Annotated in this window: 50 protein-coding genes and 1 tRNA gene (1 of these 51 running past the window's edge); 26 read left to right on the top strand and 25 right to left on the bottom strand. The window is 69.8% G+C overall.

The features are described from left to right. From ACFPMG_RS16850 to ACFPMG_RS16830, 5 genes are all read right to left on the bottom strand, one after another. Positions 1-744, bottom strand: partial view of a 4Fe4S-binding leucine-rich repeat protein gene (locus tag ACFPMG_RS16850; protein ID WP_376996303.1) — the 5' portion only. The gene continues 30 nt to the left of window position 1, outside the view; 744 of the gene's 774 nt are visible here — the first part of the coding sequence; the start codon lies at positions 742-744; the stop codon falls past the left edge of the window. Further along, on the bottom strand, positions 741-1274 hold the full coding sequence (locus ACFPMG_RS16845; RefSeq protein ID WP_376996302.1) for a hypothetical protein: 534 nt from the start codon (positions 1272-1274) through the stop codon (positions 741-743). Before ACFPMG_RS16845 ends, ACFPMG_RS16850 begins: the two co-directional genes overlap by 4 nt. A 44-nt stretch (positions 1275-1318) precedes the next feature. After that, positions 1319-1510, bottom strand: a complete 192-nt coding sequence (locus ACFPMG_RS16840) for a 4Fe-4S binding protein (protein WP_114860844.1) — start codon at positions 1508-1510, stop codon at positions 1319-1321. 79 nt (positions 1511-1589) lie between these two features. Next, positions 1590-3146 carry a nitrogenase cofactor biosynthesis protein NifB gene (nifB, locus tag ACFPMG_RS16835; protein ID WP_376996301.1) on the bottom strand — a complete coding sequence of 519 codons (1557 nt, stop codon included), beginning with the start codon at positions 3144-3146 and terminating at the stop codon, positions 1590-1592. A 379-nt stretch (positions 3147-3525) separates the two neighbouring features. Continuing rightward, positions 3526-4416 (bottom strand): adenylate/guanylate cyclase domain-containing protein, encoded by an 891-nt coding sequence (locus tag ACFPMG_RS16830; RefSeq protein WP_376996300.1) that lies wholly within the window; start codon positions 4414-4416, stop codon positions 3526-3528. Between the two features lie 264 nt (positions 4417-4680). On the opposite strand from ACFPMG_RS16830, the gene ACFPMG_RS16825 reads away from it, so the two are divergent. Continuing rightward, positions 4681-5730, top strand: a complete 1050-nt coding sequence (locus ACFPMG_RS16825; protein ID WP_376996299.1) for a hypothetical protein — start codon at positions 4681-4683, stop codon at positions 5728-5730. A gap of 53 nt (positions 5731-5783) precedes the next feature. Here the strand turns inward: ACFPMG_RS16825 and nifA are convergent, their stop codons facing one another. Continuing rightward, positions 5784-7664, bottom strand: coding sequence for a nif-specific transcriptional activator NifA (gene nifA / locus ACFPMG_RS16820; RefSeq protein WP_376996298.1), 1881 nt, complete (start codon positions 7662-7664; stop codon positions 5784-5786). A gap of 367 nt (positions 7665-8031) precedes the next feature. On the opposite strand from nifA, the gene ACFPMG_RS16815 reads away from it, so the two are divergent. Genes ACFPMG_RS16815 through ACFPMG_RS16805 form a run of 3 tightly spaced genes read left to right on the top strand, consistent with a single transcriptional unit; the run spans position 8032 to position 10564 of the window. After that, entirely contained in the window at positions 8032-8682 is a 651-nt protein-coding gene (locus ACFPMG_RS16815) for a TetR/AcrR family transcriptional regulator (RefSeq protein WP_376996297.1), read from the top strand. Further along, entirely contained in the window at positions 8679-9626 is a 948-nt protein-coding gene (locus tag ACFPMG_RS16810) for an HlyD family secretion protein (RefSeq protein WP_376996296.1), read from the top strand. The genes ACFPMG_RS16815 and ACFPMG_RS16810 overlap by 4 nt, the downstream gene beginning before the upstream one ends. Beyond that, entirely contained in the window at positions 9623-10564 is a 942-nt protein-coding gene (locus ACFPMG_RS16805; RefSeq protein WP_376996295.1) for an ABC transporter ATP-binding protein, read from the top strand. Before ACFPMG_RS16810 ends, ACFPMG_RS16805 begins: the two co-directional genes overlap by 4 nt. Before the next feature lie 71 nt (positions 10565-10635). Here ACFPMG_RS16805 and ACFPMG_RS16800 read toward each other — a convergent pair whose 3' ends face one another. Continuing rightward, on the bottom strand, positions 10636-11004 hold the full coding sequence (locus ACFPMG_RS16800) for a hypothetical protein (RefSeq protein ID WP_376996294.1): 369 nt from the start codon (positions 11002-11004) through the stop codon (positions 10636-10638). A gap of 142 nt (positions 11005-11146) precedes the next feature. On the opposite strand from ACFPMG_RS16800, the gene ACFPMG_RS16795 reads away from it, so the two are divergent. The 8 genes from ACFPMG_RS16795 to pcsA all read left to right on the top strand — a co-directional run bounded on the left by ACFPMG_RS16795 (position 11147) and on the right by pcsA (position 20024). Next, positions 11147-12280 carry an ABC transporter permease gene (locus ACFPMG_RS16795; protein ID WP_376996293.1) on the top strand — a complete coding sequence of 378 codons (1134 nt, stop codon included), beginning with the start codon at positions 11147-11149 and terminating at the stop codon, positions 12278-12280. A gap of 138 nt (positions 12281-12418) precedes the next feature. After that, entirely contained in the window at positions 12419-13363 is a 945-nt protein-coding gene (gene mepA, locus ACFPMG_RS16790; RefSeq protein WP_376996428.1) for a penicillin-insensitive murein endopeptidase, read from the top strand. A gap of 103 nt (positions 13364-13466) precedes the next feature. Beyond that, complete coding sequence (locus ACFPMG_RS16785) at positions 13467-14432, top strand: SAM-dependent methyltransferase (RefSeq protein WP_376996292.1); 966 nt, start codon at positions 13467-13469, stop codon at positions 14430-14432. A 120-nt stretch (positions 14433-14552) separates the two neighbouring features. Continuing rightward, positions 14553-14678: a type B 50S ribosomal protein L36 gene (ykgO, locus tag ACFPMG_RS16780; protein WP_012973122.1), complete on the top strand. Its 126-nt coding sequence runs from the start codon at positions 14553-14555 to the stop codon at positions 14676-14678. 206 nt (positions 14679-14884) lie between these two features. Further along, positions 14885-16372 carry an FAD-linked oxidase C-terminal domain-containing protein gene (locus ACFPMG_RS16775; protein ID WP_376996291.1) on the top strand — a complete coding sequence of 496 codons (1488 nt, stop codon included), beginning with the start codon at positions 14885-14887 and terminating at the stop codon, positions 16370-16372. Positions 16373-16382: 10 nt separating this feature from the next. Next, positions 16383-17687: an FAD-binding protein gene (locus ACFPMG_RS16770; RefSeq protein ID WP_376996290.1), complete on the top strand. Its 1305-nt coding sequence runs from the start codon at positions 16383-16385 to the stop codon at positions 17685-17687. Between the two features lie 7 nt (positions 17688-17694). Continuing rightward, positions 17695-19041: a glycolate oxidase subunit GlcF gene (gene glcF / locus ACFPMG_RS16765; protein ID WP_376996289.1), complete on the top strand. Its 1347-nt coding sequence runs from the start codon at positions 17695-17697 to the stop codon at positions 19039-19041. Between the two features lie 245 nt (positions 19042-19286). Beyond that, positions 19287-20024, top strand: a complete 738-nt coding sequence (pcsA, locus tag ACFPMG_RS16760) for a phosphatidylcholine synthase (RefSeq protein ID WP_376996288.1) — start codon at positions 19287-19289, stop codon at positions 20022-20024. An 18-nt stretch (positions 20025-20042) separates the two neighbouring features. On the opposite strand, the gene ACFPMG_RS16755 is transcribed toward pcsA, so the two are convergent. The 3 genes from ACFPMG_RS16755 to ACFPMG_RS16745 all read right to left on the bottom strand — a co-directional run bounded on the left by ACFPMG_RS16755 (position 20043) and on the right by ACFPMG_RS16745 (position 22999). Further along, a complete protein-coding gene (locus tag ACFPMG_RS16755) occupies positions 20043-20318 on the bottom strand; it encodes a hypothetical protein (RefSeq protein WP_376996287.1) in 276 nt (91 codons plus the stop codon). Between the two features lie 68 nt (positions 20319-20386). Then, positions 20387-21064, bottom strand: coding sequence for a hypothetical protein (locus tag ACFPMG_RS16750; RefSeq protein WP_376996286.1), 678 nt, complete (start codon positions 21062-21064; stop codon positions 20387-20389). A gap of 135 nt (positions 21065-21199) precedes the next feature. Beyond that, on the bottom strand, positions 21200-22999 hold the full coding sequence (locus ACFPMG_RS16745) for an acyl-CoA dehydrogenase (protein ID WP_376996285.1): 1800 nt from the start codon (positions 22997-22999) through the stop codon (positions 21200-21202). A 254-nt stretch (positions 23000-23253) separates the two neighbouring features. On the opposite strand from ACFPMG_RS16745, the gene ACFPMG_RS16740 reads away from it, so the two are divergent. Beyond that, entirely contained in the window at positions 23254-24288 is a 1035-nt protein-coding gene (locus tag ACFPMG_RS16740; protein ID WP_376996284.1) for a hypothetical protein, read from the top strand. 16 nt (positions 24289-24304) lie between these two features. On the opposite strand, the gene ACFPMG_RS16735 is transcribed toward ACFPMG_RS16740, so the two are convergent. The 3 genes from ACFPMG_RS16735 to ACFPMG_RS16725 all read right to left on the bottom strand — a co-directional run bounded on the left by ACFPMG_RS16735 (position 24305) and on the right by ACFPMG_RS16725 (position 27684). Next, positions 24305-24970: a hypothetical protein gene (locus ACFPMG_RS16735; protein ID WP_376996283.1), complete on the bottom strand. Its 666-nt coding sequence runs from the start codon at positions 24968-24970 to the stop codon at positions 24305-24307. 100 nt (positions 24971-25070) lie between these two features. Beyond that, positions 25071-26522 (bottom strand): FAD-binding oxidoreductase, encoded by a 1452-nt coding sequence (locus ACFPMG_RS16730; RefSeq protein WP_376996282.1) that lies wholly within the window; start codon positions 26520-26522, stop codon positions 25071-25073. A gap of 190 nt (positions 26523-26712) precedes the next feature. Continuing rightward, positions 26713-27684, bottom strand: a complete 972-nt coding sequence (locus ACFPMG_RS16725) for an L-threonylcarbamoyladenylate synthase (RefSeq protein WP_376996281.1) — start codon at positions 27682-27684, stop codon at positions 26713-26715. A gap of 111 nt (positions 27685-27795) precedes the next feature. On the opposite strand from ACFPMG_RS16725, the gene parA reads away from it, so the two are divergent. Together parA and ACFPMG_RS16715 are read left to right on the top strand one after the other, a co-directional pair. Beyond that, positions 27796-28443, top strand: coding sequence for a ParA family partition ATPase (parA, locus tag ACFPMG_RS16720; RefSeq protein WP_376996427.1), 648 nt, complete (start codon positions 27796-27798; stop codon positions 28441-28443). 56 nt (positions 28444-28499) lie between these two features. After that, entirely contained in the window at positions 28500-29492 is a 993-nt protein-coding gene (locus tag ACFPMG_RS16715; protein ID WP_376996280.1) for a glycosyltransferase family 61 protein, read from the top strand. A 39-nt stretch (positions 29493-29531) separates the two neighbouring features. Here the strand turns inward: ACFPMG_RS16715 and bcp are convergent, their stop codons facing one another. Both bcp and ACFPMG_RS16705 read right to left on the bottom strand, forming a co-directional pair. Further along, the gene (gene bcp, locus ACFPMG_RS16710; RefSeq protein WP_376996279.1) at positions 29532-30017 is read right to left on the bottom strand and encodes a thioredoxin-dependent thiol peroxidase; all 486 of its coding nucleotides are present in this window, start codon (positions 30015-30017) and stop codon (positions 29532-29534) included. After that, positions 30014-33025, bottom strand: coding sequence for a bifunctional [glutamine synthetase] adenylyltransferase/[glutamine synthetase]-adenylyl-L-tyrosine phosphorylase (locus ACFPMG_RS16705; protein WP_376996278.1), 3012 nt, complete (start codon positions 33023-33025; stop codon positions 30014-30016). The genes bcp and ACFPMG_RS16705 overlap by 4 nt, the downstream gene beginning before the upstream one ends. 102 nt (positions 33026-33127) lie before the next feature. Between ACFPMG_RS16705 and ACFPMG_RS16700 the strand changes: the two genes are divergently transcribed. Beyond that, complete coding sequence (locus tag ACFPMG_RS16700; protein WP_376996277.1) at positions 33128-36760, top strand: YhdP family protein; 3633 nt, start codon at positions 33128-33130, stop codon at positions 36758-36760. Positions 36761-36921: 161 nt separating this feature from the next. Here ACFPMG_RS16700 and tyrS read toward each other — a convergent pair whose 3' ends face one another. Beyond that, positions 36922-38175, bottom strand: coding sequence for a tyrosine--tRNA ligase (gene tyrS / locus ACFPMG_RS16695; RefSeq protein WP_376996276.1), 1254 nt, complete (start codon positions 38173-38175; stop codon positions 36922-36924). Positions 38176-38281: 106 nt separating this feature from the next. Here tyrS and ACFPMG_RS16690 point away from each other — a divergent pair, with 106 nt between their 5' ends. Further along, positions 38282-39346, top strand: a complete 1065-nt coding sequence (locus tag ACFPMG_RS16690; protein ID WP_376996275.1) for an anhydro-N-acetylmuramic acid kinase — start codon at positions 38282-38284, stop codon at positions 39344-39346. A gap of 4 nt (positions 39347-39350) precedes the next feature. Here ACFPMG_RS16690 and ACFPMG_RS16685 read toward each other — a convergent pair whose 3' ends face one another. From ACFPMG_RS16685 to ACFPMG_RS16675, 3 genes are read right to left on the bottom strand one after another with little or no spacing between them, the layout of a single operon-like run. After that, positions 39351-40694, bottom strand: coding sequence for a glycoside hydrolase family 3 N-terminal domain-containing protein (locus ACFPMG_RS16685; RefSeq protein ID WP_376996274.1), 1344 nt, complete (start codon positions 40692-40694; stop codon positions 39351-39353). A gap of 9 nt (positions 40695-40703) precedes the next feature. Further along, a complete protein-coding gene (locus tag ACFPMG_RS16680; RefSeq protein WP_186466172.1) occupies positions 40704-40847 on the bottom strand; it encodes a hypothetical protein in 144 nt (47 codons plus the stop codon). 29 nt (positions 40848-40876) lie between these two features. Next, entirely contained in the window at positions 40877-41539 is a 663-nt protein-coding gene (locus tag ACFPMG_RS16675; RefSeq protein ID WP_014239834.1) for an alpha/beta hydrolase, read from the bottom strand. Positions 41540-41804: 265 nt separating this feature from the next. Between ACFPMG_RS16675 and epsC the strand changes: the two genes are divergently transcribed. The 8 genes from epsC to ACFPMG_RS16635 all read left to right on the top strand — a co-directional run bounded on the left by epsC (position 41805) and on the right by ACFPMG_RS16635 (position 48867). Then, positions 41805-42578, top strand: a complete 774-nt coding sequence (gene epsC, locus ACFPMG_RS16670) for a serine O-acetyltransferase EpsC (RefSeq protein ID WP_376996273.1) — start codon at positions 41805-41807, stop codon at positions 42576-42578. Between the two features lie 77 nt (positions 42579-42655). Further along, on the top strand, positions 42656-43138 hold the full coding sequence (locus ACFPMG_RS16665) for an Rrf2 family transcriptional regulator (protein WP_014239836.1): 483 nt from the start codon (positions 42656-42658) through the stop codon (positions 43136-43138). A gap of 27 nt (positions 43139-43165) precedes the next feature. Beyond that, complete coding sequence (locus tag ACFPMG_RS16660; protein WP_376996272.1) at positions 43166-44278, top strand: cysteine desulfurase family protein; 1113 nt, start codon at positions 43166-43168, stop codon at positions 44276-44278. A 144-nt stretch (positions 44279-44422) separates the two neighbouring features. Then, the gene (hscB, locus tag ACFPMG_RS16655) at positions 44423-45088 is read left to right on the top strand and encodes a Fe-S protein assembly co-chaperone HscB (protein WP_376996271.1); all 666 of its coding nucleotides are present in this window, start codon (positions 44423-44425) and stop codon (positions 45086-45088) included. A gap of 46 nt (positions 45089-45134) precedes the next feature. Then, positions 45135-45464 carry a ferredoxin family 2Fe-2S iron-sulfur cluster binding protein gene (locus ACFPMG_RS16650; protein WP_035672428.1) on the top strand — a complete coding sequence of 110 codons (330 nt, stop codon included), beginning with the start codon at positions 45135-45137 and terminating at the stop codon, positions 45462-45464. A 139-nt stretch (positions 45465-45603) separates the two neighbouring features. Further along, the gene (gene mnmA / locus ACFPMG_RS16645) at positions 45604-46737 is read left to right on the top strand and encodes a tRNA 2-thiouridine(34) synthase MnmA (RefSeq protein WP_376996270.1); all 1134 of its coding nucleotides are present in this window, start codon (positions 45604-45606) and stop codon (positions 46735-46737) included. A gap of 132 nt (positions 46738-46869) precedes the next feature. Further along, positions 46870-46944: transfer RNA gene (locus ACFPMG_RS16640), tRNA-Met, on the top strand. A 267-nt stretch (positions 46945-47211) separates the two neighbouring features. After that, positions 47212-48867 carry a tetratricopeptide repeat protein gene (locus ACFPMG_RS16635; RefSeq protein WP_376996269.1) on the top strand — a complete coding sequence of 552 codons (1656 nt, stop codon included), beginning with the start codon at positions 47212-47214 and terminating at the stop codon, positions 48865-48867. On the opposite strand, the gene ACFPMG_RS16630 is transcribed toward ACFPMG_RS16635, so the two are convergent. The 6 genes from ACFPMG_RS16630 to ACFPMG_RS16605 form a co-directional block, all read right to left on the bottom strand. Beyond that, positions 48813-50150: an HlyD family type I secretion periplasmic adaptor subunit gene (locus ACFPMG_RS16630; RefSeq protein WP_376996268.1), complete on the bottom strand. Its 1338-nt coding sequence runs from the start codon at positions 50148-50150 to the stop codon at positions 48813-48815. The genes ACFPMG_RS16635 and ACFPMG_RS16630 overlap by 55 nt on opposite strands. A 14-nt stretch (positions 50151-50164) precedes the next feature. After that, positions 50165-51910 (bottom strand): type I secretion system permease/ATPase, encoded by a 1746-nt coding sequence (locus ACFPMG_RS16625; RefSeq protein WP_376996267.1) that lies wholly within the window; start codon positions 51908-51910, stop codon positions 50165-50167. Positions 51911-51992: 82 nt separating this feature from the next. Further along, complete coding sequence (locus ACFPMG_RS16620; protein WP_376996266.1) at positions 51993-52622, bottom strand: calcium-binding protein; 630 nt, start codon at positions 52620-52622, stop codon at positions 51993-51995. Positions 52623-52799: 177 nt separating this feature from the next. Continuing rightward, positions 52800-53171: an Atu4866 domain-containing protein gene (locus ACFPMG_RS16615; RefSeq protein ID WP_376996265.1), complete on the bottom strand. Its 372-nt coding sequence runs from the start codon at positions 53169-53171 to the stop codon at positions 52800-52802. Further along, on the bottom strand, positions 53168-53680 hold the full coding sequence (locus ACFPMG_RS16610; protein WP_376996264.1) for a carboxymuconolactone decarboxylase family protein: 513 nt from the start codon (positions 53678-53680) through the stop codon (positions 53168-53170). Before ACFPMG_RS16610 ends, ACFPMG_RS16615 begins: the two co-directional genes overlap by 4 nt. 26 nt (positions 53681-53706) lie before the next feature. Beyond that, positions 53707-54438, bottom strand: a complete 732-nt coding sequence (locus tag ACFPMG_RS16605) for an SDR family oxidoreductase (RefSeq protein WP_376996263.1) — start codon at positions 54436-54438, stop codon at positions 53707-53709. 107 nt (positions 54439-54545) lie between these two features. On the opposite strand from ACFPMG_RS16605, the gene ACFPMG_RS16600 reads away from it, so the two are divergent. After that, positions 54546-55454, top strand: coding sequence for a LysR family transcriptional regulator (locus tag ACFPMG_RS16600; RefSeq protein WP_376996262.1), 909 nt, complete (start codon positions 54546-54548; stop codon positions 55452-55454). Positions 55455-55835: the final 381 nt, after the last annotated feature.

The raw sequence follows: 55835 nt of genomic DNA, 5'->3' as shown, positions 1-55835 counted from the left end.
CAGTCCGGCGCGGCGCTTCTGCGCCACGGTGCGGACGTCGTCCACCGGGTCCTCGGTCAGCGGGGCGAGGTCTTCGGGCGGCAGGCGGCTGGCGACGACGAAGCGCACGCACCAGTCGGTGTCGTGGATCAGCGCGGCCAGCTTTTCCGGCGGCAGGCGCCGGGCGACGACCATGCGCACGCGGGCGCTGTCGTCCCAGGCCATGCTCATCAGCCATTCCAGCCCGATGCGGTTGGCGACCTCCAGCCGGATTTCCGGATCCTCGTCGTGCATCATCGCCGGCAGCATGCCCTCGGGCACGCGGCGGGCGACGCGCAGGCGGACGGAATAGTCGGGGTCGCGCATCAGCGGCGAGAGGTCGGCGTCCTCCAGCCGGGAGGCGACGGCGATGCGCACTTCGCGGTCGGGGTCGCCGCGCATCTTCAGCAGCAGGCGGCGCGGCAGGCGGCGGGCGACGGCGGCGCGCACCGTCTCGTCGGGGTCGTCCATCAGCCGCGGCACGATGAAGATCGGCGCGAAGCGGGCGGCGTTGGCGCGGACCTCGAAATAGGGATGGTCGAGATGCTCGCCGGCCAGATCGTCGTTCCATTGGAAGAAGCGCTGGATGCGCTTGGCGTAGCGGTCCTGCACGCAGGCGCGCAGCGGTTCGCAGCGCCCCTCGGCCAGACGGTCGCGGTAGGCGCAGCCGTCGCAATCGACGGGGTTGCCCAGCCAGTCCAGCGCCTTGTCGATGTCGTCGCTCATGCGTCGTCCTCCGGGCCGGCTTCGTGGCGGTCGGCGACGGCGAGCAGGCGGGTGGTTCCGAAGCGGTCCTTCGGGTCCAGTTCCCGGACCTTGTTCAGGGCCTCGCGCCCTTCGGCCAGACGGCCCAGGCGCAGATGCAGGTAGCCGACCGCGGTCAGGGCGAACAGGAACAGGCGCGGGGCCGGCTCCAGACCCGCGAAGTCGGCGTGATCATTGCCGACCATGCGCCAGTCGGTGTGGTTCAGGCCGATGGCCGCCATGGCGTGGCCGAGCATCCGCTCGCCGTAGAGCAGGGCGGTGTCCAGGTTCGCCTTGTAGAAGTGAAATTTGTAATGGCCGAGATCGACGAGCCGGTGCCCCGGCGCCAACTCGGCGGCGCGGGCGAGGTGGTGCTCCGCCGCCTCGGCGTCGGCGTGGTTGGCGGCGGCGAGATGCAGGAACCGCTCCGCCTCGGGCGGCAGGTCGCCGCCGTAGTAACGGCGGTTGAGCCAGCCTTCATCCACCTCGTCCAGCATGGCGGTGCGCTCCATGGACACCCTCTCCCGTGATGGGACGGGAGAGGGGTTTCGGGCGATCAGGCCGGGACGCAGCAGTCGGCCGGGCAGACCGAGGCGCACTGCGGGCTGGAGAACTGGCCCTTGCACTCCGTGCACATGTCGGCGTTGATGGCGTAGGCGCCCTTCTTGAAGCTGATGGCGTTGTTCGGGCACTCGGCCTCGCAGGCGCCGCAGGCGGTGCAGTCGGAAGCCTTGATCTTGTAAGCCATGACACTCTCCTTGCAGGTGGGGCGGCTGTTGCGGTGGGCCGCCGGGTAAATCCGTGGGTTCTGGTCGGTCTCTTGGGTATCAGGCGCGCAGGGCGGTGAAGGCGCCGGTGCGGATCACCGCGTCCTGCCCCTCGCGCGCGTTGATCGCACCTTGGCCGAGGCGCTCGGCGTAGTCCTTGAAGTAGGTCAATGCCGACTCTTCGATGTATTCGAAGGCGAAGCGGTCAACCGGCTCGATGCCCGCGTCCTTGAGGTTCTGCGACGGGCAGCCGCCGATCTTGGCGACGAAGACCGCGGTGCAGTCGTTGATCGCCGACAGCACGCCGCCGAGCGCGTCCTCGTCGCCCGATCCACCTTCGCAATACTGGTCGACGCGGCGGTGACCGACGAACTTGGCGCCCTTCGGACCGACCTCGTAGATCTGGAATTCCTTGGCGTGGCCGAAATGCTCGTTGATGCGCTCGCCGCCCTTGGTGGCGACGGCGATCAGGATCGGCTGCACTTCGGTGCCGACCGCCTCGGCGACGTCGGCCTGCGCGGCGGCCTTGGCGGCGTGGCGCCCGGCGCGCTCGCCCTCGACATGCTCGCGGTAGGTGCGGGCGGCCTCCTGGTCGTACTCCACCTCGCCCATCGCCTCGATCTGGTCGATGGTGAATTCGGAACCGCGATCCTCGCCCAGCAGGCCGACCGCGTCGGCGCGGCACTGGCGGCAGTGGCGCATCAGCTTGGCCCCGCCTTCGCACTGGTCCTGCAGGACCTTCAACTCCTGCGCGGTCGGGCCGCGCTGGCCGGTCAGCCCGAAATGCGTGCCGTGCGCCGGGTCGGAGATCAGCGGCATGATGTTGTGCAGGAAGGCGCCGCGCGACTTCACGGCCTTGTTCACGTCCATCAGGTGCTCGTCGTTGATCCCCGGGATCATGACGGAGTTCACCTTCACCAGGATGCCGCGCGAGGTCAGCATCTCCAGCCCGAGCATCTGCCGCTCGTGCAGGATCTTGGCGGCGTCCAGGCCGGTCCAGCGCTTGTGGTCGTGGAAGATCCAGGGGTAGATGTGCTGCCCGACCTCGGGATCGACCATGTTGATGGTGATCGTGACATGGTCGATGTTGTAGTTCGCGATGGTGTCCACATGGTCGGGCAGGGCCAGACCGTTGGTGGACAGACACAGCTTCAGGTCCGGCGCCTTCTTCGCCAGCATCTCGAAGGTCTTGAAGGTGTTCTTGCCGCCCGCCGCCAGGCTGTCGCCGGGGCCGGCGATGCCGATGACGGAGAGCTGCGGGATCTCCTTGGCAACCGCCATGATCTTGCGGAGCGCCTGATCGGGGGTCAGCTTCTCGGAGACCACGCCCGGCCGGCTCTCGTTCGAGCAGTCGTATTTGCGGTTGCAGTAGTTGCACTGGATGTTGCAGGCCGGCGCCACAGCGACGTGCATGCGGGCGAAATAGTGATGCGCTTCCTCGGAGTAGCAGGGGTGGTTCTTCACCTTCTCCCACACCTCCGGCGCCATGTCGGCGGGGCCGTCCGACGACCCGCAGGAGGAGGACGCGCAGCCGGAGGCGGCGGCGGGCGGCGCCTCGACGGAGGCTTTCAGTTCACCCACGCCCAGGATGCTGTCGAGCGAAATAACGTTGGCCATCGTCCACTCCCTTCCCAGCCGCGCCGTCGGCGCCCTTGGTCAGGTCGTTAAAAGCAAGTTCGGGGCCAACCTGGTGAATTGTGGAGTTTCAGAGGGTTAGGCGGTTGTGTCGGGCTTGCGGGCCATGTCGGCAATCCGACAAAGGCGGACAAAGCCAAACAATGGCCGACAAACACGCCGCCTGTCGGGGACCCGACACGGGGCGCTGATGGGGTAACGGACTGGCATCGATTTCCCTCTCCCGTCCCGGGAGAGGGGGGCGCCAAAGGCGCCGGGTGAGGGTCGTGCGAGGATCAGCGGCTCGATCCTTGCCGGCACCCTCACCCTCCCACCGCTGCCGCGGCGGGTCCCTCCCTCTCCCGGGGCGGGAGAGGGTTGATCACGCGCTCCCCACCTGGAAGGCCAGGACATGGTCCTCGTCCGGGCGCAGCGGTTCTCCCCCGAAGCCGATCAGGCCGCTGCCGGTCAGCTTCGTCGAATCGCGGCGCAGCAGCAGGGAGGGGGAGTCGCCCGTGCGGATGAAGGTGCCGTTGGTCGAATGGTCGGTCAGCAGGAAGCCGCCGCGGCTGAACTCGATCACCGCGTGCTGGCGCGAGGTGCGGCGGGAGGAAATGCGCAGGCCGCAACCCACGTCGCGCCCTACCGCGATGCGCGGCAGCAGCGGGGTCAGCGTCGCGTCGGCGCTGCGCCCGGACAGACGCAGGGAGGGCAGGCCGCGCCTGCTGCCGGGCTCGGACAGGGGCAGGCCGACGGTGGCGTTGTCCTCGGCCTCCGGCGTGGCGTCGCCGTCGCGGATCTGGTGAACTCGGACCGGGGCCGTCTTTCCCTTCACCGAAACGCTGTTCAGAAGGCGGGCCCGCTTCCGCAGGGCCGGAGAGAGGCGGTCGACCAGATCGTCGCTCGCCAGGATCTCGCCGGGGCGGGCGATGGCTTCCAGCCGGGCGGCGACGTTGCAGGCGTCGCCGTAGAGGTCGCCGGGGCCGGCGATCACCGGGCCGAAATGCAGCCCGGCGCGCAGGCGCAGACCGAAGTCCCCTTGCCGTTCCATCATGGCGAGCGCGGATCGGGCGGCGCTGTCGCTGGCGGGGAAGCAGGCCAGCAGCCCATCGCCCAGGCTTTTCACCACCGTGCCGTCGTTCTCCCCGACGATCCGGCGCAGGCCCCCCAGCACCCGCTGGGTCAGCGCCGCCGCCTTGCGGTCGCCCGCCAGTTCATAGAGCAGCGTGCTGTCGGCGATGTCCACGAAGAGGAGCGCGAGAGGCTTTTCCATCCCGTGCAAAGGCCCGAAGCTGGAGGTTGCGGGAAGCGGGGTACAGCGTACAGCCGATGTCGCACCGTCATATCACAACCGTTCGTAACGGTTACAGGGGACTTGGGACCCGCAGGCCGCGCTGGGGTCTTGCCACGGGCAAAGCACCGGAAGGACCTCAGCGGATGTGTTGATTGAAAGTTTTTTCCCTCATAAGATGCATGGCCGGTGTTGATCGCGGTTGGAAGCGTGCCGCCGCCGGCATTGCCATTCAGGGAGAGGACCATGACGGTGTCCAGCGTCGCATCCACGGCCTCTTCGCTCCCGCCCCCGCCTCCGCCCCGGTCGCCGGCAACGCTCGCGTCGCCAGGGGCGACCGCCGCGAGCGGCAGTGCCGCGTCCGATCGCGTGGCGCTGAGTGGGCTCGGCGGGGCACTTCGCGGCGACGGATTGACCGCCTTCGGTGCCCTGTCGGACGCCCAGCGCCAGCAGTTGGCCGATCTTGTCGACAGCGGGAAGATCAGCGGCGAGACGGTCAACGACGCGCTCACGCAGCGGCTGAAGCAGGCCCGCGTCAGCGCCATGGGCGCGACGCAGCGCATGTACAACAACGATCACGCCGATCTTTTCTTTGATGAGGCGACCAGCGTCGACGATCTGCGCGGTGCCTTGTCCCAGACTCTGGCCCGGCGGTCGTTGCTGATGGACAAGCTGACCGCGGCGATGCGCGAGGACGAATGGGCGTCGGCGTCGAACGATCTGGCGGCGCGGACGATGAATCCGCTCCTGGCGAAGGACCGGACCGGGATGTCGCGCTACATCATGCCGGGCTTCTTCTCCATGGACTTTTCCGATTCCCGCCTGAATTCCACCAAAAAGCAGGGGGATGCCACCTACAGCCTGAAGGCGTTGGGCGTCGATCTCGACGCGATCGACAAGGCGCTGCGCAAGACCGGCGAAGAGGATGCCGCCGCCATCCTGTCGGAGCGGGCGGGCCTGCCGGTCTCCCGAAGGGTGGCGGCCGATCAGGACTATTCGGTGGACGACGCCCTGGTGAAGCCCCTGACCGCGCCACTGGGCGCTTCGCCGCCGGATGCCCACGACTACCCGAACCCCCTCGACTACGGCAAAAAGCTGCGCGAGTTTCTCCAGGCGTCCTTCTCGGAACTGCGCAAGGTCGGTGAGTTGGGAGGGCATACGGTGTATCAGGTCGACCGTCCCGACCATATCCCGCGCCCCCGGGACCTCCCCACGCCTTCATCAGCGGGCGCCCCCATTGCTCAGGGAGAGCCGGTGGGGCGCCAATACATGCTTGGTTTGGCCACCCGTTACTGATCGGCCCGTCGTTGCCCGGAAGGGAACCCAGGCGCCAAGTGAGTCCCCGTCCCTCAGAAGCGCTTGATCTCGATGTTGTACTTGCGCAGGGCGTAGCTCACCTGACGGGTCGTCATGCCGAGCAGGCGCGCGGCCTTGGCCTGCACCCAGCCGGTGCGCTCCATCGCCCAGAGCAATCGGTCACGCAGCGATCCCGACTCCGGCTCGTCCAGCGGCACCTCGGCGGCGGGCGGCGGAGCGGCATTGGCAGCCGATGCGGGCGCAGGAGCCACGGCGGCGGCGCTCGGCTCGGGCAGGGGCAGAGGGATCAGGGGAACCGGAACCACCGGCTGGGCGGCGCCGCAGACAGGCGACGGGCCGGCGGAACAGCCCGATGCGCAGGCCGGCCACGCGCCGCCGCCGGCACCCACCGGTTCCGGCACAGGGGTCGGGATGGCAGGGGTCTTCGGCGCGTTGGCCGGCGCCGGAACGCCGGGGCGTCCCGGAGGAACGCGGTTGACGGCCCCCGGCCCCATGGACGGGGCGAGCCCGCCGACCGAGGCGCCCAGCGTGCGGTACTGGAACAGGACGGAGGAGTTGCAGAGGTTGAGGCTGCAGGACAGGGACTCGGTGCGGATGATGCCGTCGCGCGACTGGGTGGCCGCGCGCTCGATACAGTTCTCCAGCTCGCGCACGTTGCCGGGCCAGGTGCAGCGGTTCAGCACCTCCAGCGCCTCGTCCTCCATGACGAGGGCCATGCCGTTGTCCTTGGCGAACTTCGCCACGAAATGGCGGGCCAGCGGGCCGATGTCCTGGCGGCGCTCGCGCAGCGGCGGCAGATGAATCGTCACCACGTTGATGCGGAAATACAGGTCGGCGCGGAACTTGCCATGGCCGACCGCCTCCTCCAGGTTCAGGTTGGTGGCGCAGATCAGCCGGACGTCGGTCTTGATGGTCTTGGACCCGCCGACCCGCTCGAACTCCTGCTCCTGCAGCACGCGCAGCAGCTTGGCCTGGAAGTTGGGGGAGATGTCGCCGATCTCGTCGAGGAACAGCGTGCCGCCCGACGCCAGCTCGAACCGGCCCTTGTGGTCCTTCTGCGCGCCGGTGAAGGCACCCTTCTCATGGCCGAACAGCTCCGATTCCAGGAGCGATTCGGGCAGGGCGGCGCAGTTCACGCGGATGAAGGGGGCGTCCTTGCGCGGCGACATGTTGTGGATGGCCCGAGCGATCAGCTCCTTGCCGGTGCCGCTCTCGCCGCGGATCAGCACGGTGGACTTGAAGGGCGCCACCCGGTGGACCTGGGCCATCACCTCCAGCATGTTGGGGCTGGTGCAGACCACGTCGTTGATCGGGGCGGCGATGGGGCGCAGCTCCTTCTGCATGCGGAAGGTTTCCCGCATCATGAAGCGGCGCTCCTCGGCCACGGTGCGGTGCAGCCGCACGGTCTGGCCGATCAGGTTGGCGACCATGGTCAGGAAGCGCACGTCGCTGCCGAAATGCCCCTGCGGCCCTTCGTCGGAAATGCGGTCGATGGTCAGCACGCCGACGACCACCCCCGCGGCCTTGATCGGCACGCCGACCAGCGAGGCCACCTGCTCGTCCAGGTCCTCGCGCCCGCCGGTGCGGTTCAGGAACAGCGGTTCCTCCGCCAGGTTCGGGACGACGGCGGGCATGCCGGTCTTCAGGATGCGGCCGGTGATGCCTTCCCCGTCGCGGAATTCGATCTGCGCCGCGGCCTCGTTCGACAGGCCGTTCGCGGCGACCAGCCGCAGCACATTGTCCTCGCCGACCAGATAGACGCGCCCGCGGTGCATCTGCAGCTGGTAGGCCAGCGCGCGAAGCACCTCGCGCAACGTCTGCTGGAGGTCGAGAGAGGAACCGAGGATCTTGCTGACCTCATAGATGGTCAGCAGTTCCAGGTTCGACGTGGACTGGCGCATTGCACCCGGCATGATCGACACCCCCTGCTCAACCGGGACTCCGGACGTCGCGCACCAGCGCGCTCGTCGCATTGATCCCGGCACGGCGCCTTGAACCGTTCCTCCCGGGGTGGGGTGTGCGCTCGTTGCTGATCGGCGCCTTTGACCACCGGTGCGCCCGCCGCGCGTGCTTCCGTGACAAGCCGTTCGCGCTGCGGACTGTCGAAAGTTTCGGAAACTCTCGGTCGAAAGGCAAGCCCTTTTGCATATCAGTTGCTGCGCCGCACAATGACTTACGGCTGCGGCAGAACGGCGCAACCCTTGAGAAAACTGGAATTTCTACCGTCAAACAGCTAATAACTGACTGGTCAGTAATATTTTCTCCACCCTGGAGGACGGCATGCCGGAGGATGATCCCGCCGTTCCGCGCTGGCGCCGCCGGAAGGAGGCGCGCCCCCGGGAGATCGTCGACGCCGCCCTGACCGTCTTCGGCGAGCGCGGCTTCGCGGCGGCCCGGCTGGAGGACGTCGCGGCGCAGGCCGGGGTCAGCAAGGGCACGCTCTACCTCTACTTCCCGAACAAGGAGGAGCTGTTCAAGGCGGTGGTCCGCGAGGCCATCCTGCCCAACCTGGACATGGCCGAGCGTCTGCTGGCCGGGGCGCAGGGGCCGAGCTTCGCCGTGCTGGAAACGCTGCTGACGCTCTTCGCGACGCGCATCCTGAAATCGCGCGCCGGCGCCATCCCCAAGCTGATCATCGCCGAGGCCGGCAATTTCCCCGATCTCGCCCGCTTCTATTACGACGAGGTGATCCGCCGCGCCTTCGCCCTGCTGGCGGCGGTGCTGGAGCGTGGCATCGCGCGCGGGGAGTTCCGCCCGGTGGACGTCGACTCGACCGTCCGGCTGATCGTCGCGCCGATGCTGATGAGCGCGCTGTGGCGCTCCTCCTTCGAGGCGCTGGAGGGGCGCCCGCCGGATGTCGCGGCTCTGCTGGCCGCCCATCTCGACGCGCTGCGTCGGACGCTCGCCCCGGAGGGAGGGCCGCCGTCATGAGCTGGATCGCCGAAACGCTGGCGGCGGCCCTGTCCGTTCTCGGGCTGGGAGGCGGGGACGCCGTGCCGCTGGCCCATGGCTATGCGGAGGGCGAGTATCTGCGCATCGCTGCCCCGGTGGCCGGGACGCTCGACACGCTGGCGGTGACGCGCGGCGGGCGGGTGGAGGCGGGCGCACCCCTCTTCGCGCTCGACCGCACCAGCGCGCGGGCGGAGCGCGACCGGCTGGCTGCCGCGCTGGGGCAGGCGCGGGCGCAACTGGCCGATCTGCGGACCGGCCGGCGCCCCGACGAGCTGGCGGTGGTCGCCGCCCAGCGCGCGCAGGCCGAGGCCGCGCTGCGCTATTCCGAAGCGGAGCTGGCGCGGCAGCAGACGCTGGTGGCGCGCAAGGTCAGCTCCGACGACCGGCTGGACGCCGCCCGCGCCAGCCGTGACGGCGACCGCGCGCGGCTGGAGGAGCTGACCGCGCAACTGGCGGTCTCCAACCTGCCGGCCCGCCCCGACCAGATCCGCGCGGCGGAGGACGCCGTCGCCCAGGCCGAGGCGGCGCTGGCCCAGGCGGACAAGCGCTTGGCTGAACTGGCCCCGTTGGCGCCCGAGGCGGCGCTGGTCGAGGACACGCTGTTCAATCCCGGCGAATGGGTGCCGGCGGGCGCCCCGGTGGTCTCGCTGCTGCCGCCGGGGAAGCGGAAGCTGGTGGTTTTCGTCCCGGAGCCGTTGATGGTCCGCGTCCGTCCGGGGGACCGGGTGACGGTGCGCTGCGACGGCTGCCCGCCCGGCCTGTCGGCGCGCGTGACCTATGTGGCGCCGCGGGTGGAATACACCCCGCCGGTGATCTACAGCGTCGGCAGCCGCGAGAAGCTGGTCTTCCGTGTCGAGGCGCGGCTGGAGGACGGGGCGGCGCTCAACCCCGGACTGCCGGTGGATGTGGAGCTGCCGCCATGACCGGAGACGCCGTCATCGACGTGCGCGGTCTGGTCAAGCGCTTCGGCGCCAAGACGCTGGTGGACGGCTTTTCCATCCGGGTTGCGCGCGGGCAGATCTACGGCTTCCTGGGGCCGAACGGGTCGGGCAAGACGACGACCATCCGCATGCTCTGCGGGCTGCTGACCCCCGACGCCGGGGAGGGGACCTGCCTCGGGTTCGACATCCGCCGCCAGAGTACCGCCATCAAGCGGCAGGTCGGCTACATGACCCAGAAGTTCAGCTTCTGGGAGGATCTGAGCATTGCCGAGAATCTGGATTTCGTCGCCCGCATGTACGGGCTGCCGGACCGGCGGCAGAAGGTCGCCGCGGCGCTGGAGCGGCTGGGGCTGGGCAACCGCCGGGCGCAGCTGGCGGGCGAGCTGTCCGGCGGCTGGAAGCAGCGTCTGGCGCTGGCCGCCTGCATCCTGCACGAGCCGAAGCTGTTGCTGCTCGACGAGCCGACCGCGGGCGTCGATCCCAAGGCGCGACGGGAGTTCTGGGACGAGATCCACCGGCTGGCCGGCGACGGGCTGACCGTGCTGGTCAGCACCCATTACATGGACGAGGCCGAACGCTGCCACGCCATCGCCTACCTCGCCTACGGCCGGCTGATGACCCAAGGCAGCGTGGAGGCGGTGATCGCCAATTCGGGACTGGTCACCTACGAGGTGGGCGTGCGGGGGGCGGAGGGGTCGGATCTCAGGCACGTCGCGGCGGCGCTGCGCGACCGTCCCGGTGTCGAGATGGTCGCCGCCTTCGGCGCCCGGCTGCATGTCAGCGGTGGCGACGGTGCGGAGCTGGAGGAGGCTTTGCGCCCCTGGTCCGGCGACTCGGGGCTGGCGGTGAGGCGGACGGAGCCGACGCTGGAGGACGTGTTCATCCATCTGATGAACCGCAGCACGGACAACTTCACATGACCGCGCCGGGGACTGGAGAAGCCGAGCCATCCCCGCACCGTCGCAACCGCCGGTGCGGGAACGGCGCGCGGTCATTCGATCGATGCGGAGGTCACGCCGGTGTTCTTGTTCCAGCGCAGCGTCAGCTTGGAGATCTTGCAGAGATTCAGGTTCTGCCAGACCGCCGATTCACCATCATCGTAGATGACCTTCATATCCCACTTGCAGGTCTTCTCGGCCTTGTCAAAGCTCAGTTCGAACTCTTCGCCGTCGTCGAGGACATCACGGCCGAGAATGTCTTCGTCCCACTTCTCGTTGGCCGACTCGCTGACGTAGATGTGCTTCAGCGCGTAACCCGTCTCATTCGCGATGGTGAAATCCTGTTGCCCGGCGAGGGCAGCGCCATGAAACAGGAACAGGGCAGCGATCGCGGCAGCGCCCTTGGCAAGAATAGATGTCACGGTATGTCTCCCGCATACGAGTTAATCCTTTTGGACGGTGCTTTAAGCAATTTCGATATGTCAATGGGAGCGAAGTCGCCCGCTGCGGCGTTGAAATAAAAGTTGTGTTTCTTTTTTGAAATGCACGGTTGGGGAGGGGCTCATGGCGCGGTTTTCCTTCGCGCGCTTCGTCGCGGTGATGGTGAAGGAATTCATCCAGATGCGGCGCGACCGGCTGACCTTCGCCATGATGGTGGGGGTGCCGGTGCTCCAGCTCGTGCTGTTCGGATTCGCCATCAACTCAGACCCGAAAAGCCTGCCGACCGCCGTCCACGCCGCCGATTCCAGCCCCTTCGCGCGCACGCTGGTGTCGGCGATGGCGAATTCCGGCTATTTCGACGTGACCCTTGGCGCCGCCAGCCCGGCGGAGCTGGACCGCCTGCTGGCGGAGGGGCGGGTTCAGTTCGCCGTCACCATTCCCGCCGGCTTCGCCCGCGACCTGCAGCGGGGCGAGCGGCCCGTGCTGCTGGTCGAGGCCGACGCGACCGACCCGGCGGCGACCAGCAACGCGCTGGCCGCCCTGTCCACCCTCGCGCGGCAGGCGCTGGACCCCGAGCTGACCGGGCCGCTGGCCCATCTGCGCTCCACCCCCGACCCGGTCGAACTGCGGGTCCACCGCCGCTACAACCCGGAGGGCATCACCCAGTACAATGTGGTGCCCGGCCTGATGGGCGTGGTCCTGACCATGACCATGGTGATGATGACCGCGCTTGCCGTCACCCGCGAGCGGGAGCGCGGGACGATGGAAAACCTGCTGGCGATGCCGGTCCGCCCGTTCGAGGTGATGCTGGGCAAGATCGTGCCCTTCATCCTGGTCGGCTACATCCAGGTCGTCATCATCGTCCTGGCCGCCCGGCTGCTGTTCGGCGTGCCCATCGTCGGCAGTCTGGCCCTGCTGTCCGCCGTGCTGGTGCTGTTCATCGCCGCCAATCTGGCGGTGGGGTTCACCTTCTCCACCGTGGCGAGGAACCAGCTCCAGGCGATGCAGATGTCCTTCTTCTTCTTTCTGCCGTCCATGCTCCTGTCCGGCTTCATGTTCCCCTTCCGCGGCATGCCCGGCTGGGCGCAGGTGGTGGGGGAGGTTCTGCCGCTGACCCATTTCCTGCGCATCGTCCGCGGCATCCTCCTGAAGGGCAACGGCCCGGCGGAGATCGCGGAGGAGGTGGCGGCGCTGCTCGTCTTCCTCATGGTGGTCACGATCGTCGCGCTGAAACGCTACCGGCAGACCTTGGACTGAGCAGTAAACGGGGGTCGGGCGTTGCTCTCCACTCTTGCCGGCAAGTCGAAATCGGCTGTGACATGAGCGTGAGCCTCACATTTCGTTAAGAAACATTGGCTCTAATCTTTCCCGATTGGCGGTCCGTGGGGGAAGATGATGGGGCGCTTGGCGATTGGCCCGACGATCGGGATTCTTGCGGCGGCCCTGATCGCTGCTGCTCTCGCCGGACCGGCCGAGGCCGCATCGTCCAAGAAGAAGAAGCCCGCACCGCCGGCTCCCAACTCCATCGCCTGGAGTCAGGTGAGCGGTCCCGCCCTGGGTCCGGCCCAGTCCATCGGCGGCTACGCCGCGGGCTGCGTCACGGGGGCGCAGGCCCTGCCGGGGGAGGGCACCGGCTATCAGGTGATCCGCATGTCCCGTCAACGCTATTACGGACATCCGGAACTGATCGACTATCTGAAGGGCTTCGGGCGGAAGGTCGCGGCGGCGGGGCTGGGGACCGCGCTGATCGGCGATATGGGACAGGCGCGCGGCGGCCCGATGAGCTTCGGCCACGCCAGCCACCAGATCGGGCTGGACGCCGACGTCTGGCTGCGGCTCGACCACCCGCCGATGGGGCGCAACGCGCGGGAAAGCCTGACCGAGATCAAGTACGTCGATTACGGGCGCGTCCGCGTCACCGAGGACTGGTCGGAGCGGCAGGCCCAGCTCGTTCGCATCGCCGCCAGCGATCCGCGGGTGACCCGCATCTTCGTCAACCCGGCGATCAAGCTCGCCATGTGCCGCCATTCCTGGCCGGACCGCGCCTTCCTGCGCAAGCTGCGGCCCTGGCACGGCCATGACGGGCACATGCACATCCGCCTGGGCTGCCCGGCGGGAAGCCCGCAGTGCGAGGACCAGCGCGACATTCCCGACGGCGACGGCTGCGGCGACGAGGTCGCGTCCTGGCTCGGCTCCGTCTACCCGGTCGTGGAGAGGCACAACGGCAAGCCGCAGCCGCGCTACGTCAGCATGCCGCCCGCCTGCACCGCGGTGCTGCGCGCCGCCGGGACGCGGGTCGCCGCCATGGACGATCCGCACGCGGAGAAGGCGTTACGGTAATGTGACGCAGGATTTTGCGCTTGCGCGAACGGAGCGCCCGGATACTGTGAAAGTCGGAATGAATTCGTCCGGCGGTCCAGGCAACGGGGCAGGCGCGAAGGCGATGAGCGATAACAGCGGACACGATCACGCGGGCGCTCCCCGCATCACGCTCAAGACCCGCCTTCACGCCTGGTGGGAGGGGTACGACCTCTCCGGCCTGAAGGGCCGGGGCGGGGAAGGGGACGGCAAGCCGCAGGCTGGCGCCGCTCCGGTCCAGCCCGCCGCCCGCGGGCATGGCCCCGGCGTGAACCGCTGGGGAAAGCCGCTGTGGAGCGCCACGCGGATCGAGGTGGCGGAGAAGCTGTGGGGCGAGGGCTTCAACACGCCGGGCGGCCACGACCACATCCCCTATCTGGTGAAGCCGCTCGGCCTGAATCCGGCGATGAGCGTGCTGGACCTGTCGGCCGGTCTGGGCGGCACCAGCCGCACCATGGCGAGCAAGTACGGCTGCTGGGTCACCGGTCTGGAGGCGTCGGAGCTTCTGGCGAAGGAGGGGATGATCCGCTCCTTCAAGGAAGGGCTGGAGAAGAAGGCCCCGATCGAAACCTACGACCCGGAGAATTTCAGCTATCCCAAGCGCGTGGACGCCATCGTCTACAAGGAGGGGATGTTCTCCGTCCGCGGCAAGGACCAGTTGTTCGACGGGATGGAACTGGCGCTGAAACCGCGCGGCCACCTGCTGATGACCGATTACGTGATCGAACCGGCGCTGGCCGGGGCCAAGGCCGTCCAGATCTGGTGCGACAAGGAGCCGATGCAGCCCCATCTGTGGTCCAAGGACCAGATGGCCGCCGCCTTCGCCCAGCGGAACCTGGATCTGCGGATCGCCGAGGACATCACCGACACCCACCGCGGCCTGATCGTGAGCGCCATCCAGGGGCTGGTCGAGCATCTGGAACGCCATCATCTGGATCACGAAACCAAGCTTGCGGTGATGGACGAGGTCGAACTGTGGGTCCGCCGCGTGTCCGCCATCGAGGCGGGCATGAAGGTGTGCCGTTTCTACGCGCTGAAACCGGCGGAGTAGCGTCGAAACGGCCGCATCCGGCGGGAAACGCAACCGCCACGGGGGCCGTTGACAGCGGGGGTGCGCCGCACTATGGTGCGCGCCTTCGATCGAGCCGCCGACCGACCAGGATGAAGAACTATGAAGATCGTTAACTCTCTCAAGTCGATGAAGACGCGCCACAAGGCCTGCCGCGTGATCCGCCGCAAGGGCCGCGTCTACGTCATCAACAAGCAGAACCCGCGCTTCAAGGCCCGCCAGGGCTGAGACCGGCGGCCGGGTCCGCCCGGCCGACGAGCAAAGGTTTCTCGCAAGAGCCGCGCCTTTCGGGCGCGGCTCTTGCGTTTTGGGGATCGGTTCGCCCATTGGCCGATCCCTCACCGGCTTGTGTCCTTCCCGCCGGCAATGATACCACTGGTTACGGAATGCATCCGGAACCAACCGGTGCGAATCACGGGGGAGGACGACCGGCCATGCGGATGCCCGCGCCCGACGACGGCGTCATCGCGCGCCGCCGCGAGATCATCGCAGCGCTGCGGGCCATCATGCCCGGCGAGGGGGTGATCGTCGACGAAAGCGAACTGCGCGCCTATGAATGCGACGGGCTGACCGCCTACCGCCAGCTTCCCATGGTCGTGGTGCTGCCCAGCACGACGGAACAGGTGAGCCGGGTGCTCAGGACCTGCAAGGAGATGGGGGTGAAGGTGGTGCCGCGCGGCGCCGGCACCTCCCTGTCGGGCGGCGCGCTGCCTCTGGCCGACGGCGTTCTGCTGGGGATGGGCAAGTTCAACCGCATCCTTGACATCGACTTCGCCAACCGCTGCGTGGTGACGCAGCCGGGGGTGACCAACCTCGGCATCTCCAACGCGGTGGCGCACGAGGCCTTCTATTACGCGCCCGACCCCTCCAGCCAGATCGCCTGCACCATCGGCGGCAACATCGCCGAGAATTCCGGCGGGGTGCATTGCCTGAAATACGGGCTGACCACCAACAACGTGCTGGGGCTGGAAATGGTGCTGATGGACGGCACCATCCTGCGGCTGGGCGGCAAGCACCTCGACGCCGGCGGCTACGACCTGATGGGCGTGGTCACCGGTTCCGAGGGGCTGCTGGGGGTGGTGACCGAGGTCACGGTGCGCATCCTCAAGAAGCCGGCCACGGCGCGGGCCGTGCTGATCGGCTTCCCGACCAGCGAGCAGGGCGGCGACTGCGTGGCCGCCATCATCGCCGCGGGCATCATCCCCGGCGGCATGGAGATGATGGACAAGCCGGCGATCCACGCGGCGGAGGATTTCGTCCACGCCGGCTACCCGCTGGACGTCGAGGCGCTGCTGATCGTCGAGCTGGACGGCCCGGCGGCGGAGGTCGACCACCTGATCGATCAGGTGGCGGAGATCGCGCGGTCCAAGGGCTGCTGCTACTCCCGGGTCTCGACCTCGGAGGAGGAGCGGCTGTCCTTCTGGGCGGGGCGCAAGGCGGCTTTTCCGGCGGTGGGGCGCATCAGCCCCGATTATTACTGCATGGACGGCACCATCCCGCGCAAGGCGCTGCCCCTGGTGCTGCACCGCATGCAGGAGATGTCCGACCGCTACGCCCTGCGGGTCGCCAACGTCTTCCACGCCGGGGACGGCAACCTGCACCCGCTGATCCTCTACGACGCCAACAAGCCGGGCGAGCTGGAGCGGGCGGAGGCCTTCGGCAACGACATCCTGCGGCTGTGCGTCGAGGTCGGCGGCGTGCTGACCGGCGAGCATGGCGTAGGGGTGGAGAAGCGCGACCTGATGACCGACCAGTTCGACGAGGTCGATCTCGACCAGCAGCAGCGCATCAAATGCGCCTTCGACCCCGACGGGCTGCTGAACCCCGGCAAGGTCTTCCCCAAGCTGCACCGCTGCGCCGAGCTGGGCCGCGTGCACATCCACAAGGGGGAGCTGCGCTTCCCCGATATTCCCCGATTCTGAGGCCATCCGCATGACCGTGACCACCGTCAAGCCCGACTCGGCGGCCCAGGCCGCCGACGCGGTGCGCTGGGCCTTATCGGAAGGGACGCCCCTGGACGTCGCCGGTTCGGGGTCCAAGCGCGGCCTCGGGCGCCCGATCCAGACCGCCTACACCCTTGACCTGTCCGGCCTGTCCGGGGTCGTCGCCTACGAGGCGGAGGAGCTGGTGCTCACCGCCAGGGCCGGCACGCCGATGGCCGAGATCCTGCCGATGCTGGAGGAGCGGCGGCAGCAGCTCGCCTTCGAGCCGCAGGACCTCGGGCCGCTGTTCGGCCGGCCGGAGGGGCAGGGGACGCTGGGCGGGGTGGTCGCCAGCGGGTTGGCCGGGCCGCGGCGCATCAGCGCCGGCTCCGCCCGCGATCACACGCTGGGCATCGAGGGGGTGAACGGGCGCGGCGACCTCTACAAGGGCGGCGGCAAGGTGGTGAAGAACGTCACCGGCTACGACGTGCCCAAGCTGATGGCCGGCTCCTTCGGCACGCTGACCGTGCTGACCGAACTGACGGTGAAGGTCCTGCCGGCGCCGGAGGACGTGCGGACGCTTCTGCTGGCCGGGCGCGAGGACGCCGGGGCCGTCGCGGCGCTGACCGCGGCGCTGCAGAGCCCCTACGACGTGTCCGGCGCCGCCCATCTGCCGGCCGCGGTGGCGGCGCGGTCCCATGTGCGAACGGTTGCCGGGGCGGGCGGGGCGGTCACGCTGGTGCGGGTGGAGGGCTTCGGCCCGTCCGTCACCGCCCGCGTCGCCGCGCTGAAGGAGGAGCTTGGCGCCGACGCCGTCCTGGACCGGGACGAGTCGCGGGCGGTGTGGAAGGAAATCAGGGACGTGGCGTTCTTTTGCCCCCACCCTAACCCTCCCCCGCTTCGCAGGGGAGGGGATCAAGCTCCCTCCCCTGCGACAGCGGGGGAGGGCCGGGGTGGGGGTGACGACTCCCGCCACATCTCCCGCCACGTCTGGAAAATCTCCGTCCAGCCCTCCGAAGGGCCGCGCGTAGCGGAGTCGATCCGCTGGGCGCTGGACGCGGAGCTGTATTTCGACTGGGGCGGCGGGTTGATCTGGGCGGCGGTGGCGCCGACCCCCGACGCGGCCGCGGCGATCCGCGGCGCGCTGGGCACCGCCGGTCACGCGACGCTGGTGCGCGCGCCCGAGGACGTGCGGACCACGACGGAAGTGTTCCACCCGCTGCCCGACCCGGTGATGGCGCTGAGCCGCCGGGTGAAGGAAAGCTTCGATCCCTGCGGCATCCTGAACCCCGGCCGCATGTACGCGGGAGTGTAAGGCACCCATGCAGACGAACTTCACGCTGACCCAGCTCGCCAACGCCGATTACCGGGACTCGGAAGCGATCCTGCGCAAGTGTGTCCATTGCGGCTTCTGCACGGCGACCTGTCCGACCTATGTCCTGCTGGGCGACGAGCTGGACAGCCCGCGCGGTCGCATCTACCAGATCAAGGACATGCTGGAGAAGGGAGGGCCGCCCACCGAGCATCAGGTGAAGCACATCGACCGTTGCCTCTCCTGCCTGTCCTGCATGACGACCTGCCCGTCGGGCGTCAACTACATGCATCTGGTTGATCACGCCCGCGCCCATATCGAGGCGACCCACGCCCGCCCGCCCGCCGACCGCGCCATCCGCGACCTGCTGGCGCGCGTGCTGCCCAACCCGCGGCTATTCCGGCTGGCCCTGATCGCCGCCTGGTTCGGCAAGCCCTTCGCCGGTCTGCTGCCGGGTCGGCTGGGCGCGCTGCTGGCGCTGGCCCCGAAGTCGGTGCCGGGGCCGAGCCACAGCGACCGTCCTGGCAGCCATCCGGCGGTTGGGCCGCGCCGCAAGCGCGCCGCCCTGCTCGTCGGCTGCGCCCAGCAGGTGCTGGCCCCGCAGATCAACGAGGCGACCATCCGCCTGCTGAACCGCCACGGGGTCGAGGTGGTGGTGGCCAAGGGGGCCGACTGTTGCGGCGCCCTGACCCATCACATGGGCAAGACCGATCTCAGCGACGCCGCGGCGAAGAAGACCATCGACGCCTGGATCGCCGAGATGGACGGGGAGGGGCTGGACGCCATCATCGTCAACACCTCTGGCTGCGGCACCACGGTGAAGGACTACGCCTACCAGTTCCGCGAGGACGCGGAATACGCGCCCAAGGCGCTGCGCGTGGCGGCCATCGCCCGCGACGTGACGGAGTTCCTGGCGGAGGTCGGGCTGTCTGCCCCGGTGATCGAGACGGGGCAGGCCATCGCCTACCACTCCGCCTGCTCCATGCAGCACGGCCAGCGCATCAAGGACCCGCCGCGGAATCTGCTGCGCGGCGCTGGTTTCCAGGTGAAGGAGATCCCGGAGGCGCATCTCTGCTGCGGCTCCGCCGGCACCTACAACATGCTCCAGCCGGAGATCGCCGTGCAGTTGCGCGACCGCAAGGTCCGCAACATCGAAAGCACGAAGGCCGCCGCCATCGCCGCCGGCAATCTCGGCTGCATCACCCAGATCGCCACCGGGACCGGGCTGCCCGTCGTCCACACGGTGGAACTGCTCGACTGGGCGACCGGCGGCCCGAAACCCGACGCGCTGAGGGACAGCCCGGCCTTCGCCGGTCCTGCCCAAGCGTCGGGTGCTGTGGTGCGCGCCGCGGAGTAGGTCGCCGGGAACCCTCTCCCGTCCCGGGAGAGGGGAGGGGCCCGCGCGAAGCGTGGGAAGGGTGAGGGTGCCGGCAATGGGCAGGCACATGATCCTTGAATGGACCCTCACCCGGCGCCTTCGGCGCCACCCTCTCCCGGGGCGGGAGAGGGCCCCCGCACTGTGTGCCGGCCTCCAACACCGACCTACTTGGACTTTTCGCGGCGTATGGCTAGGTTGGCGCCAACGGGACGATGAGGCGCTCAGTGGACAGCGGGTTCAAGGACGACAGCGACGGCGGTTACGGGATCGGGCGGCGGCTGTCGGCCTGGGGGGTGCATGCTTTCACCGGCAGCGGCGTCGTGCTGGGGCTGCTGGCCCTGCTCGCCGCGGTCAACGGCGAGGCCAAGGCGTGCCTGGGCTGGCTGGGGCTGGCGCTGGTCGTCGACGGGGTGGACGGCACGCTGGCCCGCCGCGCCTCGGTGAAGGAGGTGCTGCCGGGCATCGACGGGTCGGCGCTCGACCTCGTGATCGACTATCTGACCTACGTCGTCGTTCCGGCGGTCTTCATGTACCGCTTCGGCCTGCTGCCCGACGGGCTGGGCGTCGCGCTGGCCGCCTTCATCATGATGACGTCGCTCTACTGCTTCTCGAACACCGGGATGAAGAGCGGCGACAACTATTTCGTCGGCTTCCCAGCGATCTGGAACGTGGTCGCGCTCTATTTGTGGCTCCTGGCGCTCGACCCGTGGATCAACACCGCCGTGGTGCTGGTCCTCGGCCTGCTGACCTTTACGACGGTCAAGTTCCTGCATCCCTTCCGGGTGCGCCGCTGGATGCACCTGAACCTTCTGGTCAGCGGCGCCTGGTTGGCCTCCAGCGCGGCGCTGGTGGTCCTGTATCCGGACCGTCCCGACGCCGTCTGGTATGTCTGGCTGGTCAGCAGCGCCTACTACGCCGCGATCTGCGCGTGGCGGACGCTGCGCGGGCCGGCGGACGCGTAGGACGCGTCAGGGCTTCGCTCAGGGCTTTTCGGGGGCGGTCTCCCGGTTGATGTCGTCCTTGGCGTCGCGGGCCTTCTGCTGGATGGCCGCGCCGGCGTCCTGCATCATGCGGCCGGCCTCGGCGCCGATGCCCTTGGCGGCCTCGCCCACGCGCTCGGCGGTCTGGTCCACCGAGCGCCCGATTTCCTGGCCGGTCTTTTCCGCCGACTGCTGGTCGTCGCAGGCGGCCAGCAGCGGCAGGGCCAGGAGGGGAAGAGCAAGGACGGCGGTGCGAATCCCGTTACGACGAGCCATGGGATGGTCTCCACAGTTGATCCATGGAGGCGTAACGGCTCAGGGAGGCGTTTGGTGCCCGCCTTCCCTCAAAAGCGGTAGGAGGCGGTGATGGCGACGACCGGCCAGAAGCGGGCGGCGCGGATCGAGTCTTCGACCTCGCGGCGCTGGTCCTCCAGCACGGCGGCGATGGCCGGTGTGGTCGCCACGCCCGGGGCGCTCAGGCTGACCCGCGGCTTGCCCTGGAACAGCACGCCGAGATCCACGCCGACGCTGAAGTTGGGGCTGAACACCGTGCCGTTGTAGCCGACGCCGGCATAGGGGGCGACGCGGTCGAAGGTCGCCTTGCCGGTCAGCTCCCCGGCCTGCTGCGGCGTGACCACCACACCGCCGAAGCTGCGCGGGCCGGACAGGGTGCCGGTCAGGTCGGCCTTGTTGTAATTGATCCGCGCACCGCCGCTGATGCGGAAGCCGGTGCCGGCGACCGGATAGAGGTCCAGCACCGCGCCGAAGCTGCGCAGCTTGACGTCCAGGTCGTAATCGACGCCGGAGATGCCGCGGTCGGTGCTGAAGGTGAACATGTTGCCGCCCAGGCGCAGCCCGAACATCGGATTCACCCGGTAACCGGCCTCCAGACCCAGACCCAGCGTGCTGGCCTGCGCGCCGACATGGAAGGGGGACTCGACCGGACCATCCATGGTCTGGGCAGCGGCGGCGGAGGCTCCGGCAACAGCGAGGGCGAAGGCGAGAAGGGCGGCGGTGCGCATGCGGCGTTTCCCCTTGAGACGTCTCGATCGAACGGGGAACGCGGACCAACCGCAAAAGTTGCGGCCGGCGTGGGGCGCCGGCCGCGTTTCAGCTGGCTATGGCCAAACCGCCACAGCGATGGGTCCTGAGCGTGCTCAGAACTGCTCCTCGCTCAGCGCCATGACCGTGCGGTGGGCGGTCAGGATCGGCAGCAGCAGGCCCGGCCCCTGGGCCAGGATCTGCTCGGCGTAGAAGCGCGCGGTGACCAGCTTCGCCTCCAGGAAGGGCGCGTTGGCGCCGGGCCGGCGCAGCCCCTCCAGCGCCTTGGCGGCGGAGCGGGCGAGCATCCAGCCACCGGCCACCGTGCCCCACAGCTTCAGATAGTTCACCGCTCCCGCCGCGGCGGCGCGCAGGTCGCCGTCGTCCTGGGTCTTGACCACCCAGGCCACCGCCTGCTCCAGCGCGTCCAGGCCGGCGGACAGGTTGGTGCGGATCGCCTCCATGTCTTCGCCGGGGATGCTCTCCAGCTCCGCCACCGTGGCGCGCATCTCCCCGATGAAGGTTCGGGCCGACTCGCCGCCGTCGCGGCCGGTCTTGCGGAAGGTCAGGTCGTTGGCGTGGATGCCGTTGGTGCCCTCGTAGATCGGGGTGATGCGGGCGTCGCGGTAATGCTGGGCGGCGCCCGTCTCCTCGATGAAGCCCATGCCGCCGTGGATCTGCACGCCGGTGGAGGCGACGTCGCAGCCGATGTCGGTGCTCCACGCCTTCACAATGGGGGTCAGGATGTCGACACGGGCGGTCGCGGCGGCCCGCACCGCGGCGTCCTCGTGGTGGCGGGAGACGTCGAGCTGGGTGCCGGCGTAGAGCGCCAGCGCGCGGGCGGCCTCCGTCTTGGCGCGCATGTCCAGCAGCATCCGGCGCACGTCGGGGTGGCGGATGATGGCGACGCCGGAGCCCTTCGGGTCGGCCAGATCCTTGCTCTGCACGCGGCCCTTGGCGTAGTCGCGGGCCTGCTGGTAGGCGCGCTCGGCGATCGCCACGCCCTGGATGCCGACGCCGAGGCGGGCGTTGTTCATCATGGTGAACATGTATTCGATGCCGCGGTTCTCCTGGCCGACCAGGAAGCCGATGGCGCCGCCATCGTCGCCGAAGGCCATCACGGCGGTGGGGCTGGCCATGATGCCCAGCTTGTGCTCCAGGCTGGCGCAGCGCAGGTCGTTGCGCGCGCCCGGCGTGCCGTCCGCGTTGGGCAGGAACTTCGGCACGATGAACAGGCTGATGCCCTTGATGCCCGGAGGCGCGTCGGGCAGGCGGGCCAGCACCAGATGGACGATGTTGTCCGTCAGGTCATGCTCGCCGTAGGTGATGAAGATCTTCTGGCCGGTGATGCGGTAGGTCCCGTCCTCCGCCCGCACGGCGCGGGTGCGCACGGCGGCGAGGTCGGAGCCGGCCTGCGGCTCCGTCAGGTTCATGGTGCCGTTCCACTCGCCGGCGATCATCTTCGGCAGGTAGAGCGCCTTCTGCTCGGCGCTGGCGTGCTCGGTCAGCAGATCGACGGCGCCCTGGGTCAGCAGGGGGCACAGGCCGAAGGACAGGTTGGCCGCCTGCCACATCTCGTTCACCGCGAAGGCGACGGTCCAGGGCAGGCCCTGCCCGCCATACTCCGGCTCGAAGGGCAGGCTGTTCCAGCCGCTCTCGGTGAACTGGCTGTAGGCGTCCTTCCAGCCGGTCGGCGTGCGGACCACGCCGTTCTCCAGCACCGAGCCTTCCTTGTCGCCGACCCGGTTCAGCGGGGCGAGAACGCCGGAGGCGAACTTGCCGGCTTCCTCCAGCACGGCGTCGACCAGATCGGGGGCCGCCGAATCGCAGTTCGGCAGCGCGGCGACCGTTTCGAGGCCGACCACCTCGTTCAGGACAAAGCGGAGGTCATCGACCGGAGCGGTGTAGGGAATCATGGATGGAGCGGCCTCCCGTGACCCGATTGTGCGTGCCCGATTGCGCGTGCCCGATGGTCCGTGAACGCGTCTTGGGCGGTTTACGTGCGCGTCACCATACCGTACCGAATGGTGCATGGCGAGCCTCGCCGTCGGGCATGAATATTGGCATCTGGGTTGCGGTGCGAACAGCGCGCCTGCGACGCAGGAGAGGCCGCCGGACTTGGCATCGCGGTTGCAAGAGTGGGGCAGCACCGCTCACAGGGGTTCCTCCCATGACCATCGCCTCCGCCCTTGCCCGTCAGGCCGAATCCGCCGTCCAGGCCGCGAAGACCAGCCGCGGGCCGGAGAACGTCGAGGCGGCGGTCCGCAACGCCAGCGCCAAGACCGGGGTCGATTTTTCCTACCTCATGGAAAAAGCTGCCGTGGAGAGCGGGTACCGGACGGACGTGAAGTCCTCCTCCTCCTCGGCGACCGGGCTCTACCAGTTCATCGACAGCACGTGGCTGGCGACGATGCGCGACCACGGGGCGGACCACGGCTACGCCAAGTACGCCAACGCGATCCAGACGCGCGGCGACGGGCGGCCCTACGTCACCGATCCCGACCTGAAACGGGAGATCCTCGACCTGCGCAAGGACCCCAACGCCTCGGCCCTGATGGCCGCGGAATACACCCGCGACAACAAGGAGTATCTGGAGGACACGGTCAAAGGGAAGGTCGGCTCCACCGAACTCTACATGGCGCATTTCCTCGGGGCGGGCGGGGCCTCGAAGTTCCTGAACGCCATGCAGGACAGCCCCAACCGCGCCGCCAAGGAGCTGTTCCCCGATGCCGCCTCGGCCAACAAGGCGGTGTTCTTCGACAAGGACACCGGCCGGGCCAAGTCGCTGAAGGACATCTACGACCGTTTCGCGACGAAGTTCGCGGAGTCGCCCAACGCCGACTTCGCCCCGGCCCAGACCGCCATCGACCGGGTGCGCCGCCAGGACATGCCGGACGGCTTCACCACCCAGGTGCCCAGCATGCCGCAGAAGGCGCTGAACGGCACGCCGCTGTCGATCTACCATGTGCTGGCCCTGAACGCGCTGGAGACGCCGGACGAGGTGGACAGCATCTCCGGCAGGCCCGCCCGTGGCCGCCGCCCGGACGGCGAGGACAAGGACAACCGCCGCATGCGCGACCAGCCGGTCCGCACGGATCAGAACGAGCACACCGGGCTGGGCCTCGGGTTGGGGCTGTCCAAGGTGGTCGGGCAGGGGACGTCGGTTGGCGCTGCGGCTGGAGCGGAGACGGGCAAGGCGGCTTGATCGGCTGATCGTCAGTCTAAAGGTCCTTGAGCCGGTCGCGGGCGTCGGCCGCGATGGCCGCGAACACCCGGCGGTCGCCGGGCAGCAGCGCGTCGGCGGTCAATTGTCGGTGCGGCTCGAACCGCAACCCCGCACGCCGCGCCGCCGTGGCGCTTCCCCAGAAGGCCGGCGGTCGATGGCGCAGGCCCGCCGCATGGCGCGGTTCGCGCAGCCGCACCTCTCTCAGCACGTTGGTCAGGTCGAAATCGATCAGGACCCGCCGCCCGCCAGGGCCGCTCAGACGAATCCAGGCGTGGAAGGGGAAGGACTCCGTCTCCTGCCGCCGCTGCGCCGGATCGGGCGGGCGGACATCGGCGGGCGCCGCCGGATAGCCGAGCCAGCGCGCCCGGCTCCGGGCATCGGACGCGCGGAAGACTACGCGGCCCAGCGCGACCTCGGCCCGACCGTGGCCCAGAGCCTCCAGCAGCATCGCGCCGGCGAAGGCGTAATACTGGCAGCCGCCCAGCCGGTGGGTGTGGACCAGATCGCGGTGCAGCGGGTGGGCGGTCACCGCCCCATGCACCGCCTGCCGGACGCGTTCCCGCTCCGGCGGCAGGGCCTCGGACACGGACGTGCCGGGCACCGGCGCCGTCTCGGCCTCGCCCAGCATCAGGCGCATCCACGCCGACATCGCGAGAAGCATCGCCGCCTCCGTTTCGCGGTTACCGACCGACTCCTACGAACAGGCCGGAACCGCGAAAGGTCGCACGGGGCAGGCAGAGCACCTCTTAGGGCAGCACTCCTTACGGGAGCATCTTGCCGGGGTTCAGCAGGCCCCTGGGGTCGAGCGCGGTCTTCATGGCGCGCAGCAGGTCGAACTCGACCGGGCTCTTGATGACCGGCATCTCGTCCTTCTTGAAGCGGCCGACACCATGCTCGGCGGAAATGGAGCCGTCCAGGTCGAAGATGACCTCGTTCACGACGTGGCAGATCTCGTCCCAGCGGGCAAGGTAGGCGGCGGTGTCGGCGCCCTGCGGCTGGCTGAGGTTGAAGTGGATGTTGCCGTCCCCGACATGGCCGAAGGGGGTGGGGCGGATGCCGGGGCAGGCCGCGGCCACGGCGGCCTCGGCGCGCTCGATGAACTCGGCGACGCGCGAGACCGGGACCGACACGTCGTTCTTGATCGAGCCGCCCTCGAACTTCTGCGCCTCGACGATGGCCTCGCGGATGAACCAGAGCTGATTGGCTTGGGTTTCCGACTGGGCGATGGTGGCGTCGGTGGCCAGCTCCGCCTCGAAGGCTTCGCCCAGCGCCGCCTCGACCGTCTCGCGGAAGGCGTCGGACTGGGTGCCGGCGGTCAACTCGGTCAGCACGTACCAGGGCGACGGCTCCGACAGCGGGTCGATGGTGCCGGCGACGTGCTTGAGCGCGAATTCCAGGCAGCGGCGCGACATCAGCTCGAAGGCGGCAACCGCGTCGCCCGACGCTTCGCGCAGGCGGGCCAGCAGCTCGATGGCGGCGGCGGGGCTGGGCACGGCGATGAAGGCCGTCTCCGCCTGGCGCGGGCGCGGGTAGAGCTTCAGCACCGCGGCGGTGACGATGCCCAGCGTGCCCTCCGCCCCGATGAACAGGTGCTTCAGGTCGTAGCCGGTGTTGTTCTTGCGAAGGCTGCGCAGGCCGTTCCAGACGCGCCCGTCGGCCAGCACGACCTCAAGACCCAGCACGAGGTCGCGCATGTTGCCGTAGCGCAGCACGTTGATGCCGCCGGCGTTGGTGGAGATCAGCCCGCCGATCTGGCAGGTGCCCTCCGCCCCCAGGCTCATCGGCAGCAGGCGGTCCTTGTCCTTCGCGGCCTCCTGCGCGGTCTTCAGGACGACGCCGGCCTCCACCGTCATGGTGTAGTTCAGCGTGTCGATGCCGCGGATTTTGTTCATCCGCGACAGGCTGATGACGATCTCGCGCCCTTCCTCGTAGGGGATGGAGCCGCCGACGAGGCTGGTGTTGCCGCCCTGCGGGACGACCGGGATGCCGGCCTCCGCGCAGATTTTCACCACCGCCGCGACCTCCTCGGTGCTGGCCGGGCGGACCACCGCCGGGCTGTTGCCCTTGAAGCGCCCACGCCATTCCGACAGGTAGGGGGCCATGTCCTCCGGCGCGGTGAGAAGGCCGTTCGGGCCGACGATGGCGCGGATCTGGTCGAGGGCGGTGGCGAGGCTGGCGGCGTCAGGGCTGGAGGCAGGGCTGGCGGAGGTCATGGGCGGACGGTCCGGGGGCTGGAGAGAGCATTGCCCCCACCCCGACCCTCCCCCGCTGTCGCAGGGGAGGGGGCTTTCTATCCCTCTCCCGCGCAAGCGGGGGAGAGAGGGACCCGCGAAGCGGGAGGGTGGGGGCTCGTTGCGAGACTCTTATCGCCTCGCCGTCCGTTTTTCCACTACCCCCGATCCATCACCCCCGCGGGGCGGCGGCCCGCCGCAGCCGGTCGTTGATGGCGACGCCCAGCCCCTCGTCCGGGATCGGCATCACGGCAATGGCGCGGGCACCCTCCTGGTCGAGAGCGCGGAGATGGGCGAACAGGTTCGCCGCCGCCTCGTTCAGGTCGCCCTGGAGGCTCAGGTTCAGCCGGGCCTTGCCGCCGCGGATGAAGCGGTCGGGGCCGAAGGTCAGGAACGCCTCGTCCTCCTCGGCGCTCGTGGCGTTCAGCCGCACCGGGGCGTCGGGGGCGTAGTGGCTTTCCAACTGGCCGGGCGACGTCGGGGCGTCCGGGTTGCCGGCGGAAACCTGGATGGGGCCGATCAGCCGCTCGATCTCCTCGCGCAGCACGGCGCCGGGGCGCAGCAGCACGGGCGTCGCGCCGGTCAGGTCGAGCACGGTCGACTCCACTCCGACCTGGCACTTGCCGCCGGCCACCACCATGCTGACCCGGTCGCCCAGGCTCTCGATGACGTGGTGGGGGGCGGTCGGGCTGACCGCGCCGGAGCGGTTGGCGCTGGGTGCTGCGATCGGCTTGCCGGCGGCCTTCAGCAGCGCCTGCGCCACCGGATGGCCGGGCACGCGCACCGCCACGCTGTCCAAGCCGGCGGACACCAGAAGCGACAATCCGGCCTCGGCCCGGCGGGGCAGGACCAGAGTCAGCGGGCCGGGCCAGAACTGATGGGCCAGCTCCACCGCGCGCTCGTCGAGCACGGCGATGGCCTCGGCCGACTGCAGGTCCGGCACATGGGCGATCAGCGGATTGAACTGCGGGCGGCCCTTGGCGGCGAAGATCGCGGCCACGGCCCGGTCGTCGGTGGCGTCGCCGCCGAGGCCGTAGACGGTCTCGGTCGGGAAGGCGACCAAGTCGCCGCTGCGCAGGGCCTCGCCGGCGCGGGCGAGGCCGGCGGGCGTGGCGGGGATGATGTCGGGATGCTTGTCGGTCACGGGGCGATTTGTAAAGCGTCGGGGGATGAAGTCAATTCGCGCGGTTGCGCCGGCTCTGTCCAAGCCTTATGACGGGTGTGCGCGATAAACAACCAAATGATGGGTGTGGGCATGGCGGGCAAGGTCTTCACCGTGGCTCAGCAGAAGGGCGGGGCCGGCAAGACCACGCTGGTGGCTCACCTCGCCATTGCCTGGATGCAGCTCGGGCGCTCGGTCGCCACGGTGGACATCGACCCGCAGGGCAGCCTGACCCGTTGGCACGCGGTGCGGGCGGAGGCCACGGGCGGAGAGCCCGGTTTCAGCCATGTCCAGATCACCGGCTGGCGCACCCAGACCGAGGTCGAGAAGCTGGCCCGCGACCACGACATCGTGCTGATCGACAGCCCGCCCCACGCCCAGACGGAGGCCCGCATCGCCGTGCGCGCCGCCAGTCTCGTCATTGCCCCGGTGCAGCCCAGCCCGATGGACCTGTGGGCGGTGCAGCCGACGCTGGACCTCGCCGCGCAGGAGAAGCGCCGGCTGCTGCTGGTGCTGAACCGCGTGCCGCCGCGCGCCCGCATCGCCGACGAACTGATCGCGCGGGTCCGCGACCTCGTGAACCCGCCGGCCGTGGACATCGCGGAGTCGCAGATCGGCAACCGCACCGCCTACGCCGGGACCCTGCTGTCCGGCCTGTCGGTGACCGAGGCTGCCCGCAAGACCCAGGCGGCAGCGGAGATGCAGGCGCTGGCGGAAGAAATCCTGACCCGCGCCGGATAAGTTCGGGATGCCGGATAAGTTCGGGATGCTTGTGTAGGCGCTGGCGTGGGGGCCTCATGGACGGCACAATTCAGAGCGTCGATCTCGTCGAGCATCTGACGGCCAACCCGCAACTCGGCCGCCTCCTGCGGGACGGCGACGACAGCGCGGTCGCGGCCGTCTTCGACCGCTGCGTTCTGAACAACCACCTGATGTTCCCGGTCACGCCGGATCTGCGCTGCTTCCGGCGGCATTTCGGCATGTTTCATGAGATGGCCTACGGCATGGTGGGGCAGGCACCCTCGCCGGTCTTCCTGCAGGCGCTCGACCAGCCCGAGCCGCCCGGCCGGTATCTGGCGATGGGCGGCAACGACAATTACTTCCATTGGTGCCTGGATCACCTGCCGCGGCTCGTCTTCGGCATGCTCACGGACGGCGCGGAACGGCGGGTCATCATGGATGGCCCCCCCAACGCGTGGCAGGCGGCCTCGCTGCGCCTCTTCATGATCGGGCTGAAGCTCGACAGGCTGGATCTGCACGTCAGCCGCAGCGATTGGAGCTGCTATCCCGATTGCCTCGTGCCGCTTCCGTTGCGGTCGCAGGCGGTGGCGATCTGGAATGTGGTGCTGAACCACGCCCGCGACGTCCTGCCGGCGCCATCCGGGGTGAAGCGGCTGTTCGTTCTGCGCCGGAACACCAGCAAGCGCTTTGCCGTGAACCAGGACGAGGTGGCGGAGGCACTGAAGCCGTTGGGATTCCTCGCCGTCGATCCGGGAAGCCTCACCTTCGAGGAGCAGGTCGCCCTGTTCAGCGACGCGGAGCTGATCGTCGGTTGCCACGGTGCGGCCCTGACCAACATCCTGTTCGCCCCGGCGGGCGCCACCCTGATCGAACTGCGTGGCCGTGTTCTGCAACCCTTCTTCGGGAATCTCGCCGTCCAGCGGGGGATGCGCCATCGCGATCTCGCCTGCATCGAACAGCCCGACAGCCATCCCGACATCATCGAGCGGGACTACGTCGTTCCGCTCGATGCGCTGCGCGAACTCCTCGCCGGGGTCGGCGTCCGCTGACGCGGCGGGGGAGAGGTTCCCCGCCGCATCCCGGAGCGATCACAGCGCCTGCAGCGCCTTCAGCACCGCGGCGACATGGCCGGTGACCTTCACCTTGCGCCAGACGTTGCGGACGACGCCGTCCTTGTCGATCAGGAAGGTCGCGCGCTCCAGCCCCATGTATTTGCGGCCGTACATGCTCTTCTCGACCCACACGCCGTAGGCCTCGGCAACGCCGGTTTCCTTGTCGGAGGCCAGCGTGAAAGGCAGCTCGTACTTCGCCTTGAACTTGTCGTGGCTGGCCACGCTGTCCTTGGACACGCCGATGATGACGGCGTCGAGCCCGCTGAAGTCCGGGAGCTGGTCGCGGAAGCCACAGGCCTCCGACGTGCAGCCGGAGGTGTCGTCCTTCGGGTAGAAGTACAGCACCACCGGCTTGCCCCGCAGGGCGGACAGCGTGACGCTGCCGCCGCCGTCGGTCGGCATGGTGAAGTCCGGGGCCGGGGTGCCGACCTCGATCGGGGCGGCGTTGTTGGCTTCGCTCATGGGAGTTTGGCTTCTTCGTTGGTCTCTGGAGGAGGCAGTCTTGACGCCGGCTCCTCGACCAGCGCCACGAAATGGCGGTGGGCGCGGGCGGCGATGCCCCGGATTCTGCTGTCGAGCGCGGCGAAGTCAACCGCCGGCTCCTCCTCCGGGAAAGCGGCGCGTGACAGCCCCTCCCGCAGCGTCGGCGAAACCTGACGCGGATCGAGCACCCCGTCGGTGGTCAGGCGCAGGAACCCCTGCACGCGGCGCCACAGCTTCAGCGTCGCCACCAGCTCCTCCGCAACCTCCGGCGCCAGCAGCCCGGCCGCGGCGGCGTTGAGCAGGGCGCGGCTGGTCGCGATGGACAGGATGTCCGGATGCGCGTGCCCATGGCGGAGCTGGAGATACTGGGCCGTGAACTCGATGTCGATCAGGCCGCCGCGGGCGTATTTGACGTTCCACGGGTTGGTGGTGCCGAACTCCTTGTCGATGCGGCGGCGCATGTCGGCGACGTCCCACAGCACCTTGGCCGGGTCGCGCGGGCCGGTCAGCACGCCGCGGATGGCCGACTCGACCTTATGACCCAGCGCCGGATCGCCGCCGATGACGCGGGCGCGGGTCAAGGCCATGTGTTCCCACGTCCAGGCGTCCTTGGCCTGATAGGCGGTGAAGGCGTCCAGCGCGGTGGCCAGCGGTCCGGCGTTGCCCGACGGGCGCAGCCGCATGTCCACCTCGTACAGCCGCCCGTCGGCCATCGGGGCGGTGATGGCGTTGGTCAGGCGCTGCGTCAGCTTGATGTAATATTCGTTGGGAGCCAGCGGCTTGGCCCCGTCCGACTGGCGGGTACCCGGCGGCACCTCGTAGACCACGATCAGGTCGATGTCGGAGGTGATGGTGAGCTGCCGGCTGCCCAGCTTGCCCATCGCCACCACCACCCAGGCGCCGCCGGGGATGCGGCCATGGCGGGCAGCGAATTCCTCCTCCACGCGGGCGGCCAGTTCCGGCACCACCACGTCGGCCAGATCGGCGAGGAAGGGGCCGCAGCGGTCGCCGTCGGTGATGCCGCGCAGGATGTGCGCCCCGGCGCGGAAGCGCTGGTCGTTGGTCCAGCGCCGCGACAGGGTCAGCACGTCCTCGAAGTTGTGCGCTCCGGCGATGAAGCGCTGGTACTCCGGCGTCAGCCCCGCCGCGTTGGGCAGCGGGTCGAAGAAGTCGGGCGACAGCACGGCGTCGAGCAGCGACGGGTTGCGCGACAGCGTCTCGGCAAGCTGCGGCGCCGTGCCCATGATCTCCGCGACCAGGGCGAGCAGCCAGGGGTTGGCGATGAACAGCGAGAACAGCCCGACCCCCGCCGGCAGCCGCTCCAGGAAGCTGTCGAACTTGACCAACGCGTCGTCCGGGGCGGGGGTCTTGGCCAGCTCGTTCAGCATGGCCGGCACCAGCTCGGTCAGCAGCTCCCGCGCGCGGCCCGAGCGCGTGGAGCGGTAGCGCCCGCGGTGCCAGGTGGAAACCACGGCAATGACCCGGCTGGGGTCGCGGTAGCCCATGCCGGCCAGCGTCTTCACCGTGCCGGGGTCGTCGTCGGTGCCGGTGAAGACAAGGTTGCCGGGGCCGGACAGCGACGGCGCCTCCTCGAACAGCTCGGCGTAGCGGTCCTCCACCCGGCCGAGCTGGGCCAGCAGGTCGGCGCGGAAATCCTCCACCCGCTCGTAGCCCAGGAAGGTCGCGAGATGGGCCACCCCCTCGTCGTCCGCCGGGATCTGGTGGGTCTGCCGGTCGTCGGTCATCTGGATGCGGTGCTCGACCCGGCGCAGGAAGCGGTAAGCCTCCTCCAGCTCCTCCACCGCCGCCTCCGGCACGCGGCCGACCGCGCACAGCGCCTTGTTCGCCAGCAGGGTGGGGGCGATGCGCACGCGGATGTCGCGCCCGCCGAAGATCAGCTGCTGGGTCTGGGCGAAGAACTCGATCTCGCGGATTCCGCCCCGGCCGACCTTGATGTCGTGGCCGTTCACCGTCACTTCACGATGGCCCTTGTGGGCGTTGATCTGACGCTTGATGGAATGGATGTCCTGGATGGCCGCGAAGTCGAGGTGGCGCCGCCACACGAACGGTTCGAGGAAACGCAGGAAATGCGCCCCCGCTTCCGGATCGCCGGCGATCGGGCGGGCCTTGATCATGGCCGCGCGCTCCCAGTTCTGCCCGACGCTGCCGTAGTAAATTTCGGCCGCCGAAACCGACACCGCGAGCGGCGTCGCCCCGGGATCGGGACGCAGCCGCAGATCTGTACGGAAGACGTAGCCGTCCTTGGTCCGTTCATCCATAATGCGGACAAGATCGCGCGCGATACGAATGAACGTGCGGGCGAGGTTGTCCGGCTGGGGCGTTTGCACGACGGCGTCGTCGTACAGGACGATCAGGTCGATATCGCTGGAATAGTTGAGTTCGCGCGCACCAAGTTTGCCCATGCCAAGCACGATCAGGCCCGACCCGACCCATGGCCGCTGCGGTTCCGGCAGCGTCAGCGTCCCCGCCTCCGCGGCGCGGCGCAGCAGGTGGTTTGCCGCCATCCGCACCGACGTCTCGGCGATGTCGGACAGCGCGCCGGTGACGGCCTCCAGCTCCCACGCGCCGGTGATGTCGGCGACGGCGATCAGCAGCGCCGCCCGCCGCTTGGCAACGCGCAGGGCGGTCATCAGCCGGTCGATGTTGCGCTCCTCCGCGCAGTCCGCCTCCAGCCGGCGCAGCAGCGCCGCGAAGGCGGCGTCGTACCCCTGCGTCACCATTTCGCGGACGAAGGGCAGCTCGCGCGTCAGGATCTGGCCGAGATACGGGCTGTTGCCGCACACCGCGTCGATCAGCGCCCGGCCCTCGGCCGAATCGGCGTACGCCTCGGCCCAGGCGCGCAAGGCGTCGCCGTCGCCGGTGCGGTCGCCGTCGTTGTCTGCGGCGCTCGCCGCCTCGGCGCGCCAGCGCTCCAGGCCGCGTTCGGCGAGGGCGGTGTCGAAGGGTTTCGGCAGCGTGGTGGTCATGGTCGCGGCTATCCCTGCACAAGAACTGAGCAGGAAGGTGCGCGGTCGCGAGGGTCCGGTCAACTGTGACAACGCGCGGGCATCGTCGCCGGGACACCGACCGTGATCCGGCGCACCGCGAAGATTCTCGCCTGGACCACCGCGGGCGCGGTCGTCGTCGTCGGCGCTGCCGGCGGGCTGTTCGCGTGGCGGCTGGCCCAGGGGCCGATCGCCCTCGACCCGCTGACTCCCTATGTGGAGCGGGCGCTGAGCGACCCGCAGGGCCGCTACAGCGTCGATGTCGGCCAGCTCGTCCTGTCCTGGGTGGATGAGGAGGAGAGCGACGGGCTGACCCGGCTGGACCTGCGGGCCATCGACGTGCACGCGGTCAACGCCGAGGGGGACGAGCTTGCGGCGGTGCCGGAGCTGGGCGTCGGCTTCTCCGTGCGCGCGCTGTTCCAGGGCAGGCTGTCGCCGACCCGGCTCGACCTGGTGCGACCGCGCCTCCAAGTGGTGCGCCGGGCCGACGGCAGCCTGGATTTCGACGTGCGCTCGATTCCGTCTCCCGGCGAGCCGGAGAAGGACGAGCCGGACGGCGGCCCCGATTTCGCGGGGGAGATCGTCGCCACCCTGATGCAGCCCCCGGACATCGCCCGCCCGCTGGGCCTGCTGCGGCGGTTGACCGTCGTCGGCGCCGACCTGACGGTGACGAACCGCATGCTGGGCCTGTCCTGGCACGCCAACCGCGCCGACATCGTGCTGACCCGCGACGGGACGGAGATCGTCGGCGGGGCGCAGCTTCTGCTCGACCTCGACGGGCGGACGGCGGCGGTGGAGGCGTCGGGCGTCCATCGCATGGCCGATGCGGAAACCGCGCTGTCCACCCGCTTCGACGGGCTCCAGCCGGCGGCGCTGGCCAAGATCGGCCCGCTGCTGGCGCCGCTGTCGGCGGTGACCGTTCCCCTTGGCGGGCGCATCGACGCCACCCTGGATTCGCGGTTCGAGCCGGTGCGCTTCAGCTTCGACCTGCAGGGCGGCGCGGGGGAGGTCAGCCTGCCCGCGCTGCGGCCCGACCCCTACCGTGTCGACCGTGTGCGGCTGCGTGGCGGGCTGGACGTGCCGGGCCGGCGGGCGGAACTGGAGCGGCTGGACCTCGCGTTCGACGGGATGGCGGTGTCCGGGCGTGGCAACCTGCGGGAGCAGGGCGGGCAGCGCAGCGGCAGCCTGCGGCTCGACCTGACGGCGGGCGGCACGCGGGCCTCGCTCGACCTCGACGGCACGCAGGTTCCCGACAAGGGCGCGTCGGTCGCAGCAACGCTCGACGGGCTGGTGCCCGCCGCGCTGGCCGGCCTCGCCCCGGCGTTGACGCCGCTGGCCGCGGCGCAGCTCCCCCTGTCCGGCACGGCCAGCGTGGAGCTGGACCCCGACGGGCAGCCGCGCAGCGGGCGGGCGGAGCTGACGGCCGGGGCCGGCCGCGTCGTTCGGCCGGACCTGTTTCCGGAGCCGCTGCCCGTCGCCTCCGCCGCCCTGACGGTGGCCGGCGACCGCGCCTCGGGTCAACTGAACGTGGAGCGGCTGGCGGTCGATCTCGGCGGGCCGACCGTGGAGGGAACGGCGCAGGCCACCATCGCCCGGTTCGGCACGCCGGACGCCCGCCTGTCGGTGGAAGCCGCCGTGACGGCCAAGCGGGTGCCGGCGGACGAGCTTCCCCGGCTGTGGCCGCTGGGGGTGGGGAAGAACGCGCGGGAGTGGGTGACCGAAAACCTGTCGCGCGGCGTCGTGCCGGAGGCGACGGCGACCGTCCGGGCCGGCGGGCCGCTGTCCGACCTCGCGGCGATCGACGTGACGCATTTCCAGGCCGGCATCAAGGCCGAGGACATGACGGTGGACTATTTCCACCCGCTGCCCAAGGTTGCCGGGTTGGGGGCGGAGGTGTCCACCGACGGCAAGACCTTCACCATCCACACCAAGGGCGGGCGGATCGAGGACGTCCAACTCGGCGAGGGCACGATCGTCATCGGCGGCCTGGACACCGGCAAGGAGACCATGGACATCCGCGTCCCGGTCCGCGGGCCGGTGCGCACCATCCTGACCGTCCTCGACAGCCCGCCGCTGGGCTATCCCAGCCGCCTCGACCTCGACCCCAAGCGCACGCAGGGGCAGGCCGACGCGCAGCTCCATTTCCAGTTCCCGCTGCTGGTCGATCTGAAGGTGGAGCAGCTGAACCTGGACGTCGCGGCGAAGCTGCGCGGCGTCGGGGTGGAGAAGGTGGCCGCCGGGCTGACCGCGACCGAGGGCGACCTGACGCTGGCGCTCGACATGAACGCCATGACGGTGAAGGGCAACACCAAGCTGGACGGCATCCCTGTCACCATCGACTGGAAGGAGCAGTTCACCTCCACCGCCAAGGGGCCGCGCACCCGCATCGCCGTGAAGGGCGACGTGGACGCCGAGGACCTGCGCAGCCACGGCATCGACCTCGGCGAGCATGTCGCGGGGCCGCTGGGGGCGGACGTGCTGTTCACCGTGGACCAGCGCCGCCGCTTCGGCCTGACCGCCGGGTTGAACCTGGAGAAGACCCATCTGCGCATCGACGAGCTGGGCTGGGAGAAGCGGCCCGGCGTCCCTGGCACCGGCAAGCTGGCGCTGGAGTTCCAGAAGGACCGGGTGACCCGCATCACCGGCCTGTCGGTCGATGCCGGGGGGCTGCGCGCCCAGGCGGTCGTCGACCTCGCTCCGCAGACCATGGCGGTCACCAAGGTGGCGGTCAGCCAGATGTCCGTCGGCCAGACCGACCTGAAGGCCGACGTGACGGTGCATGATGGCGGCAAGAGCGGCTATTCCGGGACCATCACCGGCCAGAGCCTGGACGCCCGCGTCCTGGCCGGCAAGGCCGACCCGCCCGGCGGCAAGAAGCAGGGACCGCCCGACGAGAAGCCGCTGCCGCTCGACTTCGACCTGAAGCTGAACCGCGTTGTCTTCGGGGATGGCCGCCACCTGTCCGACGTGGCCGGGCGGATCAAGCGCGACCGCCTGTCCTGGACGGCGCTCGACGTGACGGCGAAGGCGGGGCGCGACGGGGCGGTGTCCCTGCGCTTCCTGCCGGGCGCCCAGGGATTCTACGACGTGGCCATCTCGGCCAGTGACGCCGGCGCGACCTTCCGCGCGCTCGACATCAACGACCGGGTGCAGGGCGGGGCGCTGGCGATCACCGGGCGGACGGTGGAGCCGCGCGCCGACGCCGCCATCGAAGGCCGGCTGGAGCTGACCGATTACGCGCTGGTCGATCCGCCGGTCCTGGCCCGTATCCTGAACTCCATCTCTCCCTCCGGCTTCGCCGAACTGATGGGCGGCGGCAAGGGCATCCGGTTCGGGCGGGCGGTCAGCGACTACCGCAAGGACGGGCGCCTGCTGACGATCAAGGACCTGCGCACCTCAGGCTCCGCGCTCGGCCTCACCCTGGGAGGGGAAATCGACATCGAGACCGACACCGCCAACCTGCGCGGCACCATCGTGCCGATCTATGGGCTGAACCGCCTGATCGGCCAGATTCCGTTGTTGGGCGACGCGCTGAGCGGTGGCGAGGGGCAGGGCATCTTCAGCGCCACTTGGCACGTCCGCGGCCCGCTGGGCGACCCGGACGTGACGGTGAACCCGCTCGCCATGCTGGCGCCGGGCTTCCTGCGCAACCTGTTCTTCCTGGGTGACGGAGGCGACGGCAAGGAAGCGCCGTCGCCAGGGACTTTCGAGAAGTAGAGGGCGGATTGTTCATCCCTCGCCCCTCTGGGGAGAGGGTGCCCGCGAAGCGGGCGGGTGAGGGGGTTGCGCTTGTGCCGGACGGTCCGCCACGCGCAACCCCCTCACCCTAACCCTCTCCCCGGAGGGGAGAGGGGACATCAGGGAGATTCAGCGGTGCCTCACACGGCCTTGACCAGCGCGTGACGCTTTTTGCCGGCGCTCAGCTTGATGACGCCGTCGGCGTTCAGATCGGCGGCGGTGGCCTTGGCGGCCTCGTCGGGGATGGCGGCGTCGTTCATCTTGGCGCCGGCGCCCTTGATGAGGCGGCGCGCCTCGCCCTTCGACGCGGCCAGCCCGGCGGAGACCAGCAGATCCACCACCGCGACCCCGGCCTCAAGCTCGGCGCGGGGCACGTCGATGCTCGGCAGGCCTTCGGCGGCAGCGCCCTGCTCGAAGGTGCGGCGGGCGGTCTCGGCGGCTTCCAGGGCGGCTGCCTCGCCGTGGGCGAGCTTGGTCACTTCGTGGGCGAGGATCTTCTTGGCCTCGTTGATGCCGGCGCCCTCAAGGGCTTCCAGCCGCGCCACCTCGTCCAGCGGCAACTCGGTGTAGAGGCGCAGGAAGCGGCCGACGTCGGCGTCCTCGGTGTTGCGCCAGTACTGCCAGAAATCATAGGCGCTGAGCTTGTCGGCGGTCAGCCACACCGCGCCCGCCGCCGTCTTGCCCATCTTGGCGCCCGACGCGGTGGTCAGCAGCGGCGTGGTCAGGCCGAACAGCTCCGCCCCGTCGGTGCGGCGGCCCAGCTCGACGCCGTTGATGATGTTGCCCCACTGGTCCGACCCGCCCATCTGGAGCATGCACTTCTCGCGCCGGAACAGCTCCACGAAATCATAGGCCTGGAGAATCATGTAGTTGAATTCCAGGAAGGTCAGCGGCTGCTCACGATCCAGCCGCAGCTTGACCGATTCGAAGGTCATCATGCGGTTGATCGTGAAGTGCCGCCCGATGTCGCGCAGCAGCGGGATGTATTTCAGCGCGTCCAGCCAGTCGGCGTTGTTGACCATCACCGCGTCCGTGGGACCGTCGCCGAAGGACAGGTAGCGCCCGAAGATGCGCTTGATGCCCGCCATGTTGGCGTTGATGATCTCGTCGGTGAGGAGCTGGCGTGCCTCGTCCTTGCCGGAGGGGTCGCCGATCTTGGTCGTGCCGCCGCCCATCAGGACGATCGGCTTGTGGCCGGTCTTCTGCAGCCAGCGCAGCATCATGATCGGCAGCAGGCTGCCCACATGCAGGCTGTCCGCCGTGCAGTCGAAGCCGATGTAGGCGATGATCGGCCCCTTCGCCGCGCGCTCGTCGAGCCCGGCGAGGTCGGTGCACTGGTGGATGAAGCCGCGTTCCTGCAGCGTGCGGAGGAAATCCGATGTCAGCGTCGTCATGGCCGCGATCCGGCTGTCGTGGTAGGGTCCAGGGTCGCGTCTGTTAGCATGGAACGCGCGGCCCCACAATTCTCGGGGCTGATTCGACAAAGGATTGAGGCAGGGAATGCAGACGGTCGTCGGGCTGATGAGCGGCACCTCCATGGACGGGATCGACGCGGCGCTGGTCCGCACCGACGGCGAACGCCGGGTGGAGCCGCTGGCCTTCGTCACCATCCCCTACGAGGACGGCTTCCGCGCCGACCTGCGCTCCTGCCTCGGCGGCAAGGGGTCGGTGGAGGCGGTCGAGCGGGCCCTGACCGACGCCCACGCCGACGCCGTGCGCCGCCTGCTGGTGGAGGCCGGGGTGGAGGCCGCCACGGTGGACCTGATCGGCTTCCACGGCCATACGATCTTCCACGACCCGGCGCAGCGCCGCACTTGGCAGATCGGCGATGGCGCGTGGCTGGCGCGGGCGACCGGCATCGCCGTGGTCAACGACTTCCGCACGGCAGACGTGGCGGCGGGCGGGCAGGGCGCCCCCCTGGTGCCGCTGTTCCACCGCGCGCTGGCCGACGCCCTGCCGCGCCCGCTGGCCGTGCTGAACATCGGCGGCGTCGCCAACGTCACCTGGATCGGCGAGGGGACGGACGACGTGATCGCCTGCGACACCGGGCCGGGCAACGCGCTGGTGGATGACTGGGTGCTGTCCGGCCAGGGCGCCCGCTACGATTCCGGCGGGGCGCTGGCGGCGGGGGGGCTGGTGGACGAGGGCGCCTTGGCGGTCTTGCTCGCCCATCCCTATTTCGACCAGCCGGCGCCGAAGTCGCTCGACCGCGACGCCTTCGATCCGGCGCCCGTGCGCGGGTTGTCGGTGAAGGACGGGGCGGCGACCCTGACCGCTTTCACCGCCGCGTCGGTCGCCCGCATCGTCCCGCATTTGCCGGAGGCGCCGCGGCGCTGGCTGGTCTGCGGCGGCGGGCGGCACAACGCGACGCTGATGGGGATGCTGGCCGACCGGCTGGGCGTGCCGGTCGATCCGGTGGAGGCGGTGGGCTGGAACGGCGACGCGCTGGAGGCCGAGGCCTTCGCCTATCTGGCGGTGCGCAGCCGCAAGGGCCTGCCGCTCAGCCTGCCGTCCACCACCGGCGCGCCCCGGCCGATGACCGGCGGGCGCTTCCACCCGCTGTGACGCCTCAGGGGAGCGCGGCCTTCATGGCACCCAGTCGAATGGCGTCCAGGCGACGGCGGCTTTGCGCCAGCGCTGCGCTGTCGAGCCGCCCGTCGCGTCCGGCGTCGATCAGGCAGTCCAGGGCTGGGAACGTCTGCTCCCAGTCGTAGGACACCAGAAGGATGTCCACCCCGGCGTTCAGCGCCGCGACGGCTCCCCGGCACAGCCCGCCGTTGAAGACCGCGCCCATGGTCATGTCGTCGGTGACAATGATTCCCTGATACCCCCAGTCTGCCCGCAGCAGACCCCCGACCACACGCCGGGACAGCGAGGCGGGCGCCAGCGGGTCCACTGTGGCAAGGGTGGCGTGCCCGACCATCAGCCAGGCGTCGAGCCGTCCGAGAATTTCCCTGAAGGGGCGCCAATCCCTCCGCTCCAGCGCGTCGGTGGGGGTGTGCAGGGTGGCGCCGATGATGTGCGTGTCCTCGACCACCCCACCCAGGCCGGGGAAATGCTTCAATGTCGGGGTGACGCCAGCCTGCCGCAGCGCCTCGCCATAGGCCAGTGCGACCTCCGTAACGGTGGCCGGGTTGTCGGAAATCGCGCGGCGGGCGATCTGGCTGCCGAAATCAAGCGAATGGGTCGGGTTGTCTGTTCGCAAGTCAACCACGGGGGCGAAATTGACGGTGACGCCCAAAGCGGCCAACTCCTCGCCATGGATGGCGCCATAGGCCAGCGCCGCGGCCCGGCGCTGGTCAGCGGGGTGATCCGCCAGCGTTCCGATGGGCGGCAATGCGGTCAGCGGCGGCGAAAGGCGGGAGACGATCCCGCCCTCCTGGTCGGCGGCGATGGCCAGCGGAGGCAGTCCCGCCTCACGGCGCAGCGTCTGCAAGCGTGCGATGTCGGCGCGCAACCCCTCCGCCGAACGGGCGGCGATGTTGGAGCGGGTGACGAAAATCCCACCGATCAGACCGTTGGCCGCCAGCGGCTCGACATCGGCCAAGGTGCCGTAGCCGATCATCAGATGACGACCGATATCGCGGGCCATGGCTTCGCGGTTGGCCAGCACCCGCTGTTTCTGCAGCAGGAAACGGCCTTCCATCGTCAACGCAACCACAGGACCCGCCGCGCAGAGTGCAAGCAGGAGCCAGCCCAGCGGACGGCGGTTTTTCCGCAGCCACCAGGAGGCCAGCGCCACGCCGAGCGCTCCCGCGCACAGCACGGCCGCCAGAGCCCAGCAGCGGATGGAGAACAGGTAAGGAGTCCGGATCGCCAAGGCAGCGCAGAGCGCCAGCGCGCCGCTGAGCCACAACGCCGTCGGCACCGCCATCCTTATGGTGGACCGCGCCACGGTGTCTATGCGGCTCATGGCGTCGTGTCAGGGACGCGGGCGGCTGTTGTCGGTGCAATTGTCGGCGTGCTTGCACCAGTTGCCGAAGGTGCTGGCGAGCTGGGCGTCGCTGCAACCGGACAGCAGCAGCGCCGCGAGGCCGGCGAGGACGGTGAGCCGAAGGGTCTTCACAACGGTCGCTCCGCTCGTCGTTTCAACGCTCATTCCGCCACGGCGGCGACGGGGTTGCCCATCGCGCGGTCCAGATAGTCGTCCACCTGCACCGCCAGATCGTCGCTGCGGTTGGCGAAGAAATGGTTGGCGCCCGGCACCACGCGGTGGTCGATCCGGATGTCTTTCTGGTGCGACAGCTTGGTCACCAGCTTGTTCACCGCCGCTCCCGGAACCAGCTCGTCCTTGTCGCCGTGGATGATCAGGCCGGAGGACGGGCAGGGCGCCAGGAAGGAGAAGTCGAAGAGGTTGGCCGGCGGCGAGACGGACACGAAGCCGTCGATCTCCGGACGGCGCATCAGAAGCTGCATGCCGATCCACGCCCCGAAGGACACGCCGGCGATCCAGCAGACCGGGGCGTTGGGGTTGTGGGTCTGCAGCCAGTCCAGCGCCGCCGCCGCGTCGGCCAGTTCCCCTTCGCCCTTGTCATAGGTGCCCTGGCTGCGGCCGACCCCCCGGAAATTGAAGCGCAGGGCCGAGTAGCCGCGCTTCGTGAAGGACTGGAACAGGGTGAAGACCACCTTGTTGTTCATGGTCCCGTTGTGATGCGGGTGCGGATGCAGCAGCAAGGCCATCGGCGCGTTGGGGATCGTGCCGTGTGTGTAGCGCCCTTCCAGACGTCCGGCCGGACCGTTGATCATCACTTCAGGCATGGGAACGGCGATCCTGACGCGAATATAAGGTGATCCGGACCACCGGCGGAGCGGTGGGCGGACGCCACGGCAAGCGGACGTGGTTGCCCATGGACAAGCATGGATTTTTCGCACACAATTCTTGACCGTTTTGCTTGGTCATCATATATGCGTCGATGCGTCCTTCCAGGGCAACCCGCGCGACCGGCGAGGCACGGGTCGAGGGCTCTTGCGAAAGATCTCCTCTTCCGGCAAGAGGGCGGACTATACCACGGCGGGTGTTCCGGTGTTCAAGCATCTTCGCGAAGAGATCGACGGTATCATGGCCCGCGACCCGGCCGCGCGGTCCCGGGCCGAGGTCGCGTTGTGCTATCCGGGCTTCCACGCCATCGTCATGCACCGCGTCGCCCGCTATTGCTGGGATCGCCGCTGGCACCTGATGGCGCGCGCCGTCTCGCAGATCGCCCGCGCCCTGACCGGCATCGAGATCCATCCGGGGGCGACCATCGGGCGCCGCTTCTTCATCGACCACGGCATGGGCGTCGTCATCGGCGAGACCGCCGAGATCGGCGACGACGTGATGCTCTATCACGGGGTGACGCTGGGCGGCACCTCGCTGAACCAGGGCAAGCGCCACCCGACGTTGGAAAGCGGCGTGATCGTCGGCGCGGGGGCCAAGGTGCTGGGCGCCATCACCATCGGGCGCGGCGCCCGCGTCGGCGCCAACGCCGTCGTGGTGGCGGACGTGGCGCCGGGCGTCGCCGTGGTCGGCATCCCGGCCAAGGCGGTGGTGACGCGCGACCGCGTCGAGACGCAGAAGTTCATGCCCTACGGCACGCCCTGCGGCGACATCCCCGATCCGGTGGCGCGCGCGCTGAACGGCCTGCTCGATCAAGTGTCGACCCTGCGCCGGCGCGTCGAGGAACTGGAATCGGAGCGCGGCAACGCGCATAATTTGTCCGTATACGAAACATCAGGTGTTCCCAACGGGAGCGCCCGGCCCGACAATGGGGTGCGCGAGCCGGTGTCCGCCGACGGCGGTCCGGCGGCGTCCTGTTGAACCAAACACAAACACGAGGCTTGGCGCCGATCCGCTGGACGGTCGGGCCGGGGTGAAGGAAGGGTAAGGAGGGTAAAATGAGACTCAGCACCAAGGGACGCTATGCCGTCATGGCCATGGTCGATCTTGCTGCCACCAGCCAGGGGAGCCCCGTCGCCCTTGCCGACATCGCCGACCGGCAGGAGATTTCGCTCTCCTATCTGGAGCAGCTGTTCGCCAAGCTGCGCAAGGGCGGTCTCGTGAAGAGCGTGCGCGGCCCCGGCGGCGGCTATCTGCTGGCCCATCCGGCGGACGCGACGCGGGTGTCCGACATCATCCTGGCGGTGGACGAACCGATCCGTACGACCCGCTGCGCCAACGGGACGCCGCAGGGTTGCCGCACCAACCGCTCGCGCTGCCTGACTCACGACCTGTGGGAGGAGCTGGGCAACCAGATCCACATGTATCTCAGCTCGGTCACCGTGGCCGACGTGGTGGAGCGGCGGATCATCGGCACCAGCAGCCTGACCATCCGCGGCCCGCAGCCGGCGGACGAGGGTGCTGCGGTCGCGGCGGAGTAAGGGAGCGTCCTCCGGCCCTTCGTCCCGATGACCCGCGTCTATCTCGACCACAACGCCTCGGCGCCTCTGAAGCCGGCGGTGAAGACGGCGATGATCCAGGCCATGGATCTCGCCGGCAACCCGTCGTCAGTGCACGGCTTCGGCCGCACGGTCCGCCGCGCGGTGGAGGAGGCGCGCGCCCAGGTCGCCGCCCTGGCCGGGGTGCGTCCGGCCCAGGTCTTCTTCACCGGCAGCGGGACGGAAGCCAACAATCTGGCGCTGCGCGGCTTTCCGGGCCGGCAAGTCGTGACCTCCGCCATTGAGCATGACTCGGTGCTGGAGGCGGTGCCCGGTGCCGCCCGCATCCCGGTGAGCCGCGACGGCGTCGCCGACCTCGCCGCGCTCGATCGTCGGCTTGCCGACGGTGAAGGTTCGGCGCTCGTCTCCCTGATGCTCGCCAACAACGAGACCGGCGTGATCCAGCCGGTGGCCGAGGCGGCGCGGATCGCCCACGCGCGCGGCGCGCTGTTCCATTGCGACGCGGTGCAGGCCGCCGGGCGGCTGTCCCTCGACCTTGCGACGCTCGGCGCCGACCTGCTGACCCTGTCGGCCCACAAGATCGGCGGCCCCGCCGGGGTGGGCGCCCTGATCCTCGCCGACGGGCTGGAGCCGGAGGCGCTGATCCGCGGCGGCGGGCAGGAGAAGCGCCGCCGCGCCGGCACCGAGAACGTTGTCGGTATCGTCGGCTTCGGCGCCGCCGCCCGCCTCGCACGGGAGGAGCTTCCCAACGGCGCCCGCCTGACTGCCCTGCGCGACGTGCTGGAGGCGTCGGCGCTCGCCGCCGTTCCGGCTGCGCGTGTGATGGGGGCCGGCGCGGCGCGGGTCGGCAACACCAGCAACCTGCTGCTGCCCGGCGTGGCGGGAGAGACGCAGGTGATGGCGCTTGACCTCGCCGGGGTGGCGGTCAGCGCCGGGTCGGCCTGCTCCAGCGGCAAGGTGAAGCCGTCCCACGTCCTGGCGGCCATGGGCGAGAGTGCCGGGGATGCCGCCTGTGCCATACGGGTCAGCCTGGGCTGGGACAGCGACGACGCGGCGGTGGAGCGTTTCGCCGCCGCCTACGCCGCCATGGCGGCAAGGCTGGCCCGCGCTCCTGCGGCGTAATCGCCATTCCATGGCCTCCACCTCCCGCCGCGGGCCGTGTAAGGTTGCGCGGCGCCCCGCTTCTGGGTATCACCCGGCCGAAGGGACGGCGGCGACCCGCCGGCCTCACGGCCGACCTGTGCAGCGTTTCAACGGACGGCAAGCATGACGACATCCGATTCCGGCCCGCCGCGGTTTCCCAAGGGGGAGGCTCCCAAGGGCATCGCCGGGACCATCGACGGCGATCTGGAGCCGTGCTGGCTGTGCGGCCGTTCGGTCGCGGCGCGCGCGATGTTCTGCCATTCCTGCGGCGCGGTGCAGGCGCCGCGCCCGCTCGACCATTTCACCCGGCTGGGTCTGGAGCGTCGCTTCGACATCGAGCCGGAGGTTCTGGCCCGCCAGCACACCGGCTTCTCCCGTGCCATGGACCCGGAGCGCTTCGCGGCGCGCGGCGCACGGCAGCAGGCCAACGCCCGCGCCCAGGCCGACGCGCTGGGCGAGGCCTATGGGACGCTGCGCGACCCGGTGCGCCGCGCCCGCTATCTGCTGGAGCTGCTGAACGCCCCGGCCGCCGTTCTGTCCGCCGAGGAGGACGAGGAGGTGACGGCGCTCGCCGACCGGCTGGACGGCGCCCCGGACGTCGCTGCGGTGGACCGGCTGGCCCAGGACATCGGGCAGCGCGTGGAAAGTTGCATCAAGTATCTTGCCATTGCCTTCCGCAACGGGCAGACCGACAACGCCGCGCGCATCCTCGCGCGGCTGGAGCGGTTGGAGGCGCTGGCGGCCGAATCCCGGACGCGGCGCTCCGGCCTTGCTCCGAAGACACCCTAACCATCGCCACTCGCACACCGACGCCTTTGTTCAGGAGAGCACCCCAATGCCCAAGATGACCTTCATCGAGCCGAACGGCACCCGCCACGAGGTGGACGCCCCGCTCGGCCTGTCCGTGCTCGAGGTCGCACACAAGCACGGCCTGGACCTGGAAGGCGCCTGCGAGGGCTCGCTGGCCTGCTCGACCTGCCACGTCATCGTGGAGCCGGAGTGGTTCGACGTGCTGAACGAGGCCTCGGAGGACGAGGAGGACATGCTCGACCTCGCCTTCGGCCTGACCAAGACCTCGCGCCTGGGTTGCCAGATCATCATCAGCGAGGAGCTGGACGGTCTGGCCGTGCGTCTGCCCGGCGGCACCAACAACGCCATGCGCTGACCCACCGCCGCGGCGCCTTGCGCGGCCGCCGCGGTCCGCACCCGCCACCGGGAAACCGGCGCGCCGACCCGTTCGCGGGGCCGGGGCGCCCCGGTTCTCCGGTGGTGAATTATTTGGGAACCGGCCCATATAGGGCGCCATGACCTCCTACGCCAATTCCCTCGGCATCGCCAAGCGTCCCCAGGACACCCGCGTGGTCGTCGCCATGTCCGGCGGCGTCGATTCCTCCGTCACCGCCGCCGTTCTGCGGGAGGAGGGCTACGACGTGGTCGGCATCACGCTCCAGCTTTACGACCATGGCATCGCGCTGCAGAAGCCGGGCGCCTGCTGCGCCGGGCAGGACATCTACGACGCCCGTCAGGTCGCCGACCGCATCGGCATCCCGCATTATGTGCTGGATTACGAGGGCAAGTTCTCCCAGGACGTGATCGACGACTTCGCCGACACCTATCTGCGCGGCGAGACGCCGATTCCCTGCGTGCGCTGCAACCAGCGGGTCAAGTTCCGCGACCTGCTGAACACCGCCCGCGACCTCGGCGCCGACGCGCTGGCGACCGGCCATTACGTGCGCCGCGTCCAGGGGGCGGCGGGGGCGGAGTTGCACCGCGCCATCGATCCCGGCCGCGACCAGAGCTACTTCCTGTTCGCCACGACGCGCGAGCAGCTGGAGTTCCTGCGCTTCCCGCTGGGCGGCCTGACCAAGCCGGAAACCCGGGCCCTGGCCGAGCGTCACGGGCTGGAGGTGGCGGCCAAGCCGGACAGCCAGGATATCTGCTTCGTCCCCAACGGCTCCTACGCCGACGTGGTGGCCAAGCTGCGCCCCGGCTCGGTCGAGCCCGGCGACATCGTCCATGTCGACGGGCGCGTCCTGGGCCGCCACCGCGGCGTGGTCCATTACACGGTGGGCCAGCGCAAGGGGCTGGGCATCGGCGGCATCCGGGGCGAGGAGGAGCCGCTGTTCGTCGTGCGGCTGGAGCCCGGCCAGCGCCGCGTCGTCGTCGGCCCGCGCCGCGAACTGGCGCGCAGCGTTGTGACAATCCGCGAGGTCAACTGGCTCGGCCCCGCCCTGTCTCCGGGCGAGGGGCTGGAGGTCGAGGTGAAGCTCCGCTCCGCCCAGCCGCCAGCCCCGGCGGTGTGGCGGCTGGGTGCGGACGGCACCGCGCAGGCCGAACTGCACGAGCCGCAATACGGCGTGGCGCCCGGCCAAGCCTGCGTCGTTTACCAGGGCGACCGGGTGCTGGGCGGCGGCTGGATCGCCGGAACGGGAGGCTGACGAAAACTTGGCAAAAAGTGAAATTTCGGCGTTGACACCCCGGTCCCCCTGGAATACATAAGCGGCCCCGGCACGAACCGCGGCGGCCAACGCCGAAACGGACCGCGCCGGGAGATGATGGTAAGCCACGATGGCAGCGTAGCTCAGTGGTAGAGCAGGGGAATCATAATCCCTTGGTCGGGGGTTCAAATCCCTCCGCTGCTACCATCATAAAAGCCAGTCAGCCCAATGGGTTGACTGGCTTTTTTCTTTTCCGGCCTATGTCCCATGAGCGCCGTTAGACACCCGGTTAGACCCGTCAGGCACCGCGGCTGTTCTGCGCGGGTTGGCACCGACGGCAAGGGCCTTGAAGCGGCGTGGTCGGAAGGACGTGCGCGAACATGTCGCGCTGGTTGGCGGATGGCGTTCGGGTAGGGTCAGCAGGCGTGCATACGCCGCCACCGCCTTTCGAAAATCGAGACCCTTCATCCCGTCATGGGCGCCAAGACGAACCTGCAAGCCGCATTGGCGAAGCATATGGCCGGGGATCTGCGTGGCGCCGAGGCGCTGTACCGGGCCATGATCCGCCGCTATCCCCGCGCTCCCGAGACGCGGCACGCCCATGGCAACCTTGGCGCCATCCATTTGATCGAAGGGCGGTTGGAGCAAGCGGAACAGAGCCTGCGCGCAGCCTTGCGGCTTGCGCCCAACGACCCCGGCGTGCTCGGCAACCTCGGGCTCGCGCTTCGTGGGCGTGGCCGTCTCGACGAGGCGGTGTCGTGTCATCGCAAGGCGCTCAACGGTGCTCCAACCTCCGCCAACGCGCTCAACAATCTCGGCGTGTCGTTGACGGAGCGTGGCGATACGGAGGAAGCCGTCTCTTGCTTCGAGCGGCTTCTCGGGCTGACGCCGGGCGCCCCGGATGCTCTGTTCAACCTCGGCGTCGCGTTCGAGCGGGCGAACCGGCTCGACGAGGCCGCCCGCCACTATCGCAAAGTTCTGGATCAGGCGCCGGGTCACATGGGCGCGTTGAACAACCTGGGCAACACGCTGGGCGAACTTGGTGCCGTGGACGAGGCGCTGGATTGTTACGGTCGCACGCTGTCCCTCGATCCCGAGAACGCCGACGCCCATTGGAACCGCGCGCTGACGCGGTTGCTGCTCGGCGATTTCGCAAACGGATGGCGTGAGTTCGAATGGCGCTGGAAAGCGCCGGTCATGCAAGGCCAGCGTCGCCGGTTCGACCAGCCGGCGTGGAATGGCGGGCCGCTGACCGGCCGGACCATCCTTCTGCACGCCGAACAGGGGCTGGGCGACACGCTTCAGTTCCTGCGCTTTGTGCCCTTGCTGCGGGACGCGGGAGCGACGCGCGTCCTGCTGGAGGTCCAGCCCCCTCTTCTGTCCCTGTTGCGGGCGTCCCCGGCCGTCGAGGGCGTGGAGGTGATCCCGCGTTCCTCCGACTTCCCGGGCGGGAGCAACCTGCCGCCCTTCGACCTGCACGCGCCGTTGATGAGCCTGCCGTTGCTGCTGAACCGCAGCCATCCCGAAGCGCCGGACACCCCGTTGCTGCGCGCATCGGAGGCCGCCACCCGCATCTGGACGGACCGTCTGACCGCCGCAGCGCCGAGCGCCCGGATCCGTTGCGGCCTCGTGTGGGCCGGGCGGCGCGAGCACGCGAACGACCGCCGCCGCTCCCTTCCGCTTGCCGCCCTCGCACCGCTTCGGGAGGTGGCCGGAGTTCAATGGGTGTCCCTGCAGGTCGGCCCGGCGGTGGCTGATCTGGCCTGCTGGCCCGACGCTCCCTTCGACGCGTCGCCCTTCCTGACCGATTTCGCGGCGACGGCGGCGGCATTGGCGTCGCTTGACCTCGTCGTCACCGTCGACACCGCCGTGGCGCATCTGGCCGGCAGTCTGGGCCGGCCGACCTGGGTGCTGCTGCCTTTTGCTCCGGACTGGCGTTGGATGCTCGGACGCGCGGACAGCCCGTGGTACCCGACGGCCCGCCTGTTCCGGCAAAGCCGCGTGGGCGATTGGTCGGGCCCGGTGTCCGAAGTCGCCGGGGAGCTGCAACGACTGGCCGATGGGCCGGGCCTCCCTCAATCCTCGGTCAGCGCGTGCGCCATCGCGTCCTGCAACGGCGCCAGCACATAGTCGATGGCCCGGCGCTGGCCGGTCGCGATCAGCACGTCGGCGGGCATGCCCGGATGCAGGGCCGCCGGGCCGATGCGCTCCAGCGCGCCGGGCAAGGGGCGGATGTGGGCCACGAAGTAGGGGGCGTGGGTCGTCGGGTCGGTCAGGCGGTCGGCGGAGACGTCGACAACGGTGGCGTCGATCGGCGGGGTGCGGCGGGGCTTGAAGGCGCTGAGGCGGACCTGCGCCGTCTGGCCGGCCTTCACCACGTCGATGTCCAGTGGGTCGATGCGCGCCTCGATGGTCGGCGGACCGCTGTCGGGAACGATGTCCATCAGCGGCTCGCCCGGCTTCACCACGCCGCCCACGGTGAAGACGGTCAGCCCGACCACGCGGCCCGGTACCGGGGCGCGGATCTCCGTGCGCTCCACCGCGTCGCGGGCGGCCTTCAGGCGGGCGGCGGTCTGGTCCAGGGCGTTCTGCGCCTCCTCCATCTCCGCGGCGATGTCGGAGCGACGGGCCGTCTCCTTGGCATGGAGCTGGGTGTCGGCGACCGTCACCGCCTGTTCGGCCAGCAGGGCGCGGGCGCGTGACTGATCCCGGGTGCCGGCCAGATCGGCCATGGCGCGCTTCAGCGACAGCACCCGCAGCTTGCGCTCCAGCCCCTTGTTGAAGAGGTCGAGCACGCCGGCCAGCTCCTCCTCGATGTAGACGATCTGCTCGGCCGCCGCGCGTTCCTGGGCGCGGTGGGCGGTCACTTCGCGCTCGGCCTGGAGGCGCTGCTCGCGCAGCACGGCCATGTCGCCGTCGTGGCGGGTCCAGCGTGCGGCGAACAGCTGCTGCTGCACGGCCAGGGCGCGCCGGGCGGCGGGAGCCCCGTCCACCAGCTCCGCCGGGACGGAAAAGGCGCGTTGCCCGGCGTATTCGGCGCGCAGGCGGGCCATGCGGACCAGGGCGGCGGCCTGCTCGTTCGTCAGCTCCTCCAGGGTGGCGCGGCTCTGCGTCCCTTCCAGGCGGAGCAGGGTCTGGCCGGCGGCCACCGCGTCGCCGTCGCGCACCGCCAGTTCGGCGATGATGCCGCCCTCCAGATGCTGGATGGTCTTGCGGTTGCCGTCCACCACCACCGTGCCCGGCGCGTGGGCGGCGCTGTCCAGCGGCGCCAGGAACCCCCAGCCGAGCCCGGCGCCCAGCGCCAGGGCGATCACCGCGCACCCCGCCCGCACCGCTCCGCCGATGGAGGGCTCGGCGCGGCGCGGCTCCGCCGGGATGGCGCTTCGGCCCAGCAGCGTTTCGGTCGTGGTCATCGTGAACTCTCCAATCAGGGGGTGGCGGCAGCGGCGACCGGCTGCGGGGTGGCGGTACCCAGCCGCCGGACCATCTCGGTCCGCGTCGCGGTCTGGTCGATCATGCCGTCGCGCAGCACGATGATGCGGTCCACCGCGTCGAGGACGCAGCGGCGGTGGGCGATCACCACCACCGCGGCCCCACCGGCCTTGGCCTCGGCGATGGCGCGCAGCAGCGCCGCCTCGCCGGCCTGGTCCAGGTTCGCGTTGGGCTCGTCGAGAACGAGCAGGCGGGGATCGCCGTAGAGGGCGCGGGCGAGCGCGATGCGCTGCCTCTGCCCGCCGGAGAGCCGGGCGCCGCCCTCGCCGATCGCCGTCCGGTAACCGTCGGGGAGGCGGCCGATCATCTCATGCACGCCGGCCCGCCGCGCCGCCGCGGTGACCAGCGCCGGGTCGGGCTCGCCCAGCCGGGCGATGGCGTCCTCGACGGTGTCGCCGAGCAGGCCGACACCCTGGGGCAGATAACCGACATGCCGCCCGCAATCGTCGCGGTGCCAGCGCCACACATTGTGGCCGTCGAGATAGACGCCGCCCTGGGTCGGCTCCAGCACGCCGACCAGCAGCCGGGCCAGCGTGGACTTGCCCGCTGCCGAGGGGCCGACGATGCCCACCGCCTCGCCCGGCTCCACCGAGAAGGAGAGGCCGCGCAGCGTCGGGCGGTCGGAGCCCGGCGGGACGTAGGTCACGCGATCCAGCAGCAGGGGGCCGCTGGGGCGGGGCAGGGGGGCGCTCGGCGCGGGCACGGCGTCCGCCGTGAACAGGCCGCGCAGACGGCGCAGGCTCTCGCGGGCCGAGGACCAGTTGCGCCAGGAGTCGATCAGCTGCTCGAAGGGCGCCAGCGCCCGGCCCATCAGGATGGAGGCGGCCAGCATGCTGCCCGGCGACACCTGCCGGTCCAGCACCAGCATCGTGCCGGCGGCGAGGATCGCCACCTGGGCGGTCATCCGGCAGACCTTGGCAAGCGAGGCGATCGCCTGCGCCCGCCCCGCGGTCTGGTTGACCAGACTCAGGTGATCGTCCTGGACCGCCTGCCAGCGGCGGCGCAGGGCGCCCATCATGCCCATGGCGGCGACGGCCTCCACGCCGTGCGACGCCGCTTCGACCTCGGCGCCGTGGCGGCACAGGGCACGGTTGGCTTCCGCGGCGCCCGGCATGGTCAGCATCCGGCCGAGCAGGCTCACCCCGACCAGACAGAGGATGCTTCCACCGGAGACGAGGCCGTAGAGCGGGTGGATGAGCGTCAGGAAGAGCAGGAAGACGAGGCTGAGTGCGGCGTCGAGCGGTGCCGTGAGGCTCGGCCCGGACAGGAACTGGCGCAGTTCGTTGAGGTCGCGCAGCGCCTGGGCCGGGCGGCTGGCGCCGCCGCGCAGCAGGCCGCCCATAGACGCCTCCAGCGCGTCCATGGTCAGGCTGCGCGCCGCCAGATGCCCCATGGCCTGGGTCAGCCGCCCGCGGATCGCCTCGACCAGCCCGAACACGGCGAAGCAGCCCAGCGCCAGCAGCGACAGGGCCACCAGAGTCTCCACGCTGCGGCTGCCCAGCACGCGGTCGTAGACCTGCATCGTGTAGAGCGGCATCGCCAGCTGGATGAGGGCGAGAAAGACGCTGAACCCGCCGGCGGCGGCGAGGCCGGTGGCGATGCGCCGGCGGATCGCGCGCAGAGCCGGCGGGTGGTCGGATGGGCCGGCGGATGGGCTGCGGCGGGATTCCCGTGCGGCCATGGGAAGGGCGCTCCTGTCGTCCGGAGAAGGGAAAAGGGGCGCGCCGGGAAGGACGGCGCGCCCGGGACCTCGGTCAGGCGGATCAGTAGAAGGAGATGTCGCCCATCGGGTTGTCGCCCTTCACGATCAGGTCGTGGAAGCCGGTGTCGTTCGCCGCGTTCCAGGTGACGACGTAATTGCCGTCCTTCTGCCAGATGCTGTATTGGCCGTCGGCGGGCGCGCTGGTCGATCCGGCGTAGCTGTAGCTGCCCTTCAGCCAGATCTGGTCCTCGTCCTTGAAGTCGGTGATGGTGTCGGCGTTGCCGGCGTAGATGTCGCCGCTGTCCTTCGTCTCGAAGAAGAACCAGTCGGCCCCGGCCCCGCCGGTCATCTGGTCCTTGCCCGTGCCGCCGTAGAGGTCGTCGAAGGTGTCGCCGCCGCTCAGCGTGTCGTTGCCCTCGCCGCCGTAGAGCTTGTCGTACCCGCTCTCGCCGTAGAGCTGGTCGTTGCCGCTGCCGCCATAGAGCGTGTCGGTGCCGTAATAGCCCATCAGCAGGTCGTTGCCCGACTCACCGTAGAGCACGTCGTTGCCGTTCCAGCCATCCAGCGTGTCGTTGCCGGACCAGCCGAGGATGGTGTCGTTGCCGTCATAACCCTGCACGTAGTCATTGCTGACGCCGTACTTGATCATGTCGAGATAGTCGGCGTTGTTGGTGCCATAGACGTTTGCCATGATGCGTTTCCTTCGGATCAGGGGATTGTGCCATGCAGGGAGAGGGGTGTTCTTCGGCGTTCCTTTTGCCGGTTCGTTCCGAAGACCTCGCCCTTGCACAGCCATTCTTCCCGGATCGGGCATCCGGCACTGTTGTCCACTTCACAGTTTTGAAAAGGAGAGAAAAAGACCGGTCGTTCAGCGCCGCCGGTGCAGGATCATTCCGCCGTGGTGCAGGACCCCGTCGATGAAGTCGCCGTCGGCGGTGAAGCCGGTGTCGTCCCAATAATCGATGTGGTCGCCGGTGACCCGATAGCGGCCCTGGTAGGCCTTCTCCCGGCTGCCCCGCGCCTCGACGTAGCGGTTGTTGGGAAGAAGCTCGTGGCGGACGCGGCCGTCCTCCGTCACCCACAGGCCGACATAGGGATGATCCGCTTGGGGGTGATCCGCTTGCGCCAACCCAGGCCGGTCGGCGGTCTGGGCCAGCGCCTTGCGGTCGGGCAGGGCCTCGGCGCCGCAGGCGAGCAGGGCGGCGGTCAGGGTGGCGGTCCGGGAGAAGGCGCGTTTCATGGTGTGTCTCCTTCGTCCGACGGACGGCGCTCGGCGAACAGCTCCGACAGGCTGCGCGCGGCGGAGATCGCGCGGGGAAAGCCCGCCGGGACGGTCACCATGTAGATGATCTCCTTCAACTCGTCCTCGGAGACGCCGGCGTTGAGCGCGTAGCCGGCGTGGATCTTCATGAAGGCCGTCTCGCCGATGGCGGCGAAGGCGGCGACCGCGGCCAGTTGGCGGGTCCGCGTGTCGAGCCCCGGCCGCGACCAGACGTCGCCCAGCGCGTAGGCCTCGGTGGCCTCCGCCAGGAAGGGGAACTCCTCGCGCATCCGCTCCAGGGTGGGCTGGGGCTGGCCGTTGTTCAGGCTGCGGATCACCTCGCCGCCGCGCTTGGCGCGTTCCTCCGTGGTCAGGGCGCTGGCCAAGGCGGGGGCGGGCATCGCCGGAACCGCGGCGAGGAGCCCCGCCGCGACGAGGGTGCGCAGGCGCGCGGGTGGGCGGGTGAGGGTGTCGGTGCCGTGGGTCATGCTTGGCCTCTTCCTCAATGGTGGGCTCAATGGCTGGCCGTGGGACGGACCACGATCTCGTTGGTGTCGACGTCGTCCGGCTGCTCGATGGCGTGCAGGATGGCCCGCCCGATGGCGTCCGGTTTGATGGAGACCGCGCGGTAGCTCCGCATCAGCTCCTCGGCCTCCGGGTCGGTGATGGTGTGGGCCAGCTCCGATTCCACGACGCCGGGGCAGACGCAGGTGACGCGCAGCCGCTCGTTCTCCTGGCGCAGCCCGTCGGAAATGGCCCGCACCGCGTATTTCGTCGCGCAGTAGACCGCGGCGGTCGGCGAGACGGCGAGAGCGCCGATGGAGGCGATGTTGATGATCTGGCCGAAGCCTTGGCCGTTCATGGCCGGCAGCACCGCGGCGATGCCGTAGAGGACGCCGCGGATGTTCACGTCGATCATGCGGTCCCATTCCTCGACCTTCAGCGAGGCCATGGGGGACAGCGGCATGACGCCGGCGTTGTTGACCAGCACGTCGATGCGCCCGAACCGCTCCAGTGCGAAGGCGGCGAAGGCGGCCATGTCCGCGCGGTCAGTCACGTCCAGCGCGCGGATCTCCGCGGTGCCGCCGCCGGCCCGGATGTCGGCGGCCAGGGCCTCCAGCCGGTCGGTCCGGCGGGCGCCGAGCACCAGCTTCGCCCCGGCGGCGCCGAGGACGCGGGCGGTACCCTCCCCAATGCCGCTGGAGGCGCCGGTGATGAGGATCGTCTTGTCGGTGATCGCGGTCATGTCGTGCTCCTCTCCGTCATTCGTTGCGGTGACGGAGAATAGCTATGATCCCGCGGCCGATGGTTCGAGTTGCCAATCCTGAACGGGCTGGTTAGCATTGCTAACCAATGAATGATCCCTTCGACGGCATGGCGGCGTTCCTGGCGGTGGCCGAGACGCTCAACTTCCGCCGGGCCTCCGAGCGACTGGGCGTCACCCGCTCCGCCGTCAGCCAAGCGGTCCGCCGGCTGGAGGACCGCATTGGCGTGCCGCTTCTCCACAGGACGACGCGCAGCGTCCGGCTGACCGACGCGGGCGCCCATCTGCTCGCCGCGACGCGCCCGGCGCTGGCGGAGATCGGCACGGCGCTGGAGGTCATCGCCTCGGCGCATGGGGCGCCCGGCGGTACGCTGCGTCTGGCCGTCTCGTCCATCGCGGAAAGCATCCTGGAGGGGGAGGCGCTGGCCGGCTTCCTCGCCGCCTACCCCTCGGTCGGCATCGACATCCTGGTGACGGACGAGGAGTTCGACATCGTCGCGGCGGGTTTCGACGCGGGCGTCCGGCTGGGCGAGGCCATCGAACAGGACATGATCGCGGTGCCGGTCTCCCCCCCGCAGCGGCAGCTGGTGGTCGCTTCACCGGCCTATCTGGCGCGGGCGGGGCGGCCCGCCCATCCGCGCGACCTGCTCGCCCACCGCTGCATCGGTTGGCGCCCGGCGCCGGACGTGGCGCCCTACCGCTGGGAGTTCACCGAGGACGGGCGCGACTTCGACATCGCGGTGAACCCGCGGGTCGCGACCAACGACATGGGGATGATGGTCCGGCTGGCCCTGGCCGGTGCCGGGTTCACCTGCGGCATGGAGGAGACCTTCCGGCCTCATCTGGAGCGCGGCGCGCTGGTGGCCGTCCTGGAGGATTTCTGCCCGCCCTTCGCCGGCTTCCACCTCTACTACCCGAGCCGCCGGACGGTGCCGCCCCGGCTGCGTGCCCTCATCGACCATCTGCGGACGCGGAACGGCGGGCGCCCGGTCCTCTGAATGCGGGTCGTGATCCGCGGCGGACCGCCTCAACCACCTCGACGACGTCGCAACCAAGGCGGTCAAAGGACGCGAGACGGTCTGGAAGCGTGAGGAAAGCGGCGATCGCGTTGGGAAGGCGCCCTTGGCGACCTCGACCTGCTCGCCGGACACATATCCGGTGGCATTGGTCCGGTGCCGCTTGCCCACCCCGCCATCCCGCCGCCTGAAATGGCGACGGCGGGTTCCGAAGCCCGAAGGACCCCGGCTCCCGCCGCTTGCAGGCGGCTCCGCGCGCCGCGCTCAGCCGAACCAGGCGGCGACGTTTCCGGTCTGGCCGAGGATGGTGATGCGGTTGCCGCCGCCGAGGTCGAGGGTGGTGCCGCCGCCCTCCACGCGGGC

It is taken from the genome of Azospirillum himalayense, from assembly GCF_042657465.1.
Taxonomy (GTDB): Bacteria; Pseudomonadota; Alphaproteobacteria; order Azospirillales; family Azospirillaceae; genus Azospirillum; species Azospirillum himalayense.
This window is presented reverse-complemented; position numbering and strand designations above follow the sequence as displayed.

Bases quoted from the DNA above. Each gene is read 5' to 3' on its own strand.
- ACFPMG_RS16845 (WP_376996302.1), bottom strand. From the start codon at position 1,274: ATGGAGCGCACCGCCATGCTGGACGAGGTGGATGAAGGCTGGCTCAAC.
- ACFPMG_RS16840 (WP_114860844.1), bottom strand. From the start codon at position 1,510: ATGGCTTACAAGATCAAGGCTTCCGACTGCACCGCCTGCGGCGCCTGC.
- nifB (WP_376996301.1), bottom strand. From the start codon at position 3,146: ATGGCCAACGTTATTTCGCTCGACAGCATCCTGGGCGTGGGTGAACTG.
- ACFPMG_RS16830 (WP_376996300.1), bottom strand. From the start codon at position 4,416: ATGGAAAAGCCTCTCGCGCTCCTCTTCGTGGACATCGCCGACAGCACG.
- ACFPMG_RS16825 (WP_376996299.1), top strand. From the start codon at position 4,681: ATGACGGTGTCCAGCGTCGCATCCACGGCCTCTTCGCTCCCGCCCCCG.
- nifA (WP_376996298.1), bottom strand. From the start codon at position 7,664: ATGCCGGGTGCAATGCGCCAGTCCACGTCGAACCTGGAACTGCTGACC.
- ACFPMG_RS16815 (WP_376996297.1), top strand. From the start codon at position 8,032: ATGCCGGAGGATGATCCCGCCGTTCCGCGCTGGCGCCGCCGGAAGGAG.
- ACFPMG_RS16810 (WP_376996296.1), top strand. From the start codon at position 8,679: ATGAGCTGGATCGCCGAAACGCTGGCGGCGGCCCTGTCCGTTCTCGGG.
- ACFPMG_RS16805 (WP_376996295.1), top strand. From the start codon at position 9,623: ATGACCGGAGACGCCGTCATCGACGTGCGCGGTCTGGTCAAGCGCTTC.
- ACFPMG_RS16795 (WP_376996293.1), top strand. From the start codon at position 11,147: ATGGCGCGGTTTTCCTTCGCGCGCTTCGTCGCGGTGATGGTGAAGGAA.
- mepA (WP_376996428.1), top strand. From the start codon at position 12,419: ATGGGGCGCTTGGCGATTGGCCCGACGATCGGGATTCTTGCGGCGGCC.
- ACFPMG_RS16785 (WP_376996292.1), top strand. From the start codon at position 13,467: ATGAGCGATAACAGCGGACACGATCACGCGGGCGCTCCCCGCATCACG.
- ykgO (WP_012973122.1), top strand. From the start codon at position 14,553: ATGAAGATCGTTAACTCTCTCAAGTCGATGAAGACGCGCCACAAGGCC.
- ACFPMG_RS16775 (WP_376996291.1), top strand. From the start codon at position 14,885: ATGCGGATGCCCGCGCCCGACGACGGCGTCATCGCGCGCCGCCGCGAG.
- ACFPMG_RS16770 (WP_376996290.1), top strand. From the start codon at position 16,383: ATGACCGTGACCACCGTCAAGCCCGACTCGGCGGCCCAGGCCGCCGAC.
- glcF (WP_376996289.1), top strand. From the start codon at position 17,695: ATGCAGACGAACTTCACGCTGACCCAGCTCGCCAACGCCGATTACCGG.
- ACFPMG_RS16755 (WP_376996287.1), bottom strand. From the start codon at position 20,318: ATGGCTCGTCGTAACGGGATTCGCACCGCCGTCCTTGCTCTTCCCCTC.
- ACFPMG_RS16750 (WP_376996286.1), bottom strand. From the start codon at position 21,064: ATGCGCACCGCCGCCCTTCTCGCCTTCGCCCTCGCTGTTGCCGGAGCC.
- ACFPMG_RS16745 (WP_376996285.1), bottom strand. From the start codon at position 22,999: ATGATTCCCTACACCGCTCCGGTCGATGACCTCCGCTTTGTCCTGAAC.
- ACFPMG_RS16740 (WP_376996284.1), top strand. From the start codon at position 23,254: ATGACCATCGCCTCCGCCCTTGCCCGTCAGGCCGAATCCGCCGTCCAG.
- ACFPMG_RS16735 (WP_376996283.1), bottom strand. From the start codon at position 24,970: ATGCTTCTCGCGATGTCGGCGTGGATGCGCCTGATGCTGGGCGAGGCC.
- ACFPMG_RS16730 (WP_376996282.1), bottom strand. From the start codon at position 26,522: ATGACCTCCGCCAGCCCTGCCTCCAGCCCTGACGCCGCCAGCCTCGCC.
- parA (WP_376996427.1), top strand. From the start codon at position 27,796: ATGGCGGGCAAGGTCTTCACCGTGGCTCAGCAGAAGGGCGGGGCCGGC.
- ACFPMG_RS16715 (WP_376996280.1), top strand. From the start codon at position 28,500: ATGGACGGCACAATTCAGAGCGTCGATCTCGTCGAGCATCTGACGGCC.
- bcp (WP_376996279.1), bottom strand. From the start codon at position 30,017: ATGAGCGAAGCCAACAACGCCGCCCCGATCGAGGTCGGCACCCCGGCC.
- ACFPMG_RS16705 (WP_376996278.1), bottom strand. From the start codon at position 33,025: ATGACCACCACGCTGCCGAAACCCTTCGACACCGCCCTCGCCGAACGC.
- tyrS (WP_376996276.1), bottom strand. From the start codon at position 38,175: ATGACGACGCTGACATCGGATTTCCTCCGCACGCTGCAGGAACGCGGC.
- ACFPMG_RS16690 (WP_376996275.1), top strand. From the start codon at position 38,282: ATGCAGACGGTCGTCGGGCTGATGAGCGGCACCTCCATGGACGGGATC.
- ACFPMG_RS16685 (WP_376996274.1), bottom strand. From the start codon at position 40,694: ATGAGCCGCATAGACACCGTGGCGCGGTCCACCATAAGGATGGCGGTG.
- ACFPMG_RS16675 (WP_014239834.1), bottom strand. From the start codon at position 41,539: ATGCCTGAAGTGATGATCAACGGTCCGGCCGGACGTCTGGAAGGGCGC.
- ACFPMG_RS16665 (WP_014239836.1), top strand. From the start codon at position 42,656: ATGAGACTCAGCACCAAGGGACGCTATGCCGTCATGGCCATGGTCGAT.
- ACFPMG_RS16660 (WP_376996272.1), top strand. From the start codon at position 43,166: ATGACCCGCGTCTATCTCGACCACAACGCCTCGGCGCCTCTGAAGCCG.
- hscB (WP_376996271.1), top strand. From the start codon at position 44,423: ATGACGACATCCGATTCCGGCCCGCCGCGGTTTCCCAAGGGGGAGGCT.
- ACFPMG_RS16650 (WP_035672428.1), top strand. From the start codon at position 45,135: ATGCCCAAGATGACCTTCATCGAGCCGAACGGCACCCGCCACGAGGTG.
- mnmA (WP_376996270.1), top strand. From the start codon at position 45,604: ATGACCTCCTACGCCAATTCCCTCGGCATCGCCAAGCGTCCCCAGGAC.
- ACFPMG_RS16635 (WP_376996269.1), top strand. From the start codon at position 47,212: ATGGGCGCCAAGACGAACCTGCAAGCCGCATTGGCGAAGCATATGGCC.
- ACFPMG_RS16630 (WP_376996268.1), bottom strand. From the start codon at position 50,150: ATGACCACGACCGAAACGCTGCTGGGCCGAAGCGCCATCCCGGCGGAG.
- ACFPMG_RS16625 (WP_376996267.1), bottom strand. From the start codon at position 51,910: ATGGCCGCACGGGAATCCCGCCGCAGCCCATCCGCCGGCCCATCCGAC.
- ACFPMG_RS16620 (WP_376996266.1), bottom strand. From the start codon at position 52,622: ATGGCAAACGTCTATGGCACCAACAACGCCGACTATCTCGACATGATC.
- ACFPMG_RS16615 (WP_376996265.1), bottom strand. From the start codon at position 53,171: ATGAAACGCGCCTTCTCCCGGACCGCCACCCTGACCGCCGCCCTGCTC.
- ACFPMG_RS16610 (WP_376996264.1), bottom strand. From the start codon at position 53,680: ATGACCCACGGCACCGACACCCTCACCCGCCCACCCGCGCGCCTGCGC.
- ACFPMG_RS16605 (WP_376996263.1), bottom strand. From the start codon at position 54,438: ATGACCGCGATCACCGACAAGACGATCCTCATCACCGGCGCCTCCAGC.
- ACFPMG_RS16600 (WP_376996262.1), top strand. From the start codon at position 54,546: ATGAATGATCCCTTCGACGGCATGGCGGCGTTCCTGGCGGTGGCCGAG.